The organism is Pseudomonas sp. Root401, from assembly GCF_001425105.1.
Classification (GTDB): Bacteria; Pseudomonadota; Gammaproteobacteria; order Pseudomonadales; family Pseudomonadaceae; genus Aquipseudomonas; species Aquipseudomonas brassicacearum.
The window spans coordinates 1-47016 of the sequence record NZ_LMDO01000032.1 but is presented as its reverse complement, the minus strand read 5'-3'; the positions used below and the strand labels follow the sequence as shown (position 1 = coordinate 47016).

Genomic DNA, 47016 nt, shown 5'->3' with positions numbered 1-47016 from the left:
TACGTTCGCGTGAATAGTACGTCACAACCTGTCTCTTTCCGCCCTCGGTGTGCTTTTGGGGGTAAATCCGGAGAGGCGACAACTATCCTGACACCGGGGGAGCATTACGGGCGTTCTTAGCTTTTTTAAAGACTGCGGATTTTGGCGATGCTTCCAGATAAAGCCGGCCTTCATCTGGAAGCAGAAAAATAGGTAAGGACGACCTGTTGATTCGAGCAGAATTATCTTGACTGTCTTGCCTGAGGCTTCAGGCAACAATGTTAATTTTCGATAGGCTATGAGCGATGCAAGTGGAAACTATAGCCACGAAGCGGCCTTGGTCAGCACAGTAGCTGTAACTTCGATCTTCAGTTAGCAAGGATATCTCATTGAACGACTCTGAACATGTGAAAGAACTGTGCGCCCGTTTCAACTCTGGAGAACATCTGAAATTTACGTTTTTCTGGGGGCACCAGCGCAACAAAATTGCCGTTACGGCTTCGTGCTTCAGCCAATGGTTCGAGGCCGGGTTCATTGTCGAGGGGCAACATTACCCGACAGCCGAACACTTCATGATGGCCGAGAAAGCGGCCTTGTTCGACGATCAGGAAATTCGTGCGCAGGTGCTTCACGCCCCTACACCTAATGCCGCCAAAGCACTTGGCCGCAACGTGCGCGGATTCGATGATCAGGTTTGGCTGCAACACCGATACGACATCGTCGTTCGAGCGAACCAGGCCAAATTCTCTCAGAATCCGCAGTTGAACGAATATCTTCTACAAACCGGTTCGAGCGTTATTGTCGAAGCCAGCCCGGTTGATAACATCTGGGGTATAGGGCTCGCACAGCACAACGCGGATGCGAACAATCCGAATCTGTGGAAAGGCTTGAATCTGCTGGGATTTGCGCTGATGCAGGTGCGGGACGGGGAGTAAGTTATCCCTTCGCCGCTTGAATCCAGTCCTCAGTCGAGACGCTCGATGGCGCGTGCAAGATTTGCGCGTGCCTGCCGCTCGAATGCGTCGAAGTACGCTGCGGTCGTATAGATCCGCCCGCGCGCCAGGAATCCCTCCAGGACCTGACGCCGCTTTTGGCGGTACACAGGCAGAGGCACAAACTGATACTCGCTTCGAATTTGCTGGTCATACTCCTCGAACCGTTCGAACGACGCGCCAAGGATCGCCAGATCCGTGTCCACCAACACCGCTTCGTCTGCCGACGCCGGGTCGCCGTCGTGTCGCGTCACCATGATCAGGTCGTAGAGCCTGCGTCGCATTTCATCGCCCAGGCCGCTATCACGTGCCACGTCGTCCAACCATTGCGCACTGCGCAGCTCGTTGTCGCTGCGAAGGGGGTCGTAGATCGCGTCATGGAACCACAGCGCGAGGTCGATTTCGGCGGGGGCCTGGCAGGCAGCGTTGACGAATCGGCGCACTTGAAGACATTCCTTCAGGTGCTGGAGGTTGTGGTAGGTGCGGTGCGGCTCGCAGTAGTGTCGAATGAGTTCTTCGTACGTCTCTCGTGACGCGCATCCGACGCCAAGCTCCGCCCAGACGCGAGCCCAGGCGTCGAAACCCGTGACGTCAGCTGCGTCGAGGTCGCCCTGTGGGCTGGCCGGGAATAGACCGTTCTCTTCTGGCGAACCCGTCATCGTTTCTCCTGCGCTTCAAAAATGAAAAAGTGAAGAAGGGCCGCAACCCGATTTATGGTGGTTATTACAGTCGCTAAGTCGCACGTTGCTCATTGGGGTGCCCATCTGCCAATACCCCGCTATCCAAACCATCCACTCAGCAACGCCGCGCCCAACGCGACTAACGCGGTATTGAGACAGACCAGCGTGAAGCCAAACCTTACCAGTTCGCCTTCCTCCTTGGCCTGGGTCTTGGCAAGTCCCAGGATCAGCATGACCACCGACAGCGAGCCCAGAGCTGCATGCCCTGCCGAGCTGTTCTGGACGGCAGCCAACAACAGGCGAGAGGATTCGGGCAGCATCGCGATGGCCGGCATGAAGATCGCGTTGCCGCCAACATTCGACCCCGTCATGTAGCCTGACAGCGCGCCAAACAGGGCCACCAGCGACGTCGCGGCGGCGGGCGACAGGCCCGCCAGCATTTGCATCAAACCCGCGAGGAAGCCGGCCTTCACCATCATTTGCGACATCGCGAGGAAGAAGAAAATGGTCAACAGTGGTCGCTTCGCCCGCGCCACCAGCGCAGCAGGCATGCTGACGTCGAGTGCTGTCTGGCGTTGTGTGTGGCGCGTGTGAAACCCTAGCCCGATCAGCACCAGAACCAGTGCCAGGCCGGGTGAGGCGAGTGGCTTCCAGGTGACCTGGGCGCCCTGTACAACCCAGTGATCCTGCCAGGAGGTGATCGCCCACACCATCTTCAACGCGACTATGCAGACAATCAGCATCAGATACGGCCATGCCTGACGCGGCCATTGCACCGCACCGCGCTCGCTATCGTTACGGTGCAGGCGCCACAGCCCAGCAGAGAGTACCGCTGCGGCCGTCACCAGGCCCGCGGCCACGCCGGCCACTTCCGGCCCCAGCCACCGACTGGCACCGTAAAGCACGCCCACAAACAGCAGCCAAAACGCGCCCAACGCCCTCCATTCCAGCGAGTCACGAACGCCTGCAAGAAATAGCGCGATTGCACTGAGGGCCAAAAAAACCGGTGCGCTGGTCAGTGCCGAGGTCGATGCCAGCGCGGTTGCGTCCAGGTGAACCAACGACGCACCAATGACCGATGCCAGGCCCAGCGTTCCCCAGGGCATGATTGCCATGCCGGTCAGTGCTATTCGTAGCGCGACCCGACGTTCGAAGAGACTGAGCAGCAGGGGCACCGTGGCGATCAACGACACGCCGAAGCCGGTCATCGCTTCGAGCAACGGTGCCAGTCCAAGAACGATAAACACTACTTGATCGCCGCGTCCAAGCCCCAGTGACTGCACCCATTGGCTAAGCGCCAGGTTGACGCCCATGCGCTCGATGAAAATCACGAAGACCAGACCTGGAACAATCACGGAAGCCGTACTTGCAAACAGCACGGCCGTATCTTGAGCGGCGGCCACCATGCTGCCTAGGCGCCATGCGTCTGCAGCGCCGGCGAGCCAGAGCACCAAGACTAATGCAGTGCCTGCAATGGCGGCGTGCATAGGGGGCCGGCGCAGCACGACAAGCATGGCTGTAACTAACAGGACAGGGGAAAGATGGAACAGTGCGAGCATGCCAATAATATCCTGTGTGTGTTCCCGACTAAGGCTGCGTACGCAGACTGCTGGCAAGATAATATTTCTCTTGGCTAGATAAAGGGGCGCGGTTTTCTGTTAGTTTTCGAGAAAATTTCTCACAGGCTTACCATGGCAAAAAACGATGCTGCACTTGAATCGTTGGACAAATTCGACCGTGCCATCCTGGACCTCGTCCAGCGCGACAACACGATGCCGCTGCGCCTCATGGCCGAGCAGGTCAATCTTTCCACGGCCGCCGTTCAGCGCCGCATCAAGCGGATGGAAGCGGGGGGCGTCATCACGGGCAACGTAGCCATCGTGGATCCCACCGCCGTAGGGCGGCCGATCACGATCATTGTGGAAGTGATGGCAGAGCGCACCAGCATCGAGGCACTGGAGGCGATGAAGGCACACTTCGCGGTGCCCGAAGTTCAGCAGTGCTACTACGTCACCGGCGAAGTGGATTTCGTCCTGGTATTAACCGTTGCCAGCATGAACGAATACCAGGCGTTGGCGCGGCGATTGTTTGCCGAAAATTCCAACGTTACCTGGTTCAAGACAATCGTTGCGCTGGACCGGGTGAAAGTCGGGCTTAATGTGCCGAGCATGCCTGTGGGGATCGTCATCTAGCCTACTTCTCAAGCTCTGCAGGTGGTTGCGCCAGAAACTCCGCGATCAGCGATGCAACCTGCTGCTGAATCACTCCACGAGCACGACCGCCATCACCATCCCGACAAATGATCCCATCCCCCGGTACATCCTCTTCGAGCATCCCCTCCGCACCAGTTTTGCACATCGACATAAAGCTGAAATGGCTCGCGTCTTTGATCTCAACGTAACGGCTTGATGCTTGGGGTAGACGTTTTGCCAGGTTGGCAGATTCCAACTCGGCGGGAAGCTCTCGCGACGGTACACCGGCAGCGATCACCAAGGCAGGGACAGGCAGCGCGACCAAGCTTTTATCGGTCATGCCCCGTGAAAGGCCGAGGTCCAATGTCACCACCGCCGTGACACGTTTATCGCGCCAATCGGCGGCCAGTTCGGCCTTTGATTCAGCGGTGCTGGCGGGGTTCATCTGTTCGTAAACGGTGCAGCTGGCTAGCTGCGGGTGGGTTTTGCAGTCTTGGGCGAAGCGCTCTGGGTCGAAGCGCGCGCCGGCGATTTCCAGGGCGGTCCAGCCGCCGAGTGAATGGCCCACGGCTGCAATTCGGCCATTGGCGACCCGGCCAAATTTTTCAGGTTGAGTCGTGACCGCATCAATGGCTCGACGCAGGTCAACGGGCCTCTGCCATAACTGCGCCGCTGCTTGCGGGCTGCGGTCATGGGTGGTGCTGCCGGGGTGGTTGATGGCGGCGACGATGTAACCCTTCTGGGCCAAGGAACTGGCCAGCCAGATCTGGTTGCTCCAGTTGCCCCGGTAGCCGTGGGAGAGCACTACCAATGGATGTTCGCCGGCAGTGGGCTGCGCGTTACGCACGGCAGCGGCGCCGACAAACACCGCGTTATCGGCGATCAGTTGCGCGGTTTCGGTGGTTGCGCTGGGGTACCAAACGACCATCTCCAGTGCGCGGCCATTGTGCGGATCCGGCAGGATGGAAGTTTGGAAACCGACGGGGTTTTCGCTAGCAAATGCAGTGGTCGTCAGGCAAGCCAACAATAGGGCGCCGAAAGCTGTTTTCAATGTCGTTTCTTCCTTGATTAGACGAATAGGGTGTCGATAAGCACGGGCATTAAAGCTCAGATTCGAACCGTTGCGCATAACTTTTATCGACTAAAAACCTAGCCTCCGAAAGCAAACTCCGAGGGGGCGAAGCGGTCGCTGGTGTCCATACGAATATTGCGCAGCGCCACGGTTTCCAGGTGTGACGCGTAGAGCGACTCAGAGAAATAGCTGATCAGAATGGAACGACGGCGTGCGCCGATCACGTTCAGGCTGCCCGCGTGTACCAGGTCGACATCGAACACCAGGATGTCACCGGCAGAGCCTGAAAGCTGTACGGCGCGTGACTCGTCATTGAAGTCGAAGGGTGGGGCGCCCGGCTCAGGTCGATGGCTGCCGGGGACGATCCGTGTCGCGCCGTTCTCGGGGCCGTAATCGTCGAAAAAAGCCAGGGCGATGGCGATGTCGCCTGGCCGTTGGGCCGACAAGTCGCGGTGCAATTGTTGGTGGCCGTTACCCGCCAGGGGCTCGCGCCCTTCCACTTGGGAGAGGAAGAATCGCTCGCCGATCAACTCACCTGCCACCGACAGTAGCTGGGGTAGACGACATACGGCTTGAATCTTTGAATCATCGTCCAGCATCGAATAACGCCAGTCCATGCCGCGGGGCACTGGCCATTGGTCCGACGGCCGCACACCTGCATCGAACACGGCACGAAGGTCGGCCAGCCACTCGGTCGGGATCGTTTGACGGAGCAGGGCGTAGCCGTCTTGGTGGAGTTGTTTGCGGTCAGGCATGGTTTTTTTGACTTCCTTGTGCGGACCTTTGGAAGGCTAGTATGCAAACCAAAAGTGGGACTACCGTAATGCTACTCCCGCAAGAAAAACGATGGACCGTGGCGAGGGAGCTTGCTCCCGCTTGAGTGCGAAGCGCTCACAAAAGGGGCCGCTGCGCAGCCCAGCGGGAGCGAGCTCCCTCGCCACAGGTTGTCGGTTGGCAGGCTTATAGAGTGGAACCTGCCGGTGCCGCATCCAATCGTCGTGCAATCACATCCATCACATCGCACCCATCACGCAGTGGGATGCAGCAAAGCTGCGCCAGATCTTGCAAGGTCGCGGGGTCGATGGTCTGTCCATCGCGCATCGCCAAATTCTCCAGGAACTGGGTAGCGGCACGGATTCGGTAGGAGGCTGAGTCGAGCAGGATGTGTAGTGGGGCGGTGGTATCGACGTAAAAGGGTTGATCGTCGGCGTTGCTGGTAAGGCCCATATATCGGTTCATAAGTAAGCTCCACTGGATAGTTTTGCCCACTGCGGGTCGCCAAACCCGGTCGCCATCTGGGCGACGGCAAAACTATAGACGCCCCCACAAAAACGACGCAATAGATGGATAGGCAGGCCAATTCCCAACGATATGTAGGACCTTTCTGTAGCCCCACCCCCCATTTTCGCCTTTCATCCCCCATTTGCCCCTCGACGCATCCCACAATCCAATCGCGCATTCCCACCCGGCGCGGGATAATACGGCCCTGCTTGGGGTCACAAGCTTTTCCCCTCGTTGGTATTGGCGGCTCAGAAGGATCGAACGCAATGACAGATTGGCTCCAGAGCTATGGAGAAATGGCTGAGCGGGTTCGCCGCCATCCTTGGGAGGACACGCCGCTCGGGCCGCCTGCGCAGTGGCCTGATGTATTGAAGACCACCGTGGCGCTGAGCCTCGCCTCGCATTTTCCCCAGGCCATCGTATGGGGGCCGGACCTGATTACGTTGTACAACGATGCGTTCCTGCCGATCCTTGGCAGCAAGCCCGAGGCGCTGGGCCGGCCGTTCAATGAGGTGTGGCAGGAGGTCTGGAGCGATATCGGGCCGATCGTGCACGCGACTTTCGAAGGGCAAGCAACCTTTATAGAAAACTTCCTCTTGGTCATCGAGCGCGGCGCTGGCCCAGAGCAGGCTTATTTCACCTTCTGCTACAGCCCCATCCGTGACCAGTTCGGCAAGGTCGTGGGCATGCTGGATACGGTCACCGAGACCACGTCCACGGTGTTCATGACCCAGCGCCTGGCCGTGCTCGATGCCATCGGCAATGCCGTGGCGAACGCCGCCGACCCGCAGAGCATCATGGCAGCCACCACTCGGATCCTGGCGGCGCACCTGAACCTGTCCAATTGTGCCTACGCGGACATGGATGAGGACGAGGACGGCTTCACCATTCGTGGTGATTGGGCCAGGGCGGGCTCGCCCCATATCCTCGGACATTATCGACTGGCTGATTTCGGTCGGCTGGCCGTCGCCAATCTGCGGACCGGCAAGCCGCTGGTGATCAACGATAACCTCAAGGAGCTGGCGCCGGAGGAAGCGGCGACGTTCCAGGCCATTGGCATCGCGGCCACCATCTGCGTGCCGTTGATCAAGGGCGGGCGATTGACCGCGCTGATGGCGATCCACGATAAAACGCCGCGGGTCTGGTCATCCTACGACCTGGCGCTGCTGATGGAGGTCACCGAGCGATCTTGGGCCCACATCGAGCGCGCCCGTGCCGACGCGGCCGTGCGCGAAGGCCTGGCGGCCCTGGCCGAATTGAACGCGACGCTGGAAGAACGGGTCGAGGAGCGCACCACGCGCTTGAAACAGACCGAAGCGGCGCTGCGCCAATCGCAAAAACTCGAAGCCATCGGCCAGCTTACCGGCGGCGTGGCCCATGACTTCAACAACCTGCTGACGATCATTCGTTCTTCAGTCGACTTCCTGCGCATGCCCAGCCTGTCCGAGGAGCGTCGGCAACGCTACATGACGGCGGTGTCCGAAACCGTTGAGCGCGCCTCCAAGTTGACCAGCCAGTTGCTCGCGTTTGCCCGGCGCCAGCCGTTGAAGCCGCAAGTCATCGATGTGGGCAAGCAAGTGCAGAGCCTGGGGGACATGCTGCAAACCGTCACCGGGGCGCGGATCCAGGTCAACGTCGAGTTGTGCGACCGACCTTGTTACATCCGGGCGGACCTGAGCCAGTTCGAGACCGCGCTGATCAATATGGCCCTCAATGCCCGGGATGCCATGAATGGCCAGGGCACGTTGTGGCTTCGGCTCAGTTGTGGCGGTGGCATGCCGCCGATTCGTGGTCATGCCGGGGCCGGACAATCCTTTGCTGCCATTGCCCTGGCGGATACCGGTACCGGTATTGATTCGCCGGTGCTCGAGCACATCTTCGAACCCTTTTTCACCACCAAGGAAGTGGGCAAGGGCACGGGGCTGGGCTTGTCCCAGGTGTTTGGCTTTGCCAAGCAGTCTGGCGGCAACGTCGATGTTTCGACCGTGGTGGGCGAGGGCACGGTGTTCACCTTGTACCTGCCGGAAGTGGCGCCCGAGAAAACACACGAGCCGGTCAAGGAAGAACTCACCCACCTGCTGCCGGAAAAGGGCAAGTGTCGGGTGTTGATCGTGGAAGACAACCTGGAGGTGGGGCGTTTTGCCAACCAGATCCTCCAGGACCTGGGCTACGAAACCGCCTGGGCGACCAACGCCGAGGAGGCGCTGGAAATGGTCGGCCCGGATGCGATGGCATTCGACGCGGTATTTTCTGACGTGGTGATGCCGGGGATCAGCGGCATTGCCCTGGCCAGGGAGCTGCGCCGGCGACGCCCGGATTTGCCGGTGGTGCTGACTTCTGGTTACAGCGAAGAACTGGCCCACAGCGGCCACGAGGGCTTTGAATTCTTGTCCAAACCCTATTCGGCCGATCAGGTTTCCAGGGTTCTAAACCGGACGATATTGGGGGCTGAATGAGTGTTTCCTTTTTGAAACAGTGAGTTCCATTCGTCGGCCAAGGGCTTTGTTGAATAAACAGTCTGTTGATGACCGACTAGTCTCATTGTCGTGAAGGTCGATATTGTCAGGCAACCGGTTGTTGCCGGTATGGGCCTCGATGAAAGGGGAAAGGCAATGGGAGCACCGTACAGCGAGGAGAACACTGCCGCGTATCCGATCAATGAAGGGTTGCAGTGCGGCCAGTCGGCCTATCATGCGGACTTCGGTGACGAGCCGATCAAGTCCATCAGGACGAAGGTGGCCAAAGTGCAGCGAGGGGAGAAGGCCAAGTTCTTGCCCAGGGTCCCGGTCAGAAAGTGACGGCGGATCGTGGTAGGGGAGCTTGCTCCCGCCGGGCTGCATAGCAGCCCTTTTTTTTGATCGTTCCCACGCTCCTGCGTGGGAACGTCGCCAGGGACGCTCCGCGTTCCGTCTTTGGGATGTGACGCAGAGCGTCACGGGATGCATTCCCACGCAGGAGCGGGGGAACGATCAAAAGATCGCAGCCTTCGGCAGCTCCTACAGGGCGATTTCGGCTTTTGCGTAAATATTTTTCATCTTTTCTCAACTGGCGTTTTCTTTCACGTTTCTTTCACAAGCAGGTACGTACTCTCAGCTCATCCGTTAGAAAGCAGTACCTGCCCGTTTCCCCAGCGGGCTTTTTTTTGCCTGTCATAAAATAATCCCCCGTTTCGTTGTCCAACCGTTATGGCTGACGCTGTCTGGCGTAAACTCGCGCCCGCGCGCACCGGCCATTTCTCCCCGATGCGGCATTTTTGAGGTTTCTATCATGCGTTTGACTTTGTCCACCTTGGTACTGGGGTTGGTGGTTGCCCAGGGCGCGATGGCTGCCGGCGACGGTACCGCCGCGGTCGGCGGTGGTCTGGGCGGTGTGTTGGGCAACGTGGTCGGCCAGCAGATGGGCGGCAGCACTGGCGCCGCGATTGGCGCGGGCGTTGGCGGCGCAGCCGGCAGTGCCGTAGGCGCTCGCAAGGGCAGCCGCACCGAAGCGGCCATTGGCGGTGGCTTGGGTTCGGCCGGTGGTTCGATTGTCGGTAACCGTTTGGGCGGCTCCACTGGCTCCACCATCGGCGCAGGCATCGGCGGCGCGGCGGGCGGCGCGTTGGGCAGCAACCTATCCAATGACAACGACGGCCACTCCGGTGGCAAGAAGCACAAGCACAAGAAAAAGCATCGCTAAGCCCATGCTTGGATGAATAGACCTGGCCTTGTGCCGTGATGCTGTTCACTTGGTAAAAACGGCGCTTCTTTCAGAAATGGGAAGCGCCGTTTTTTTGGGGCTTCTTTTGATGCCCAAAGCAAGCGCAACAGACAGCTCCAGCCGCTATGCAACCGCACCACCGCCATCGCGAGCAAGCTCGCTCCCACATTGGGCCGCAGTGAACACAGAACTCATGAACACCCAAGATCACCTGTGGGAGCAAAGCTTGCTCGCGATGAGGCCAGCAACCCCAACATCCATGTGACTGAGCCACCGCCATCGCGAGCAAGCTTTGCTCCCACAGATGTGATGGGTGTATGACCGGGAGAACCAGGTCGGCTATCAGGCCGCCACGCGGTGGCCCACGGAGCAATGCTTGTGTTCAGGCACACCGAGCCTAGGCGAGGCACCGAGTGGTGGGGCAAAAGCTTTTTGCTTACTTTTGACTGGGCCGGCTTCCGGGCTTCTCAAAAGTGAGCCGCTGGAAGAGCGGAACCATAAGCGGCCGTTACTACAAAAACGGATATACACTCCACCTGACCCCCCCAAAAAAAACGGCAAATCAAAATCCCCGGAACGATTGCCACCCCCCCGCTTCGAACTCATACATCCATCAAAATTGCGAGGTGTACCATGACGCCGCAAACGCAAGACAAGGACGAGAACGACTCCTCGGGCACCCCTGTCGTCAATGACCCGGGCAATGAAGACCCCGGTTCCCTGATGGATGACGCCCAGGTCCCCTTGATCGAGGAGGATGAAACCCCGGAATACCCGCTGCCTTCGCCCACCAACTCCCTGAGCCGCGACCAGCGTCCACCCGATGACGATGCCGGCGTCGAGCAGGTCCCCAGCGACGATGAGGGTGTCGAGGCGACCCCGGATGATCCGGACATCGCCGGTGACGATGCCTCCGGCAAGCCGAGCTGATCGCAGGCCCGTCCGTCGATTCAGCGGCACCATCGTCCCGCCACGCGTGCCACACATCAGGTAAGGATCTTGAAAAGGAGACTCACCATGATGAAGTCCAACATGACAGCGCTGACACTCGCCGGGATTCTTTCGCTCAGTTCACTGGCTGCCTTGGCAGAATCTTCGGGCGGCGCGCCCCCCGTGGACAAGGGCGGGATGCCCCCTTCCACAGAAATGGAGGCCGGCTCCAATTCCGGTGCCAACGGTAACGCCTTGCCCCCGGGCTCCGTGAGCGGCGGGAACGGCGGCGATGCCAATGGCAGCAGCACCAGCCCCGGTACGGGCAGCGGTTCGATGAGTGGCGGCAGCACGATGGGCGGTGCCGACGCCGGCGGTGGAACCAACGGAGGAACCGGTACCCGCGACAGCGGCGACAGCTCGGGCGGCTCCGGCAGCTCAGGTCAATAACCGTCCCTTCACACCCATCCGCTTTCTGTGGCGAGGGCGCTTGCTCCCGCTGGGTTGCGTAGGAGCTGTGTAGGAGCTGTGTAGGAGCTGTCGAGTGCAACGAGGCTGCGATCTTTCCCCTGTCAATTGAGTCCTGAGCGAAAGATCAAAAGATCGCAGCCTCCGGCAGCTCCTACAGAGCGCAACCCAGCGGGAACAAGCGCCCTCGCCACAAACCCCCGTCCATAGATTTCCCATTGCCGGTGCCAAGCCCCCTTCGTTATCCTGCTGAATCCTTTAAGGCGAACACGCTGCCCTGGCCGCACCTGAGCCATCCCTGGAATGTTGTGTTGATAACGGATCAGATGCGATGAATGCACCCCTGAAAGAGTTTGGCCCGATCAAGGCTGTGATTTTCGACATGGATGGGCTGTTGCTGGACACCGAGGGGATCTACACCGAGGTCACGTCCATCATCGCCGAGCGCTACGGGCGCACGTTCGATTGGAGCGTCAAGCAGAACATCATCGGGCGCGGGGCCACGGATCTGGCCAACTACGTCGTCCAGGCGCTGGAATTGCCGATCACCCCCGAAGAGTTCCTGGTCATCCGCGAGCCCTTGATGCGCGAGCGTTTTCCTCATGCCCTGGGGATGCCCGGCGCCGAGGAGCTGGTGCGGCATTTGAAGGCCCACAACGTTCCGATTGCGGTGGGCACCAGTTCGTCGAGCCCGACCTTCGCACTGAAAACCACCTTGCACCGGGACTGGTTCGCACTGTTCGACTTCATCGTGACGGCGGATGACCCAGAGGTCGGCGCGGCGAAACCAGCGCCGGATATCTTCCTCACCGCTGCCCGGCGCCTGGGTGTCGAGCCGCGCGACTGCCTGGTGTTCGAGGATTCGCCGTTCGGCGTGACGGCCGCGAAAGCCGCCGGCATGACCGCCATTGCCATTCCGGACTCGGCCATGGCGGACGAAAAATATGCCCACGCCGACGGAATCATCCGCTCCTTGAAAATGTTCCAGCCGAGCCTTTGCGGTCTGCCGGAGTTGGAGTGGGCCTGACAGCCTGACGTCGCGCTACACAGCAAAACGCCGGTCATGGTTAAAGCCATGACCGGCGTTTTTTCATGCCTGGATCAGGCGCCGAAACCACCGTCGATGGTCAGGCTGGCACCGGTAATGTAACCGGCTTCCGGCCCTGCCAGGTAGGCGACGAAGCTGGCGATTTCATCGACGTTGCCGTAGCGCCCGATGGCCATCAGCGACAACAGGCTGGAGGCGAAGTCGCTATCGGCCGGGTTCATGTCGGTGTCCACCGGGCCGGGCTGCACGTTGTTGACGGTGATGCCGCGTGGGCCGAGGTCACGGGCCAGGCCTTTGGTCAGGCCCACCAGCGCGGCCTTGCTCATGGCATAGGGCCCGCCGCCGGCGAAGGGCATGCGGTCGGCGTTGGTGCTGCCGATGTTGATGATCCGGCCCCCTTCGCCCATGTGCCGTGCTGCCGCCTGGGTGGCGATGAACACGCTGCGCACGTTGATGGCCAGGGTCTGGTCGAAATCTTCAAGTTTGAATTCATCCAGCGGCCCCATCGCCAGCACGCCAGCATTGTTGACCAGGATGTCCAACCGGCCAAAAGCCTCGACGGTGGCCGCGACGGCGTTACGGATGGCCTCGGCGTCGGCGCTGTCGGCCTTGATCGCCAGGGCCTTGCCGCCTGCCGCGGTGATGCTGTTCTGCAGTTCTTCAGATTTTGCGCCAGAGCTGACGTAGGTGAAGGCCACGGCGGCGCCTTCTGCTGCCAGGCGTTTGACGATGGCGGCGCCGATGCCGCGAGAACCGCCCTGGATCAAGGCGACTTTACCGCTCAGTGCTGGGTTACTCATGATGTTCTCCAAAAAGTGCCGGGGCGAGATGCCGCGGTGATGGAGCGAGTATCAAGAAGGTGCGGTGGGCTGTGTAGACCGCCATTGCTATAGTCTGTCTAAACCAAAAGTTTAGAGTGAGGCTCATGGAGACCTTCAACAGTATCGAATGCTTCGTACGCAGCGCCGAAGTCGGCAGCTTTGCCGAGGCGGCGCGACGTCTGAGCGTGACCCCGGCCGCGGTGGGTAAAAGCGTCGCCAAGCTGGAGGCGCGAATGGGCGTACGCCTGTTCCAGCGTAGCACCCGAAGCCTGAGGCTGACCGAGGCCGGCCAGTTGTTCTTGGGGGAAGTCGGCAGCAGCTTCAACACCATCCAGAACGCCGTCGCCAACCTGGCCAGCGCCGGTGGGCAACCGGCGGGGACGCTGAAGGTGAGCATGGGCACGGCGTTCGGTCGATTGTATGTCGTGCCGTTGCTGGGGGAATTTTTGCGACGTTACCCGGCGATCAACCCGGACTGGCATTTCGATAATCGTCAGGTGGACCTGATCGGCCAGGGCTTCGATGCCGCCATCGGCGGCGGTTTCGAACTGCCCCAGGGGGTGGTGGCGCGCAAATTGACGGTGGCCCATCGGGTGCTGGTCGCCTCGACCGAGTACCTGCAAGCGCATGCCGCCGTGACAGGGCCGGAAGATCTGTCACAGCATCAGGGCATCCTGATTCGTTCACCACAAACCGGGCGCGTGCGTTCCTGGCAACTGACCAGCCGCAATCGGGAACACAGCCCGCTGACACTCAAGACGCGCATGACCATGAGCGATTCGGAAGCCGACTGCGCGGCCGCCACCCAAGGCCTGGGCATCGGTCTGGTAAGCATGCCGATCGCCGTTCCCTTTCTGGAGTCTGGGGCGCTGCAGCGGGTGCTGCCGGACTGGTATGTCGACGATGGCAACATCTCCATCTACTACGCCGAACACAAGCTGTTGCCGGGCAAGACCCGGGCGTTTGTGGATTTCATCATCGAGCAGTTTTCCGCGCAGGGGTTGGCGCGGCGGTTTAGTGCGGTTTGAGCTGGGCTTGGAATCGAGTTGGCCCCAATCGCGAGCAAGCTCGCTCCCACATGGGTTTACGGGTGTTCACAACATGTGCACACGACACAAAAACCTGTGGGAGCGAGCTTGCTCGCGATTCGGGACACCTCGGTCTAAAGCCGTGAACTCACCGCCCAAACCGCCCCGGCCAGCCAATGATGGTCTTGGGCCGAGGCGTCGCGTAGGTGCGCACTTTCGACGTCGACAACCCCAGCCGCACCAGCGCTTCGGCAATGGTCACCGCCGCAGTCACGCCATCGACCACCGGTACCCCGGTGCGCTGGCGGATCTGCTCGTCGAGCCCGGCCATGCCGCCGCAGCCCAGGCAGATCACTTCGGCCTTGTCCTGGCTGACTGCCAGTTCAGCCTGTTGGACGATGGCTTCAATCGCCCGTTGCGGATCCTGCTCCAGTTCCAGTACCGCCAGGCCGCTGGCCCGTACCGAGGCGCAGCGGTCGAACAGGCCGGACAGCTTGAGCCGGTCTTCGATCAGCGGCACGGTGCGGTCCAGGGTGGTGACCACCGAATAAGCGTGACCGAGGAACATGGCGGTGCTGGCGCCGGCGTCGGTGATGTCCACCACCGGCACGTTGAGCAGTTCCTGCAGACCTTCACGACCGTGTTCGCCATAGCCGGCCTGGATCACCGCGTCGAACGGCTGGTCGTAGGACATTACCCGGTCCATCACCGCGATGGCCGCCAGGTAACTTTCAAAATTGCCCTCGATGGAGTCGGCGCCGAAATGCGGCGTGAGCCCGACGATCTCGGTGCCCGGCGCGGCGACGGCCTGGGCCTGGCGGGCGATGGCCTGGGTGATGGATTCGGTGGTGTTGACGTTGACCACGAGAATTCGCATGAGCTGTCCTCCTTAACACATAAAAGTAAGCGGCCCGAACCTGGCGGGCCGTTCGAGCGATCAATGATTGACGTTATCCACAGCGATGGATTCGCCGCTGACGTCCTCGTAATACGGCTGACGCTTGGCGATGATCAGGTACAGCAGCCCTGCAATCGAAGCGCCAATCAGCCAGGAGAATGGTGAAACGCTGTCAAAACCAGGCACCAGCGCCAGGATAATCGCGATCAGCGCCGCCGGAATGAACGCCGCCACCGCGCGCAGGTTGACCCCGTTGCTGTAGAAATACGCACCGTTTGGGTCCTCGCTATACAGTTGCGGCACGTTGATGCGACCTTTTCGCAGCAGCCAGTAGTCGACCATGATCACCCCGTACAGCGGCCCGAGCAGGGCACCGAGGCCGGACAGGAAATACACGATCACCAGCGGGCTGTTGTAGAGGTTCCACGGCAGGATCAGCACGGCAATGGCGGCGCTGATCAGCCCGGCGCGGCGGAAGGTCAGGTATTTGGGCGCCAGGTTGCTGAGCACGAAGGCCGGGGCGACGAAGTTGGCCATGATGTTTACCGCCACGGTGACGATCAGGAAGGCCAGGCAGCCCAATACGAGGAAGAAGGTGTTGGGGATCGAGGCAATCACCTGGGTCGGGCTTTCAATGATTTGCCCATTGATCTGGAACTGCGCCCCGCAAAGCAGGATGGTAATTGCGGCAAACACCAGGATGTTCACCGGCAGGCCCCAGAAATTGCCGACGACGATGGTCCGGCGGCACGGCGAGGAGCGGGCGAAGTCACAGAAATTGAGAATCAAGGTGCCGTAGATCGACAGCCACAGCGCGCCACCGGCAAAGATATTGCGCCACATCTCGCCACCGGTCAGCGGCTCGCGGATCGACCAGGCAATGGTGGCGTCGGCCTGGGTGTACATCCAACCGGCCAGAGCCGCGACAGTCACCAAGATCACCGGGCCGGCAAAACCTTCGTAGCGGCGCACCGTTTCCATGCCGTAGGCCAGGATCACCAGTTGCACGAACCAGATCGCCACGAAACACACCCAGCCCAGGCTCGACAGGCCGAGGATCGAATCGTGATCGTAGTCGGCGAAGCCCGGGTGGATCGCCACCAGCAACACCCGGAACACCACCGACGCCAGGTAGGTCTGGATGCCGAACCAGGCAATGGCGATGACCGCCCTGATCAAGGCCGGAATCTGCGCGCCATGGATCCCGAAGCTGATCCGGCTGATCACCGGGAACGGCACCCCGGTTTTCTGGCCCATGTAGCCGGACAGGTTCATGAAGCCATACACCAGCGCCGCGCCTATCCCCAGGGACAGCAAGATCTGCCAGCCACCCAGGCCCAGGGCATAGAGGCCGATGGCGAAGGAATAGTTGGCGATGTTATGCACGTCGTTGGTCCACAGGGCAAAGATGCTGTAGCGACCCCAGCGTCGACCTTCGGCCTTGGTCGGCGCCAGGTCCTTGTTGTGCAGCCTCGGGCTCAGGGCCAGGGACGCAGCAGTGTTGTCGTCGAGGGCCGTGGTGGTGGAGGGCAGATCCAGCGCGATGTTATTGGAGAGACTTGTACGCATTCCGGCAGGCTCCTGATTCTCGGCGCAGCGATGACTGTGCATGAGCGCGGGGCTCGACAAATCTTCGTCGCGGCGGGCGAGCATCATTGATTACGGGGCATCTGCAGCCTGTACGGGATAGGGCGCTTCAGGCTTGCGGATCTAAAGTGTGTGTATGTTTTATATAAGTTGTATACAAAACATGTGTCGACTCAAGCCAGATCTATGCCACTTACGGATCTATTCGAAGAAGCGCTAATTTCGTTTCGTTATGATCTTTGAATAACTAACTGAAATACCGTGATTTAAAACTGACCGTTTAAACAGGTATTTATTTTTTGGCGAACGCCAGTGGAGTTGGAAGGGTAGGCAAGACGGGAAGGCGTGTGTAACCTTTGGGGGCATTAACGTAATAAATGCACACAAAAATGCCACTTGCAGTGACATTTTTGTGTACAGGGTGTGGCGGACGCTTAGACGGTCTTGGATTTGGCGATGATGTTCCCGGCGTGCAGCCCGCATTCTTTCTGCGTGGCTTCTTCCCACCACCAACGGCCTTCGCGCTCGTGCTGGTTTGGCAGCACCGGGCGGGTGCAGGGCTCGCAGCCGATGCTGATGAAACCGCGTTCATGCAGGCTGTTGTAAGGCAGTTCCAGCATGCGGATGTAACCCCAGACTTCTTCGCTGGTCATCTGCGACAGGGGGTTGAACTTGTACAAAGTGCGCTCCGGGGTGGAAAACGCCGTGTCGATTTCCAACACCGCCACCTGGCTGCGGGTGCCGGGGCTCTGGTCGCGGCGCTGGCCGGTGGCCCAGGCGCGGACATCGGTCAGTTTGCGTCGCAGGGGCTCGATCTTGCGGATGCCGCAGCACTCGCCGTGACCGTCCTTGTAGAAGCTGAACAGGCCTTTTTCCTTCACGAAGGGTTCAAGTTTCGTGTAGTCCGGCGAAACCAGCTCGATGTCGATCTTGTAGTGCTCGCGCACCTGGTCGATGAAACGATAGGTTTCCGGGTGCAGGCGGCCGGTGTCGAGGCTGAACACCTTGACGTTCTTGTTCAGTTTCCAGGCCATGTCCACCAGCACCACGTCTTCGGCGCCGCTGAAGGATATCCACAGCTCGTCGCCGAATTCGGCGAAGGCCAGTTTGAGGATGTCCTGCGGGGACTTGTTGGCATAGGTCGTGGCGAGTTCCACGACGTCAAACGATGGGCTCATCAGGGCGGTTTCCTACAGGTCGGTGGCGCTGGGCGCTCTATATGGGGCTGATGGTAACAAAAGCTGTCGGGGCTGGCGCGTTCCTGTGCGTTGCGCAGGCTTCGACGAATGGCTAGAGTCGGCAAGCCTTTTGTTCGCTCAACCGATAAACATCAGAAAAAATGGGAGTGTCTTGTGGAAATTGCCTGTCTCGACCTGGAAGGTGTACTGGTCCCGGAGATCTGGATCGCCTTCGCTGAAAAAACCGGGATTGACTCCCTCAGGGCAACCACTCGGGACATTCCCGACTACGACGTGCTGATGAAGCAACGGTTGCGCATCCTTGATGAGCACGGCCTCAAGCTTTCCGATATCCAGGAAGTCATCGCCACCCTCAAGCCGCTGGATGGCGCCATCGAATTCGTCGACTGGCTGCGCGAGCGCTTCCAGGTGGTGATTCTGTCCGACACGTTCTACGAATTTTCCCAGCCGTTGATGCGCCAGTTGGGCTTCCCGACATTGCTCTGCCATCGGCTGATTACTGATGACAGCGGGCGGGTGACCGGCTACCAGTTGCGTCAGAAAGATCCCAAGCGTCAGTCGGTTTTGGCTTTCAAGAGCCTGTACTACCGGGTGATTGCGGCGGGGGATTCCTACAACGACACCACGATGCTGGGCGAAGCCGACGCCGGGATTCTGTTCCATGCGCCTGAAAACGTGATCCGCGAATTCCCGCAATTCCCGGCGGTGCATAGCTTTGCCGAGTTGAAGCAGGAGTTTCTCAAGGCTTCGAACCGCAGCCTCAACCTGTAAACCCCCAATCCTTAATGTGGGAGCGAGCCTGCTCGCGATAACGGTGGTTCAGCCGGCATTGGTGTCGACTGACACACTGTCATCGCGGGCAAGCCTTGCTCCCGCAGGTTGGTGTCATGCCACCTGTGGGAGCAAGGCTTGCCCGCAATGCTTTAAAGATTCTGCAAGGTTTCCAGCAGCACCTTCACCTTAGTAATCGACTCCTGATACTCGGCCTCCCAGTCCGAGTCCGCGACAATCCCGCCGCCGCCCCAGCAGCAGACCTGCCCATCCTTGACCAGCAAACTGCGGATGGCGATGGAGCTGTCCATTTCCCCGCGCACGTCCAAGTACAGCAGTGAGCCGCAATACAGGCCGCGTCGGGTCGGTTCGAGTTCGTCGATGATTTGCATGGCGCGGATTTTCGGCGCGCCGGTGATCGAGCCGCCGGGAAAGCTACCGGCGATCAGGTCGAGGGCGTCTTTATCCACAGCCAACTCGCCGGTCACGCTGCTGACCAGGTGGTGCACGTTCGGGTAGCTTTCCAGGCTGAACAACTCCGGCACCCGCACCGAGCCGATGCGGCAGGTGCGGCCCAGGTCATTGCGCAGCAGGTCGACGATCATCAGGTTTTCCGCCCGGTCCTTGGGGCTGGCCAGCAGCTCGGCGGCGTGGGCCGCGTCTTCGCTGGGTGTTGTGCCGCGGGGCCGGGTGCCCTTGATCGGCCGGGTTTCCACCTGGCCTTCGCTGACCTTGACGAAGCGCTCGGGGGACAGGCTCAGCACCGCGCCGCCATCGGGCAGGCTCTGGAAGCCGGAAAACGGCGTCGGGCACGCCGCCCGCAGTGCCTGGTACGCGGCCCAGGCGTCGCCCTGGCAGGGCGCGCGAAAGCGCTGGGCAAAATTGACCTGGTAGCAGTCGCCCGCCTGGATATACGCCTGGATACGCTCGAAGGCCTGTCGATAGGCTTCGGCGCTGAGGTCGGGGGTCATCGGTCCTTCGAGGCTGAAGACGCCAACGGATGCCGCGGTCGGTTGGCTGAACAGCGCGATCAGGCGTTGGCGTTCGTCTTCGCCGCAATGGGGGTGGAACACCAATTGGCTGGTGCCGGCCTGGTGATCGCTGACCAGCGCCCAGTCGTACACACCAAAACGCGCGTCGGGCAGTTGCAAGTCGTCCTTGGCGTGGGATGGCAGGGTTTCGAGGTGTCGGCCGAAGTCGTAGCTCAAGTAGCCGATCAGCCCTCCGGCAAAGGGCAATTGCACCGTGGCCGGCAGTACCGCGTCGCCCAGTTGTGTCAGTTGAATGCGCAGGCGTTGCAGGAAATCGCTGCCGCTCTCGTCCGGCAACACCGCCAGTTGCGCCAGCGGCCAGGCGCTGAGCAGGTCGTAACGCCCGCGCTCGGCACTCGGCCGGCCGCTGTCGAGCAGCACGCTGCCAGGGGCATGACGGATCGCCGCGAAATACTCGGCGGGGTTGGCGCGGTAGGGCAGCGGGTGTACGGAGCAGGTTGGCATGGGCGGGGCAGGTCAGCCGTTCAGGCGGGGGTGCGATTGTAATCCCTCTGTAGGATTTGCTCCTAGAGGGATGTCGGAGATGGGCACATCTGTGGCTATCGAAGCTATTTGTGGCAAGGGCGCTTGCTCCCGCAGGATTGCGCCCGTAGGAGCTGTCGAGTGCAACGAGGCTGCGATCTTTCCACAGACGGTTGAATCTCAAGCGAAAGATCGCAGGCTTCGCCAGCTCCTACAGAACCCGGCGGGAGCAAGGTTCAATTTTCAACCCTCAACCGGCGGAATATGCCCAAACAACGCCTGGGCAAACGCCACGCGCTCCTCCACGGTTTCGGTAACGCCGCGGGCCTGGAGTTCTTCCAGGTGGGCTTCCACCGCGTGGGTGCGCAAGGTTAGGCCGCAGTCGTTGGCGATCTGGATGTTCAGCCCCGGCCGGGCGTTCAATTCCAGGATCAACGGGCCTTTTTCCTGGTCCAGCACCATGTCGACGCCGATGTAGCCCAGCCCGCACAGTTCATAGCAACCGGCGGCCAGCTTCATGAAACCGTCCCAGTAGGGCAGTTGCACGCCGTCCACCGCGTTGGTGGTGTCGGGGTGTTTGGTGATGATGTTGTTCAGCCAGGTGCCGCGCAGGGTCAGGCCGGTGGCGAGGTCGACACCCACGCCGATGGCGCCCTGGTGCAGGTTGGCCTTGCCGCCGGACTGGCGTGTTGGCAAGCGCAGCATGGCCATCACCGGATAGCCCATCAGCACGATGATGCGGATGTCCGGCACGCCTTCGTAACTGATGCTCTTGAAGATCTGGTCCGGCGTCACGCGGTACTCGATCAGCGCCCGGTCACGGTGCCCACCCAAGGAGTACAGGCCGGTGAGGATGCTGGAGACATGGTGCTCGATCTCCTCATGGCTGATGATCTTGCCGGACACCGTGCGATAGCGGCCTTCGAAGCGGTCGGCGATGACGATGATGCCGTCGCCGCCAGCGCCCTGGGCCGGCTTGATCACGAAGTCGGTGCGCCCGCCGATGATCTCGTCGAGCTTGTCGATTTCCTTTTCGGTGGAGATCACCCCGTACAGCTCCGGCACATGAATGCCGGCGGCGATGGCCCGTTCCTTGGTGATGATCTTGTCATCGACGATGGGGTACAGGCTGCGCTTGTTGTACTTGAGCACGTAGTCGGCGTTACGCCGGTTGATGCCCATGATGCCCCGGGCTTCCAGGGCCTTCCAGGTCTTCCAGAAGCCGAACATCAGGAGTCTGCCTTGAGGAAGGCCTTGAACCGTACCAGCTCGGTCAGGCGGTAGCCGCGATAGCGACCCATGGCCAGCATGAAGCCCACCAGGATCAGCAGGATCGCCGGGAAAGTGAACACGAAGTACACCAGTTCCGGCACGCTCATGATCAGGTGCGCCAGGGACGCGGCGAACAGGGTGCCGATGGCGACTTTCATCGCGTGGCCGGCGCCGCGTTCTTCCCAGGTGATGGACAGGCGTTCGATGGTCATGGTCAGGATCACCATCGGGAACAGCGCCACCGACAGGCCGCGTTCCAGGCCCAGCTTATGGCTGAACAGGCTGATGGCGGCGATCAGCACCACCACGAACGTCAGCACCACCGAGAGTCTCGGCAACATTTGCAGCTTGAGGTGCTCCAGGTAGGAGCGCAGCGACAGGCCCAGCGTGGTGATCACCGTGAACAGGATGATGCCAAAACCCAGTTGGGTCTCGCGAAAGGCCAGGGCGATCAGCACCGGGGTGAAAGTCCCGAGGGTCTGCAGGCCGATCAGGTTGCGCAGGATCAGGATGACCAGCACGCCGATCGGGATCATCACCATGATCATGAAGGTTTGCTGGGTCTGCAGCGGCAGGCCGTAGAGCGAGTATTCGAGGAAGTTGGCGTCGGTGTTCTCGTCGGTCAGCTTGGCCAGGCGAATGGCGTTCATTTCGCTGTTGTTCATGCTGAAGGTGACGGTGGCTTTCTTGCCGCCATCGACGGTGATCAGGTTTTCATCGCCGGTCCACCACAGCAGGCGGTCGGTGGGCAGGCCTTGTTCGCCGGTGTCCGGGTTGAAATACAGCCAGTCGGTGCCGTTGAAGCTGCGCAGCCACAGCTCAGGTGTCTGCGGTTGGTCGGTCACCAGGCGGATGGTATGGACCTTTTCCACCGGCACATGGGCGATGGACAGCACCAGTTCGACGATGCGCGCCTTGTTGGCCGAGGACGGGTCGCCGGCCAGCAACAGCTTGACGTTGTCGTCGTTGAGGTTGTTGACCCGCTTGATCGCTTCGCTGATGAACGTCTCGACGTCGGCCGAATGCTGGCGGATCGGCGCGAGCAGGGCTTCGGCGGCCAGTTTCTCCGGGCCTTCGACGGCGATGCTGTCGCGGAAGGTCGGGCCCTTGACCTTGGTTTTCTCGGCGCTGTAGCGCTTGGTCAGCACCAGACGGTAATACAGAGTCTGGTTGCCTTTGGCGCGACGGGCCGACCACGTCACCTTGCGATTACCGTCGACCCGGTTCACCGCCACGCCGTAATTATTGGAAATGAAACTCTCGTTGAGGCTCACGTAGTCGCGGCTAAGCGGCGGCACGAACATCTGGATCTTGACCGGGTCCTTGGCATTGGGCACGAACTCGACCTTGGCGTCGATGTTCCACAAGTCGTCGGTGGCGTCTTCGGTGACCGGGATGCCGAGCACGAAAATCTGATAGGCCGTCACCGACAGGCCCAGCACCACCAGGATGGCGATCAGCATTTTCAGATGGAGGGTAAGGGAGCGCATTGGAATTACTCTGCGGTTTGAGCGGCATTGGCGCAGGCGGGTTTGCCGGCAGCGTATTTAAGACTGGGGTCGACCAGCGCGTCGAAGCGCTTGAGCGCCTCGGAACCGATCAGCAACGGGTATTGGAAAGCGCTGCGGTCGGTCAGGTTCACTTCGATGCTGCGCAGGGCCGAGCCCATGCAGATGTCCAGTTCGATGACCGGTCGGGCCGTGTATTTCTTGCCTTCTTCCGGGTCGTAGTCACCGGCGCGGCGCTTGATCTTGCTGACCCGGGCCAGCGGACGCTCGATGGGGTGCGAGTGGGCCGCGTCGATGGCCAGGTAAAAGCGCACCCAGGATTCGCCATTGCGCTTGAAACGCTTGATGTCCCGGGCGCTGAGGGACGCGGTCTTGGCGCCGGTGTCCAGCTTGGCGGCGACCTCCAGGTCGATGCCCTGCAGGGCGGCATATTCGTTGAGGCCGTACACGGTTTTTTCACCCGCCACGGCAAGCCCCGGCAGGCACATGAAATAAAGAACAGCGGTGAAGGGCTTGAGTGTCATAGATCCTGGTGCGCAGCGTTCCGTTTATCGGTTCAGGCCCTGGCATTACTGCACAAGCTCCCTGGGCAGCCTTCCCTATAAAAGGAGAGCGGCAAATCGCGCGGCATTCTAGCACGGTGGTTTTCTGACGCCACCGCTGGCCGGACGCTACGACGCATTCAAACGGGCGGTTATGGCAGTTGAGCTTATTAGACGATTGTCGACAATATTGATTTTTTCTTTGACCTTGACGCTGCTATTGGTTAGTTTTTGCCGTATTGATTTGCAAGGTGTCGACAATATGCTCGATCAGCTCGAAACCCCGGTGATGGTCCAGGACGATTCGGAGACCCTCTCCGAGAACGTCTTCCGACGTATCCAGGCCGCCATCGTCAAAGGTGATATCGCCCCCGGCAGCAAGATCTCCGAGCCCGAGCTGGCGCGCACCTACGGCATCAGCCGCGGGCCGCTGCGTGAGGCGATCCATCGCCTGGAAGGCCAGCGCCTGCTGGTGCGGGTGCCCCACGTCGGTGCCCGGGTGGTGTCGCTGAGCCACGCCGAGCTGCTGGAACTCTACGAAATCCGTGAATCCCTCGAAGGCATGGCTTGCCGCCTGGCGGCCGAACGCATGACCCTGGAAGAAATCGACGAGCTGCGCCGGGTGCTGGAAACCCACGAACGCGATGCGGCGTTCCAGGCCGGTGTCGGTTATTACCAGCAGGAAGGCGATTTCGACTTCCATTACCGGATCATCCAGGGCAGCGGCAACCGCACCCTGACGCAAATGCTGTGCGGCGAGCTGTACCAACTGGTGCGCATGTACCGCATCCAGTTTTCCACCACGCCCAACCGTCCGCGCCAGGCCTTTGCCGAGCACCACCGGATTCTAGACGCCATCGCCGACCGTGACGGCGAACTGGCTGAATTATTGATGCGCCGGCACATCGGTGCGTCCAAACGCAACATTGCGCGTCATTTCCAGGACAGCGCCGCCACTGAACGAGGTGAGTCATGAGTTCCAGCAAGAGCACGCCAGGCCAGCGTTTCCGCGATGCGGTCGCCACCGAGCATCCGCTGCAAGTGGTGGGCACGATCAACGCCAACCACGCGCTGCTGGCCAAACGCGCCGGTTTCAAGGCGATCTACCTGTCGGGCGGCGGCGTGGCGGCCGGCTCCCTCGGCGTGCCGGACCTGGGCATCACCGGCCTGGATGACGTGCTGACCGATGTGCGCCGTATCACCGACGTCTGTGATCTGCCGCTGCTGGTGGACGTGGACACCGGTTTCGGTTCCTCGGCGTTCAACGTGGCGCGCACGGTCAAGTCGATGATCAAGTTCGGCGCGGCGGCCATCCATATCGAGGACCAGGTCGGCGCCAAGCGTTGCGGCCATCGCCCGAACAAGGAAATCGTCTCGCAGCAAGAGATGGTCGACCGCATCAAGGCCGCCGTCGATGCCCGTACCGATGACAGCTTCGTGATCATGGCCCGTACCGATGCCCTGGCGGTGGAAGGCTTGGAATCGGCCCTGGACCGCGCCGCGGCCTGTATCGAGGCCGGTGCCGACATGATTTTCCCCGAGGCCATCACCGAGCTTGAAATGTACAAGCTGTTCGCCAGCCGCGTGAAAGCGCCGATCCTGGCCAATATCACCGAATTCGGCGCGACCCCGCTGTACACCACCGAACAGTTGGCCGGTGCCGACGTGTCCCTGGTGCTGTACCCGCTGTCGGCGTTCCGTGCCATGAACAAAGCCGCCGAGAACGTCTATACCGCGATCCGCCGCGATGGCACGCAACAGAATGTCATCGACACCATGCAGACCCGCATGGAGCTTTATGATCGCATCGACTACCACACCTTCGAGCAGAAGCTCGACGCGTTGTTCGCGGCGAAAAAATGAAAAGATCGCAGCCTCGCTTCGCTCGACAGCTCCTGCATTATTGGGCCGAGCATTGTTCCGTAGGAGCTGTCGAGTGCAACGAGGCTGCGATCTGTTTCCCCAAATCTCTACAAATCTAAAAACTGGAGACAGCAAATGGCCGAAGCAAAAGTACTCAGTGGCGCCGGGCTCCGCGGCCAGGTGGCCGGGCAAACCGCATTGTCCACCGTAGGCCAGTCGGGCGCCGGCCTGACCTATCGCGGCTACGACGTTCGCGACCTGGCGGCAGATGCGCAATTTGAAGAAGTGGCCTACCTGCTGCTGTACGGCGAGCTGCCGACCCAGGCACAGCTGGACGCCTACACCGGTAAACTGCGCCAGTTGCGGGACTTGCCCCAAGCCTTGAAAGAAGTGCTGGAGCGCATTCCCGCCGACGCCCACCCGATGGATGTGATGCGCACCGGCTGCTCGTTCCTGGGCAACCTGGAACCGGAGAACGATTTCTCCGAACAGCACGACAAGACCGACCGCCTGCTGGCCGCGTTCCCGGCCATCATGTGCTACTGGTATCGCTTCAGCCACCAAGGCCAGCGCATCGAATGCATGACCGACGAAGTGTCCATCGGCGGCCATTTCCTGCACCTGCTGCACGGCAAGAAGCCGAGCGAGCTGCACGTCAAGGTGATGAATGTTTCGCTGATCCTCTACGCCGAACACGAATTCAACGCCTCGACCTTCACCGCCCGGGTCTGCGCCTCCACGCTGTCGGACCTGTTCTCCTGCATCACCGCCGCCATCGGCTCGTTGCGCGGCCCGCTGCACGGCGGTGCCAACGAAGCGGCGATGGAAATGATCGAGCGCTTCAGCTCACCGCAGGAAGCCATCGAAGGCACCCTCGGCATGCTGGCGCGCAAGGACAAGATCATGGGCTTCGGTCATGCGATCTATAAGGACAACGACCCGCGCAACGAGGTGATCAAGGGCTGGTCGAAAAAACTCGCCGATGAAGTGGGCGATACGGTGCTGTTCCCGGTTTCCGAAGCCATCGACAAGACCATGTGGGAACAGAAGAAACTGTTCCCCAACGCCGATTTCTACCATGCCTCGGCGTACCACTTCATGGGCATCCCGACCAAGCTGTTCACGCCGATCTTCGTTTGCTCGCGCCTGACCGGGTGGGCCGCCCACGTGTTCGAACAACGCGCCAACAACCGCATCATCCGACCGAGCGCCGAATACACCGGCGTTGAACAGCGCAAGTTCGTGCCAATCGAACAACGCTGAGCTGGAGGGTTCTAGCCGCAGGAACTGGATACCCCCGCAACCCTGTGGGAGCGAGCTTGCTCGCGATTGCGTACTGACATTCAACATTAATGTCGACTGATACACCGCTATCGCGAGCAAGCTCGCTCCCACAGTGGCCAGGGTCGCTTCAAGTCCGGCGCCAACCCTTCTGAAACCACCGTGACCCGAGTCCTGACGATGAACACAGAATTTCGCAAACCGCTACCCGGCACTTCGCTGGATTATTTCGACGTTCGCGAGGCCGTGGATGCCATTCGCCCCGGCGCCTACGACGGCCTGCCGTACACCTCCCGCGTGCTGGCGGAGAACCTGGTACGTCGCTGCGACCCGGCCACGCTGGGCGAGTCGCTGCTGCAACTGATCGAGCGCAAGCGCGACCTGGACTTCCCGTGGTTCCCGGCCCGCGTGGTGTGCCATGACATCCTCGGCCAGACCGCGCTGGTGGACCTGGCTGGTCTGCGCGACGCCATCGCCTTGCAGGGCGGTGACCCGGCGCAGGTCAACCCGGTGGTGCCGACCCAACTGATCGTCGACCACTCCCTGGCGGTGGAAAGCGGTGGTTCCGACCCGCAAGCCTTCGCCAAGAACCGCGCCATCGAAGACCGGCGCAACGAAGACCGCTTCCACTTCATCAACTGGACCAAGAAGGCCTTCAAGAACGTCGACGTGATTCCGCCGGGCAACGGGATCATGCACCAGATCAACCTGGAAAAAATGTCCCCGGTGATCCAGCAGCGTGACGGCGTGGCGTTCCCCGACACCTGCGTGGGCACCGACAGCCACACGCCCCACGTCGATGCCCTGGGCGTGATCGCCATCGGCGTCGGTGGCCTGGAGGCCGAAAGCGTCATGCTCGGCCGCGCCTCGTGGATGCGCCTGCCGGAAATCATCGGCGTCGAGCTGACCGGCAAGCTGCAACCGGGTATCACCGCCACCGACATGGTGCTGGCGCTGACCGAATTCCTGCGCAAGCAAAAAGTCGTCGGTGCCTGGCTGGAGTTTTTCGGCGAAGGCGCCAGTGCCCTGACCTTGGGCGACCGCGCGACCATTTCCAACATGGCCCCGGAATATGGCGCCACGGCAGCGATGTTCTACATCGACCAGCAAACCATCGATTACTTGAAGCTCACCGGGCGCGAAGACGACCAGGTGCGACTGGTCGAGACCTACGCCAAACAGGCCGGCCTGTGGGCCGACAAGCTCAAGGGCGCGCAATACGAGCGAGGCCTGACCTTCGACCTGTCGTCGGTGGTGCGCAACATGGCCGGTCCGAGCAACCCGCACGCCCGCGTCGCGGTGTCGGATCTGGCTGCCAAAGGCATTTCCGGGCAGTGGGACGATGTGCCGGGGCAAATGCCTGACGGTGCGGTGATCATCGCCGCCATCACCAGTTGCACCAATACCAGCAACCCGCGCAACGTGATCGCCGCCGGCCTGCTGGCGCGCAACGCCAACCGCCTGGGCCTGGTGCGCAAGCCGTGGGTCAAGTCGTCCCTGGCGCCGGGTTCGAAAACCGTGGCGCTGTACCTGGATGAAGCCGGCCTGACGTCCGAACTCGAGAAGCTGGGCTTCGGCGTGGTGGCGTTCGCCTGCACCACTTGCAACGGTATGTCCGGCGCGCTGGACCCGGTGATCCAACAGGAAATCATCGACCGCGACCTGTACGCCACCGCCGTGTTGTCGGGCAACCGCAACTTCGACGGGCGTATCCATCCGTACGCCAAGCAGGCGTTCCTCGCCTCGCCACCGCTGGTGGTCGCTTATGCCATCGCCGGGACCATCCGCTTCGACATCGAGAAGGATGTACTGGGCGTGGTGGACGGTCGGGAAATCCGCCTCAAGGACATCTGGCCGAGCGACGAAGAAATCGACGCGGTGGTCAAGGCCTCGGTGAAACCGGAGCAGTTCCGCCAGGTGTACATCCCGATGTTCGCCATCCAGGAAGACACCGGGCCGAAAGTGACGCCGCTGTACGACTGGCGCCCACAAAGCACCTACATTCGTCGTCCGCCGTATTGGGAAGGCGCGCTGGCCGGTGCGCGGCCGCTCAAGGGCATGCGCCCGCTGGCGGTGCTGCCGGACAACATCACCACCGATCACCTGTCGCCGTCCAACGCCATCATGCTGGACAGCGCCGCGGGTGAATACCTGGCGAAAATGGGCCTGCCGGAAGAAGATTTCAACTCCTACGCGACCCACCGCGGCGACCACCTGACCGCGCAACGCGCCACCTTCGCCAACCCGAAACTGTTCAACGAAATGGTCCAGGAAAACGGCAAGGTCAAGCAGGGCTCCCTGGCCCGGGTCGAGCCGGAAGGCAAGGTCATGCGCATGTGGGAAGCCATCGAGACCTACATGGAGCGCAAGCAGCCACTGATCATCATTGCCGGCGCCGACTACGGCCAGGGTTCGTCGCGGGACTGGGCGGCCAAGGGCGTGCGCCTGGCCGGTGTCGAGGCGATCGCCGCCGAAGGTTTCGAGCGCATCCACCGCACCAACCTGGTGGGCATGGGCGTGTTGCCGCTGGAGTTCAAGCCCGGCACCGATCGCAAGACCCTGGGCATCGATGGCAGCGAAATCTATGACGTGATCGGCGAGCGCACCCCGCGTGCGACGCTGACGTTGGTCATCACTCGCAAGAACGGCGAGCGCGTCGAAGTGCCGGTGACCTGCCGCCTCGATACCGCTGAAGAAGTGTCGATCTATGAAGCCGGGGGCGTGCTGCAACGCTTTGCCCAGGACTTCCTTGAATCGGCGGTTGCCGTCTAAATCACAGCTGCGGACACCCGGCGTGTCCGCTTGAGGAGCATCATGGCTCACGCACCGCAAATCAAAATTCCCGCTACCTATATGCGTGGCGGCACCAGCAAAGGCGTGTTCTTCAGCCTGCAAGACCTGCCCGAAGCGGCCCGCGTCCCAGGCGCCGCACGGGATGCCTTGTTGCTGCGGGTGATCGGCAGCCCCGACCCGTACGAGAAGCAGATCGATGGCATGGGCGGCGCGACGTCCAGCACCAGCAAGACCGTGATCCTGTCCAAGAGCACCCGGGCCGACCACGATGTCGATTACCTGTTCGGTCAGGTGTCCATCGACAAGCCGTTCGTGGACTGGAGTGGCAACTGCGGCAACCTGTCGGCGGCGGTCGGTTCATTCGCTATCAGCAGTGGCTTGGTGGAGCCTGGCCGTATCCCGCAAAACGGCGTGGCCGTGGTGCGGATCTGGCAGGCCAACATCGGCAAGACCATCATCGCCCATGTGCCGATCACCGACGGTGCGGTGCAGGAAACCGGGGACTTCGAACTCGACGGCGTAACCTTTCCGGCGGCCGAAGTGCAATTGGAATTCATGGACCCGGCGGCAGAAGAAGAGGGCGGTGGCGGTTCGATGTTTCCCACCGGCAACCTGGTGGACGACTTGGAAGTGCCCGGTGTGGGTACCTTCAAAGCGACGCTGATCAACGCTGGGATCCCGACGATTTTCATCAATGCCCGGGACGTCGGTTACACCGGCACCGAACTGCAGGGCGCCATCAACGGCGATCCCAAGGCGTTGGCCATGTTCGAAACCATCCGCGCCCACGGCGCCTTGCGCATGGGCTTGATCAAACACCTGGACGAAGCCGCCCAGCGCCAGCACACCCCGAAAGTGGCGTTCGTCGCGCCGCCGGCGGACTACGTTTCATCCAGCGGAAAAGCCGTGGCGGCCGGGGACGTTGACCTGTTGGTGCGGGCGCTGTCCATGGGCAAGCTGCACCACGCCATGATGGGCACTGCAGCGGTAGCCATCGGCACCGCCGCGGCGATTTCCGGCACCGTGGTCAACCTCGCGGCCGGCGGCATCGAACGCAACGCGGTGCGTTTCGGCCACCCCTCCGGCACCCTGCGCGTCGGCGCCGAGGCCAGCCAGGTCAACGGCGAATGGACCGTGAAAAAAGCCATCATGAGCCGCAGCGCGCGGGTGTTGATGGAAGGGTTTGTGCGGGTGCCAGGGGATGTCCTGAACTGAGTTGAACCCTGTGTGGGGGCGGGCTTGCTCGCGATGGCGGTGTGTCAGCCGACATCAATGTTGGATGTGCCGGCCTCTTCGCGAGCAGGCTCGCTCCCACAGGGGATGGCTGTCAGCCTCCTGTCAGCGCTGTGACGACCAGCCCTACATTACTTTCCAGCTCCGCCACCGGATCGGCGCCATCGGTGCTCAACACCAGCAGCCGGCTACCTCCTTCGGTGATGGCTGCCTTCAGCGCATCCGAGGGCTGGCGATGATGCAGCACCAGCGCCACGTCATTGTCTTTCAACGTCGCGCTCAACTGTTTGAGGGCTTCGGCTGTCCATTCGGCGTCGGGCCGGGTATCGGTGCTGATTGCGTCCAGGTTGAGCCCGCTGATCAGGTAGCCGAAATGCTCGCTCAGGCTGATCACGCTCAGGTTATCGGCGCTGGCGAGGCGTTTTTCGCTGTCGGCGCTGAGTTTGAGCAGGCGCTGCTTGAGGGCCGCCAGGTTGGCGTCGATCTTCGGTTTGTCCGCCGGGGCCAGGCGCACCAGGTCGGCGGCGATCACGTCGGCCATGCGCCCCAGGTTATGGCTGGCCATCCACGGCTGGCTCGCCAGGCCGTCGGTCATGCCCGGTTGCACGGCGATACCGGGCAGGGCACCGTCCACCGGGCGCGCGGCATCGACTTCGACGATGCGGATATTGCTGCGTCGCGCCATGGGGTACAGCGGATCGTCCGGCCATAGCGAACGCAGCCCGATCACCCCGTCAGCAGCGCTGGCCAGTTTGCTCAAGGCCGGCGCGCCACGGCCGCTGAAGTAGGCGCTCTGCCGGGTGCCGGGCAGATTGGCGGGCGCGGCCCGCTCCAGGCTGACCTCGGTGCCCTTGAGCAAGGCCTCGCCCAATCCGTAGGTGACCGGCAACGACGCCAGCAGACGGACCTTTTCGCTGGCAAATGATGAGGTGACGGCCACGCCGCATAACGCGACGGCCAGGGTCAGTTGTCGCAATGAAAAAACCATTTATCCAAGATTCCCTTTGAGGCTGGGGACGACACCGCGGGCGATGGCGCTCAGGGCGAAGGCGATGCCGGCCACCAGGATGATCGCAGCGCCGGACGGGATCGGCAGGTCGAACACAATTGGCGCGAGAATCCCGCACAAGGTGCTGGCGGTGGCGATCAGCACTGAACACCAGAAAAAGCCTTTCAATGATTGGCTGAGCAGGCGCGCCGCCGCAGCCGGGATCACCAGCAACGCGCCCACCAGAATGGCGCCGATGACTTTCACCGCCGCCACGGTGATCAGCGTTACCAGGATCACGAACAAGTAGTCCAGCGTCTTGACCGCCACCCCGCGCACCGCCGCCAGTTGCGGGTTGAAGCTGGCGAGCATGATGCGGTTGTACAGCGGCAAGGCCAGGGCCATCACCAATGAGCCGACCACCGCCAGCACCAGCAGGTCATTGCCATTGACCGTCAGCACCGAACCAAACAGCACGTTCTCCAGGATGTGCACGTTGATCTTGCCCGCCAGGATCAACAGCAGGCTGGCGCCCAGGGCCAGGGACACCGACAGGAAGACGCCGATCAACGTGTCGGGCGCCAGGCCGGTGCGGTTGCGCAGGTAATTGAGCAGGATGCCGAACAACAGGCAGTAGCCGAACAGGCTGCCGTAAGGCCCGGTGTAGGGTTCGCCGAGCAGGATGCCGATGGCCACGCCGGTCAGCGCCGCATGGCCCACCGCCTCGGAGAAAAACGCGAAACGCTTGACCACCACCAGCGTGCCGAGACCGCCCAGCACCGGGCCAATCAACAACCCGGCCAGCAACGCATTGACCACGAATCCATAGGCCAGCGCTTCGGGCAGGTAACCGGCCGAAGCCCAGCCCTGGACCATCAGACGAAAGGCTTCATAACTCATCAGGCAGCGCTCCCGTTCGTGCGCGGATGGGTGGAAAACAGCGTCAGCAGCCGTTCTGGAGTCAGGGTCTGGCGGGGTGGGCCGTCGAACAGCACCCGGCGGTTCAGGCCGGTGACACGGTCGGCCAGACGCCCGACGGCTTCCAGGTCATGTTCGATCCACAGCACGGTGATCCCGGCTTGGCGCCAGTCCTGCAGCAACTGCTCGAACACCTGGATGCCGGCCTCATCCAGGGCCGACATCGGTTCATCCAGCACCAGCAATTGCGGCGCGGGAATCAACCCCTGGGCCAGCAATACCCGTTGGCGCTCGCCACCGGACAGTGCGCCCATGCGCCGCTTGCGCTTGTCCTGCATGCCGACCCGCTCCAGGGCCTGGCCAATGGCGCCGGCGTAATGTTTGCTCAAGCCGAGAAAGGCGGGGCGCCGCTGACACATCGCCGCCATGAAATCGTCCACTGTCATGGGCAGGCCCCGGTCGAACTCCAGCGCCTGGGGCACGTAGCCGATCACCCCGGGCTCGCCTGGCCATTGAAGGCTCAAGTGGCCCTGGTGCGGCATCTGCCCGAGCAACGTCTTGATCAGCGAACTCTTGCCGCCACCATTGGGGCCCACCAAGGCATGGATGCTGCCGGGCTCCACCTGGAATGCCACGCTGTCGAGAATGGTGGTGCGGCCCAGGTTCAGGCTGACGTCGGCGAACTCAATCAAGGGGCCAACGTGCTGCAGGGTGAGGGTTTCCTGGACGGTCATGCGCCAGACTCCTGGATGGCCCGGACCACGGTGTCGAGGTTGCCGGCCATTTCCTTTTCGTACTTCTCGGGGCTGTAGTCGCCGTAGGAAATGTGCGAGAGCGGGTACAGCTTCACGCCCGATTCACGCTGGATGGTGTCGACGTAGGTGGACGGGAAATCCATCTCCGAGAAGATCACCTTCACGTCCAGCTCGCGCAGTTGGTCGATGGTTTTCTTCAACTGGCTGGGGCTCGGTTCGATGCCATGGGCCGGTTCGACCACGGCAGTCACTTCCAGGCCGAATTCGCGCAACAGGTAGTCGTAGGCGGCATGCACCGTGGCGACCCGCAACTCGGCATTGGGGGCCTGGGTCAGCTTCGCCAGGGCGGCGGCGCGCATCTGCCGCAGGCGCTTGCCATAGGCGCGGGCGTTCTGGGTGTAGGCCTTGGCATTGTCCGGGTCGAGCTTGCCCAACTCCCGGGCGATGTTATTGACCTGGGCAATGGAGGCGCTGATGGACAGGAAAGTGTGCGGGTTCACCACCTTGCCCGCGCCACGGGCCGCCGTGCCGGTGGCGGCCAGCAGAGGCACGTTTTCATTGGCCTCGATCACTTTCACGTTCGGGGTTTCGCTGGCGGCGATCATGCGGTCGGCGAAGTCGTCGTGGCCCACACCGTTGAGCACGATCACGTCGAGGCCGCTGATGCGCTTGATGTCTTCGGCTCGCGGTTCATAGGCATGGGGGTTGAAACCGGCCGGGATCAGCGGCACGACCTCGGCCTTGTCGCCGACGATGTTGGCCACGTAGCTGTAATAAGGGTGCAGGGTGATGCCGATGCGCAGGCGCTTGGCTGTTTCGGCGTACGCCTGTGAGGTGAACAGGCAGGCCAGCAGGCCGATCAGCAGCAGGCGCAGCAAGGGGCGGCGTTGGGGTGCAATAGGCATGGGCAAACGGTCTTCTCTCGAATGAAGGCGTGGGGTCAGTGCCGGTGCTGGCGGGTCACGCCGGCATCGAATTGCGCGACGATCTGTTGCCAGCCGGCGGCGGACAAAGCGGCGTCGTCCAGCGCGGTAGGTGTAGCGAGGCCATTGCTGCGGTTGAGCCAGATGTCCGGCGCGGCGTCGGACGCTTCGCCGATGCGCATCAGAAACGAACCTGCGACGGAAGAGTTGGCACTGGCGCCGAAGTAAGCCTGGTCCTGCAGCTGTTGCCAGGCGTGGCCGCCCCGGCTGACAGCGCTGGCGTCCTGGGCGAACGGCGCGAAGCCTTCTTCGGCCAGGGTTTGCGGGCCGGGCAGGGTGGGTTGGTCTTCGCGCAGCAAGCGGATTTCATCCAGGGTCACCCGCAGGTCGGCGTAGATGCCCTGCTCGGCGGCGCTGAGGTCGCGGCGGGCGTCGAGTTGGTTCGAGGCCAGGTGCGTGGTGTCTTCGGCTTTGCCATGCCAGGCCACCACAGACCCGGCGACCAGTACGATGACCAGGCACAACAGCAACACATACAGGGTTTCATGGCCCGCGCCAGCGGGGCGGATGACTTGAGTCGTGGTGTTGGTCATGGGGCCTCGATGTCGGCTTGGTCGATTTCCACAACGTGGCCGGGGCCGGCGTCGAAGAGCACGTAGAACTCAGCGTCCGGCTTCTTGAAGGTCAGCTTCGAATCGGCGCCGAGCTTGCCCGGGACGAGGATGGTCTCGTCATAGCCGATTACGTCCAGGGTCACGCCGGGCGCGCCGCTGCCGTCGGAAAAACCGCCGGTGCATTGGATCTGCTCGGCGTCGATGGCCTTGCATTCGCACATCGGGTTGTGGGCCAGGGCGCTGGTGCTTGCACCGGCGCAGAACAGCAACGCCAGGCCGTTGAATAAGGCGCGGAGGGTCATGGTTTGGGTCCTTGGTTCTTCAGCCAGGCGACGGTGGCCGGGGAGGCCTGGCTCAGGGGAATGGAGGCCTGGTGCATCGAACCGTCCCAACCCTCGAGGGTTATCCACAGTTCGGCATCGGGCTGGGTCTTTGGCGGGACCGGCAACAAGGCGCTCATGCGATAGGGCGAGCCGAAGAAAATCACCCCGGCGGCCCTTAGGCTGCGAGGTTTGCCGACCCGCAGGTAGGTGGCCTTGACCTCGCCGATACAGCGTTCGCACAGGGCCGCGTTGAAATGCTTCATGGGCCCGGCAGGCCCTTGGATGCGTGGGGCTTCGTTGCGAAATTCCGCCAGGCGCAGGCTCCAGGGGCCGACCTGGACTTCGCCGGCTTCCCGCTCGCCAAGCCCGGCGTCCCCGCGAAACAGTGCGGCTTCGGACAAATACTTGGGCATGAACCCCAGGGGGATCAGCAGCAACAGCACGTTGAGGTGGAAGCGCCATTTATGCCAGAACAGGCTCAGGCGTGACGGTGATGAAGTGGTATTGGACGGATTCACAGGCTGCCCTCCGACGACTCACGGCGGACCGACGGCTGCAATGCCGGCGCGATGCGGGTTTCACGGGAGGGTTTCTGGCTACGCTTGAGGGCGTTGGCGGTGGCCAGGGCCGTGCGTTTGGTCCAGATCAGCAGCCCGCTGAGAACCATCATGCTCAGGACCAGACCGAAGAAAAACCAGATGAGCTTGATCCACAGGCCGCCGAAGTCGCCGGTGTGCAACGGGCGCATGGATTCGGTGACGAACTCCAGCGTCGTGCGGTCGGACAGCAGCCGCGAGGCGGCGACGTCACCGTTGTAGGGATTGATGGTGGCGGTCTGGAACATCAGTGGATACCAACCGCGGCCGCCGATTTCCAGATGGCTGTAGGCATTGCCGGGCAGGCTGACGAAACTCGCCTCCAGGCCCGGGATGCGTTGCTGGGCGATTTCAATGGCCCGGTCCAGGTTCAACTGCGGCGGTGCCAGGCCGTCGGCTGACAACGGAACGTTTTCACGGGCCACCACCGGGATGACCGGTTCGCTGGAAATGGATATCTGGTTGTCGGATAGCAAGGCTTCGATCAGAAACCAGAGGCCGGTAACGGAAATCACCGCGATGAACCAGATCGACCAGATACCACTGAGTCGGTGGAAATCCCCCCAGAAAATTCGTGCGCCGTGGCGGATCCGCAGCGTCGGGCGGAAAAAGCCTTTCCAGAAACGCTTGTAGACCACCAGCCCGGTCACCAACGAGGCCAGCAACGGCAGCCCCAACAAGGACACCAGGTACCAGCCCCAGCTGTAGCCGTTGGTGAACGGCACTAGCCACCAGCCATGCAGGGCACGGGTAAACCCCCTGAAGTTGAACGTCGGCGCCGAGCCTTGGATGACGCCGCTGTAGGGGTTGACGTAGACCTTGTCGGGGCGGCCGTCGGGGTAGGTCACGTTGACCTCCAGCGCAAAATGCGACTCGTCCGGGCGGACAATGCTTTGCACCTGGGTTTGCGGCTGGGCGTGCTTGATCGCGGCGATCACCTGGTCATAGCTGAGCAGTTGGGCATCGTCCGAGGGCTTGCTGGCGCGCATTTCCGGGTTGACCAGCCAGACAATCTCCTGGCTGACCACCGCGAGGGTGCCAGTGACGCAAACGATGAGCACGAAAAACCAGATGGGCAATGCCAGCCAGCTATGGACCAGGAACCAGAGTTTGGAGCGGGACTTCTTCGACATGATTGAACGTCTTGATTCGATGAAAGGTTCGGTATTACGGGCTTCGCAATACCGTGAACCGTAAAAAGCAGACCGTGGCTTTTGCCGACGCGGTCTGCTGCATCTAATTAAGACGAACGAGCGATCGCAATCCTGAAGGGGAAGATGAAAGAAAATGTTTCGCGTGGTAGGAGCTGCCGAAGGCTGCGATCTTTTGATCTTTTGATCTTTTGATCTTTTGATCTTTCGCTTGAGATTCAAGTGGCTGGGGAAAGATCGCAGCCTCGTTGCACTCGACAGCTCCTACACAGCTCCTACGGGGTGTAACCCTGCGGGAGCAAGGGCAAGTCAGCCTTGTTGGAACATCTCCCTGGCCCGTTGCTCGATCTGTTCCTGGCTCAGATCTTCCTTGTGCGTCGCCAGGAACCACAGATGCCCATAGGGATCTTTCAAGGTGCCGGTGCGATCGCCGTAGAACTGGTCCTTGACCTCGGAAATCACTGTGCCACCGGCAGCAATAGCCTGGGCAAAGGCGCTGTCCACGTCCTCGACATATAAATGCAGGCCGACCGAGGGCGATTGGTCCGGGTTGCTCAGTGGGCCTTGGTCGCAAGGCGTGCCGAGCATGATCGGAAAACCGTTGATCCGCAGTTCGGCATGCCCGATGCCGCCGTCAGGCATGGCCAGGCGCATGACCTCGGAGGCATTGAAGGCTTTTTTGTAGAAGTCGATGGCTTCGGCAGCTTTTTGAATGCCCAGGTAGGGCGTGATGTTGTGGAAACCTTCGGGAATGGCTTTGACGCCCATGACGGTTCTCCTTGTTGTTATGGGAGGCGAAGAGAGTCTTCGTCGGTTTTGCGCCCATCCACTATAGGTCAGCCGCCGTGGGCGGGCTCATGTCCCGACGAGCGCTTCACGGCTGCTCCAACAGGTGAGCCCCTGGCCCGTGTTTGCCCAGTACATCGCCCTGATTGCGCAGCGGGCAAGCCTCCATCGACAGGCATCCGCAGCCGATGCAGCCGTTGAGTCGATCGCGCAGCGTCATCAATTGGTTGATGCGCTCGTCCAGGTCCCGGCTCCACTGCGCCGACAAGGTTTGCCAGTCGGCGGCCGTTGGGGCGCGGTTGTCCGGCAGGTTTTTCAACGCCTCGCCGATTTCCGCCAAGGGAATGCCCAGGCGCTGGGCAACCTTGATCAGCGCCACGCGGCGCAATACTGCCCGTGAGTAACGACGTTGGTTGCCTTGGTTGCGCGTGCTTTTGATCAGCCCCTTGGATTCATAGAAGTGCAGGGCGGTGACCGCCACGCCGCTGCGGGCGGCCACTTGGCCGACGGTGAGTTCCTTGTGGATATCGATCTGCGTCATCGCTTCAATTCACTGCTTGACCTCAAGTTAACTTGAGGTTTTACCCTGCACGCGTTCGGGTCGCAAGATCCGTCTTACATGCAGAGGGGACCTTTCATGCAATCACCAAGGAACAATCGCAGTTTCACCCAGTTGATGGAATTCGATATCGAACCGCAATGGCAGCAGGCGCTGGTAACCGCCTTGTCGGAACAGACCGAGCGCCTGGCTCGGGACCACCAGGGGTTCCTGAGTGCCAGTATCCAGGTCAGCGAGGATGGTCGGCGGGTGCTCAACTATTTGCAGTGGCAAACCCGCGAGGCAGGCGAGGCGGCGCTGCAAAGCTTCGAAAGTGGCGAGCAGGATTTCTGGCGGCTGATCCAGGCTCATCGAGCCAAAGCCGTGACGTTCGGCTCGTTCCAAGTGCTACGCAACATCGAACGCAGCCTGGACAACGCGCTGCATTGCCAGTTGGTCGACTGAATGCTGCGGCTGATCCGCAAAGGCAATAGCCACTATCGAGAGGGTTGATTTCTGCCGCGCAGGGCTGGCGGGTAGCCTTTGTTCATCGCCCAACTCCAGAACACCGGACACTTGCCATGAACCGTACCCTTGCTGTTTTGCTGCTGTTGACCGCCACCCTCCTGGGCGGTTGCGCCAGTTCTTCCCCGGAGCTGCGCCCCTACACCGCCGATGAGTCCCGCGAACTGGCTCTTGAAGCCTTGAATCGCCGCGGCCTCTCGTTCGATGAATACCACGCGAAAAAAGCCGAGCTGCTCGGTTCGTCGCAGAAAAACGTGGGTTTCGACGATCAGGGCCAGATGAGTGCCGAACGGGTCGTGCAACAGCCAGGCCGGTCAAGCTGAGGGACTGTACCGCTTAAAGTTTTGCCCAACTGTCCGTGGGTTTGCGCCAAGGCGTGGGGTAGGGTCATGGCTTGACTGACCTGCCCTGATGGACTGACCTGACATGACCCTTTCGCTTGACCTGCTGCTGGGCTTCGCCCTGTTTGCCCTGGTGACCTCGATCACGCCTGGCCCTAACAACACCATGTTGTTGGCCTCGGGTGTCAATTTCGGTTTCAACCGCACCATTCCTCACATGCTGGGTATTACCTGCGGCTTCTTTTCCCTGGTGCTGGCGGTGGGCCTTGGCCTCGGCGCGGTCTTCCAGACTTATCCACTGCTCTATACCGCACTGCGCTACATCGGCGCGGCGTACCTGTTGTATCTGGCGTGGAAAATCGCCCACTCCGGCCCGGTTTCGGAAAGCCAGCCGGGGGACAATACGCCGATCAGCTACTGGGGCGCCGCGGCGTTCCAATGGGTCAATCCCAAGGCCTGGATCATGGCCATCGGTGCCATCAGTACGTACACGCCACTCCAGGGTTATTTCTTCAACGTGTTGGTAATTGCGGCGGTGTTTGCCCTGATCAACCTGCCAAGCGTGAGCCTGTGGGTGGTGTGCGGCAGCCTGTTGCGCAACCTGTTGCGTGATCGTCGCTGGTTGCGCCTGTTCAACTGGGGCATGGCGTTGCTGTTGGTCGCTTCGCTGTATCCATTGTTGCTCGAAAGCATCAGTTGAGGGCTGAGCTTCGCCGCGATGCCTGCTAAGCTCGCTGTTCAGGAGCGTTCCTACGCACTTTTAAACGAAGTCCGACTTCTTTAAGGTCTTCGATCAGGTATTGCTAGTCTCGAACCCAACGAGGGCGCCTGATCCCGGAGCAGGCTCTGCGAGTTTCCTATGAAAAAACGTCCTTTGTATTTCGACTACGCCGCCACCACGCCGGTGGATGAGCGGGTCATCCGGGTCATGGTCGAGTGTCTGGGCTTTGACGGCAACTTTGGCAACCCGGCTTCCAGTTCCCATGCCTTCGGCCAGGAGGCCCGGCGCTCGGTAGAGCGCGCCCGCCAGCAGGTGGCGCAATTGGTCGGGGCTCAGCCCGAACAAATCGTCTGGACGTCCGGCGCTACCGAATCCAATAACCTGGCCCTCAAAGGGGTGGCCCAGGCGCGCGGTGGCTCCGTCGGCCATGTCATCACCAGTCTGATCGAACACAAGGCGATTCTCGACACGGCGCGCCAGCTCGAAGAGAGCGGCGTCGCGGTGACCTGGCTGGCGCCGGACGCCGAAGGCTTGATCAGTCCGCAAGCGGTTCGCGAGGCGCTGCGTGAAGACACGTTCCTGGTGTCGCTGATGCTGGTGAACAATGAGTTGGGCACCGTCAACGACGTCATCGCCATCGGCGAGATCGTTCGCGAGCACGGTGCGCTGTTTCATGTGGACGCAGCCCAGGGAGCCGGCAAGGTGCAGATCGACCTGTCTCGTTGGCCGGTGGACCTGATGTCTTTTTCCGCGCATAAGATCTACGGCCCCAAGGGCATCGGTGCGCTCTACGTCGGCGACCGTGCCCGGCCACGGCTATCGGCGCAGATTCACGGCGGTGGGCATGAAGGTGGCTTGCGCTCCGGGACCCTGGCGACCCACCAGATCGCAGCCATGGGTGCCGCATTCGAACTCGCGGCCGAGGCATTCGACGAAGAACTCGCTAAAATCGCCCGGCTGCGCAATCGTTTGCTTGAGCCGCTGCTGGCCTTGCCCGGTGTGCGTATAAACGGCAGTGCGAGCCGCCGGATTCCCCACACGCTGAGCCTGACCTTCAACGAAGGTGCGTTCAACCCGGCGACGTTGGGCGCATCGATTGCATTTTCCGCGACCTCGGCCTGCAATTCGGCGCAGAACAGCCCGTCCCACGTGTTGCTGGCCCTGGGGCACGATGCGCGTGCGGCCGGGCGGACCATTCGCTTGAGCCTGGGCCGCTTTACCACCGAGCAGGATATCGACGAGGCGGTGCGGTTGATCCAGGCGGCGTGCGCGACTGCGCCGGCGTTCTGGGCCACGACCCCATAAGCCGTCTTCGGCATCGAACAACAATATCAATGAGCAGGAGAAACAATGAGCACCGAGCCTTTGCCCCATGGACTGGTTCCCCAGCGCCTGGCCCGAATCCGCCAACTGATGAGCCGAGAGGGCGTTCATGCGCTGCTGGTGCCATCGGCCGACCCGCATCTGTCTGAATACTTGCCGGGCTATTGGCAGGGACGGCAATGGCTGTCGGGCTTCCACGGCTCGGTGGGTACCTTGATCGTGACTGGCAGTTTCGCTGGCGTCTGGGCCGATAGCCGTTATTGGGAGCAGGCCACCAAGGAGCTGGAGGGCAGTGGTATCGAGCTGGTCAAGCTGATTCCCGGCCAGCCCGGCCCCTTGGACTGGCTGGCCGAACAAACACCTGAAGGTGGGGTAGTCGCCGTTGACGGTGCGGTCATGGCCGTCGCGTCGGCTCGAACCCTGGGTGGCAAGCTTGCGGAGCGTGGCGCGCGGTTGCGTACCGACATCGATCTGCTCAAGGAGGTCTGGAGCGATCGCCCTAGCTTGCCGGATCAGCCGGTCTATGCCCATTTGCCTCCCCAGGCGACCGTCAGCCGGGTCGAGAAACTCTCCAAGCTGCGCGAATCCCTCAAGGAACGTGGTGCCGACTGGCATTTCATTGCCACGCTGGATGACATCGCCTGGTTGTTCAACCTGCGCGGCGCGGATGTGTCGTTCAACCCCGTGTTCGTCTCCTTCGCCTTGATCGGCCAGCAACAGGCAACGCTGTTCGTGGCCCTGGACAAGGTTGACGCAGCGCTGCGTGCCGTTCTTGAGCAAGACGGCGTGACCCTGCGCGATTACAGCGAAGCCGCCGCCGCGTTGCGTGAAGTGCCGGACGGCGCGAGCTTGCAGATCGATCCGGCGCGGGTGACGGTCGGCTTGCTGGATAACCTGGGCAGCGGCGTGAAGCTGGTCGAAGGTCTGAATCCAACGACGCTGGCCAAGTCCCGCAAAAGCCTGGCCGACGCCGAGCACATCCGTCGGGCCATGGAGCAGGACGGCGCGGCGCTCTGTGAGTTCTTCGCCTGGCTGGAAGGGGCCTGGGGGCGCGAGCGCATCACCGAGTTGACCATCGACGAGCACCTGACCGCCGCCCGCACGCGCCGGCCGGACTTCGTCTCCCTGAGTTTCAACACCATCGCCGCCTTTAACGCCAACGGCGCGATGCCTCATTACCACGCTACGGAAGAAGCCCATGCGGTCATCGAAGGTGATGGCCTGTTGCTGATCGATTCCGGCGGCCAGTACTTGGGGGGCACCACCGACATCACTCGCATGGTGCCGGTCGGCACACCCAACGCTGAGCAGAAACGTGATTGCACGCGCGTACTCAAGGGTGTGATTGCCCTGTCCCGGGCCAAATTCCCACGGGGCATTCTTTCGCCGTTGCTGGATGCCATCGCCCGCGCACCGATCTGGGCGGAGCAGGTGGATTACGGCCACGGCACCGGCCATGGCGTCGGCTATTTCCTCAATGTCCACGAAGGCCCGCAGGTGATTGCCTATCAAGCCGCTGCCGCGCCGCAAACGGCGATGCAGGCGGGCATGATCACCTCCATCGAACCGGGCACTTATCGTCCCGGTCGCTGGGGTGTGCGCATCGAGAACCTGGTGTTGAACCGTGAAGCCGGAAGCAGCGAGTTCGGCGAGTTCCTTGAGTTCGAAACCCTGACCCTGTGTCCGATCGACACCCGCTGCCTGGAACCTTCGCTACTGACCCAGGACGAAAAAGACTGGTTCAACGCCTACCACGCCGAGGTTCAGCGTCGCTTGAGCCCGTTGCTGGACGGCGATGCGCTTCAATGGCTCAACACGCGAACGATGGCGATTTGAAGTAGAGGATCAGGCGAGGGCTTCACGGACGAAGTCCAACCGATCCTGGCCGAAGAACAACTCGTTGCCGACAAACATGCTCGGGGCGCCGAACACGCCCCGTGCGATGGCTTCTTCAGTGGCGGTCTTGAGTGCTTGCTTGACCTGCTCGTCGTTCGTCAAGGCCAGCACATAGTCGGTATCGAAACCGCCCTCGTTCAGGACCGCTGCGACAGTCGTCGGGTCGTTGAGGTTGCGGCCATCCACCCAAAAGGCGCGGAACAGGCAATCGACGAAGGCCTCGAAGCGTTCAGGTTGGCGCAACTGCATGCCAATCACCGCACGCATCAGCTGCAGCGTGTTGATGGGGAAGTGTGGATTGAACTTGAAGGCGACGCCGTAGCGTTTGGCGAAGCGATTCAGATCCTTGAACAGGTAAGGGTTCTTGGCCGGCACTGTCGCCGGTGATGCATTGCCGGTTGCCTTGAAGACGCCGCCCAATAACATCGGACGATAGATCAACTGGCTATTTGTTTGCGCGCACAGCGCCGGCAACTGGGTGTAGGCCAGGTAAGTGGTCGGGCTGCCTAGATCGAAGTAAAACTCCACCGATTTGCTCATGGGATCTGCTCTCTTGTTGTTGTGAGGGGAGGGGTTACCAGCGTTCGCTCCAGGGCCGCAGGTCCAGTTCGAAGGTCCAGGCGTCGCGGGGTTGGCTGTGCAGGTACCAATAATTGTCGGCGATGTGTTCAGGGTTCAGGATGCCGTCCTGATCCTTGGTGGCATATTTTTCCGGGAAATTATCGCGGATGAAGTCGGTGTCGATGGCGCCGTCCACCACCACGTGGGCCACATGAATATTCAGCGGCCCCAGCTCACGGGCCATGCTCTGGGCCAGTGCCCGGATGCCATGTTTGGCGCCCGCGAATGCGGCGAAGCCCGAAGCGCCGCGCAATCCCGCCGTTGCCCCGGTAAACAGAATCGTCCCGCGCTGGCGCTTGACCATGCGCTTGGCCACTTCCCGTGCATTGAGAAAGCCTGAGAAACAGGCCATTTCCCAAATCTTGAAGTACTTGCGTGCGGTTTCTTCGAGGATGCTGCAGGGGACGTTGGCGCCGATGTTGAACACGAAGGCTTCAATGGGGCCAATCTGGTTCTCGATTTGCTCGATGAGTGCGATCACGTCGTCTTCTTTACGCGCATCACAGGAAAAACCGTGGGCTTCGCCGCCTTCGGCGCGGATTCCATCCACCAGGTGTTCGAGTTTGTCGGCGCTGCGGCGGGTAACACAGGCAACAAAACCTTCCTGTGCAAAGCGCTTGGCAATCGCGCCACCCGTGGCATCGCCCGCGCCAACAACCAGTACGACCTTCTTGTTATTCATGGTCAGCCTCATTGGTAAACGATCGTTAACTAAACGGACGTTATGCTAAGATCCGGCAAGCGTCAAGGTGAGTAATCAGGGGCAGGGCCATGCGATATTCAGCCAATCACAAAATGGAAACCCGCGAGAAACTGCTCGCCAGCAGTGCCGTCTCCGCCAAGAAGTCGGGTTTCTCCACGGTCGGTGTCGATGGCTTGATGAAAGCGATCGGGTTGAGCGGCGGCGCGTTTTATAGCCACTTTTCATCGAAGGATGAGCTTTTCAAGGCCATTGTTGAGCGGGAGTTGGCCCAAAGCCTGGATCGTCTGAGTGGCGACGGTGCCATGGACTCAATGAAGCTGGAGCGCTGCCTCAAGCAGTACTTGAGCATGAGCCATGTTGAGCAGCCCGATGCAGGGTGTGCGTTGCCAGTGCTGGGGGCCGAGATCGCGCGATCGGATGTCCAGGTGAGGGAGACAGCGCAAACGTGGATCTGTCGTTTGCACGAAAGCTGGGCGCGGATATTGGGAAGCGACAGTCTGGCCTGGGCCATCCTGTCTCAATGCGTGGGAGCATTGGTAGTTGCACGGATGCTGGTCACGCCGCAGGTCCAGCGTGACGTCCTCAAGTCCAGTCATGAGGAGATTAGGCGCCGAATGGTCGAGCAAGGGCTCGACTGACGTGGCCTATTTACAGATGACGATCATGCTGCGGCTGGTATAGCCGGCGGGATTGAGCCCGAAGGGATAATCCCCGGGTTCCTCGACGGCGTCGCCGGACTTGGCAATGACCTTGTAACCCTTGGGAGCACATGAATTGGCGGCGCTGACGGCGCACTGATCCCAGGATGAGGACAGGCCGGAGCAATTGATGTGCAGGCCTTTTTTACCGCGCTTGACTTCAGTTTTCGATGTTGCCGCACAGCCCGCTATTGCGAGTACGGCGATCATTATCAAAATTCGTTTCATTCCTGTCCTTATAATCGTCGTGAATCTTGTGTCCACGTACGATTGTGCTCGCTCTTGCTTGAAGCGTTCATGACGTCCTGTATGAAAAATCCATGTTTGACATTGGGTTACCGGTCTAAACATGGCCTAAATGCGTGGCAAATACCAGACCTTCGTTAAATCCTGCTTCAATCTGCCGCGACGGCAGGCTTCGCAGTGTTGGCCATGGTCATCGTTGCGCCAACCGACGCGAGGATGATGCAGGTAATGGCTAACCATTGGGTCAAGGACAGGTACTCCTGGAGAAAGACCAGTCCCGAGAGGGCCGCGACTGCCGGTTCGACGCTCATCAGAGTGCCGAAAGTGCGGGCTGGCATTCGGGTCAGGGAGATCATTTCCAGGGTGTAGGGCAGGGCCGTAGACAGAATGGCGACGCCGATGGCGATTGGAATCAGGCTCGGTGTGAGCAGTGCGGCGCCCGCATGCACGATACCAATCGGTGCGACGAACAGTGCGGCGATCATCACCCCCAATGCGGCTGTTTGCACACCATTGTCCGCGCCAGCCTTCTGGCCAAACAGGATGTACAGCGCCCAGCAGAAACCTGCTCCCAGCGCATAGCCAGCACCAAGCAGGTCAATACCGGCATTGGTCGCTCCGGTCGGTATAAGCAGAAGCAGGCCAGCGACTGCCAGGGCGATCCAGAGAAAGTCGATTGCCCGACGCGAGGCGTAAATGGCGACTGCCAGAGGCCCGGTGAACTCCAGTGCCACGGCAATGCCCAGTGGAACGGTACGAACCGACATATAGAAGAGAAAGTTCATGCCGCCCAATGCCATCCCATAAACGATCACGGTGCGCAGGGATTGGGCGGTGAGCTTGGCGCGCCAGGGGCGTAGCAACAACAGCATGATGAGGCTGGCAAAAATGAGTCGCAGCGTCGTAGTGCCTTGTGCGCCCACTACCGGGAACATGCTTTTGGCGAGGGAGGCTCCTGATTGGATGGAAGCCATGGCTATTAATAGCAGGGCAACCGGGTACAGGATGGAGGCCAGGCTGCGATGTGGAGGGGGCGTCATTACGAAGTGTCGTCCAGAATAAAGGCGGGGGAGGCTGTTTTGAGCAGTATATTGCGCATGTGCAGCGATTCCGTCTATATACCGGGCAGATTTAAGTGTCTTGTCGGGCTATGGATAGAAAAATCAAATTAAGGGTTGACGGCAGATTCTGGAAGTCTATAATTCGCCCCACTTCCGGCGCAGTCGAAACGGAAAACTCCTTGAGATTCAATGAGTTAAGTRAGTTTCGAAGGTGTTRGGCTTCAGTTCATCGAAGCCCGGAAGGAGCAGATAGAGCGGTGTTGTTTGGCTCTATCGRCGGTTCGATCTTCTCGGTCGAAAGCGGTGAAAAAGAGGTGTTGACAGCAGCGAGTAACGCTGTAGAATTCGCCTCCCGCTAACGAGAGATCGRAAGCGCAAGTGGTTGAAGTTGCAAAGGAAACTTTGAAAACYTCTTAAAATAACCGCTTGACARATACACGGGGCGCTGTAGAATGCGCGCCTCGGTTGAGACGAAAGACTCAGCCAACCGCTCTTTAACAACTGAATCAAGCAATTCGTGTGGGTGCTTGTGGAGTCAGACTGCTAGTCAACAGATTATCAGCATCACAAGTTACTCCGCGAGAAATCAAAGATGTAACCAACGATTGCTGAGCCAAGTTTAGGGWGATCGGAAGAGC

At 61.0% G+C, this 47016-nt stretch carries 48 protein-coding genes; 21 read left to right on the top strand and 27 right to left on the bottom strand.

Going from position 1 to position 47016, the window contains the following annotated elements; all coding sequences use genetic code 11:
- Positions 1–368 precede the first annotated feature (368 nt).
- Positions 369–914, top strand: a complete 546-nt coding sequence (locus ASC85_RS21235) for an NADAR family protein (protein WP_057451181.1) — start codon at positions 369–371, stop codon at positions 912–914.
- A gap of 29 nt (positions 915–943) precedes the next feature.
- On the opposite strand, the gene ASC85_RS21230 is transcribed toward ASC85_RS21235, so the two are convergent.
- Positions 944–1630 carry an HD domain-containing protein gene (locus ASC85_RS21230; protein WP_057451180.1) on the bottom strand — a complete coding sequence of 229 codons (687 nt, stop codon included), beginning with the start codon at positions 1628–1630 and terminating at the stop codon, positions 944–946.
- A 119-nt stretch (positions 1631–1749) separates the two neighbouring features.
- Positions 1750–3210, bottom strand: coding sequence for an L-lactate permease (locus ASC85_RS21225; RefSeq protein ID WP_057451179.1), 1461 nt, complete (start codon positions 3208–3210; stop codon positions 1750–1752).
- Positions 3211–3342: 132 nt separating this feature from the next.
- Here ASC85_RS21225 and ASC85_RS21220 point away from each other — a divergent pair, with 132 nt between their 5' ends.
- Positions 3343–3843, top strand: coding sequence for an Lrp/AsnC family transcriptional regulator (locus tag ASC85_RS21220; RefSeq protein WP_057451178.1), 501 nt, complete (start codon positions 3343–3345; stop codon positions 3841–3843).
- A 1-nt stretch (position 3844) separates the two neighbouring features.
- Here the strand turns inward: ASC85_RS21220 and ASC85_RS21215 are convergent, their stop codons facing one another.
- The 3 genes from ASC85_RS21215 to ASC85_RS21205 form a co-directional block, all read right to left on the bottom strand.
- Positions 3845–4894, bottom strand: a complete 1050-nt coding sequence (locus ASC85_RS21215; protein ID WP_057451177.1) for an alpha/beta hydrolase family protein — start codon at positions 4892–4894, stop codon at positions 3845–3847.
- Between the two features lie 98 nt (positions 4895–4992).
- Positions 4993–5670, bottom strand: a complete 678-nt coding sequence (locus ASC85_RS21210; protein WP_057451176.1) for a phytanoyl-CoA dioxygenase family protein — start codon at positions 5668–5670, stop codon at positions 4993–4995.
- Positions 5671–5875: 205 nt separating this feature from the next.
- Positions 5876–6154, bottom strand: a complete 279-nt coding sequence (locus ASC85_RS21205; RefSeq protein WP_057451175.1) for a hypothetical protein — start codon at positions 6152–6154, stop codon at positions 5876–5878.
- 308 nt (positions 6155–6462) lie between these two features.
- On the opposite strand from ASC85_RS21205, the gene ASC85_RS21200 reads away from it, so the two are divergent.
- The 6 genes from ASC85_RS21200 (at position 6463) to ASC85_RS21175 (ending at position 12320) form a co-directional block, all read left to right on the top strand.
- Positions 6463–8652, top strand: coding sequence for a GAF domain-containing hybrid sensor histidine kinase/response regulator (locus ASC85_RS21200; protein ID WP_057451174.1), 2190 nt, complete (start codon positions 6463–6465; stop codon positions 8650–8652).
- Between the two features lie 90 nt (positions 8653–8742).
- Positions 8743–8994, top strand: a complete 252-nt coding sequence (locus ASC85_RS21195; protein WP_233903657.1) for a hypothetical protein — start codon at positions 8743–8745, stop codon at positions 8992–8994.
- Between the two features lie 469 nt (positions 8995–9463).
- A complete protein-coding gene (locus ASC85_RS21190) occupies positions 9464–9874 on the top strand; it encodes a glycine zipper domain-containing protein (protein ID WP_014339430.1) in 411 nt (136 codons plus the stop codon).
- 744 nt (positions 9875–10618) lie between these two features.
- Positions 10619–10825 carry a hypothetical protein gene (locus ASC85_RS21185; RefSeq protein ID WP_057451182.1) on the top strand — a complete coding sequence of 69 codons (207 nt, stop codon included), beginning with the start codon at positions 10619–10621 and terminating at the stop codon, positions 10823–10825.
- An 87-nt stretch (positions 10826–10912) separates the two neighbouring features.
- The gene (locus ASC85_RS21180; RefSeq protein ID WP_057451173.1) at positions 10913–11275 is read left to right on the top strand and encodes a hypothetical protein; all 363 of its coding nucleotides are present in this window, start codon (positions 10913–10915) and stop codon (positions 11273–11275) included.
- 349 nt (positions 11276–11624) lie between these two features.
- Positions 11625–12320 (top strand): HAD-IA family hydrolase, encoded by a 696-nt coding sequence (locus ASC85_RS21175; protein WP_014339428.1) that lies wholly within the window; start codon positions 11625–11627, stop codon positions 12318–12320.
- A 74-nt stretch (positions 12321–12394) separates the two neighbouring features.
- Here ASC85_RS21175 and ASC85_RS21170 read toward each other — a convergent pair whose 3' ends face one another.
- Positions 12395–13141 (bottom strand): 3-oxoacyl-ACP reductase family protein, encoded by a 747-nt coding sequence (locus tag ASC85_RS21170; protein WP_057451172.1) that lies wholly within the window; start codon positions 13139–13141, stop codon positions 12395–12397.
- Between the two features lie 125 nt (positions 13142–13266).
- Between ASC85_RS21170 and ASC85_RS21165 the strand changes: the two genes are divergently transcribed.
- A complete protein-coding gene (locus ASC85_RS21165) occupies positions 13267–14190 on the top strand; it encodes a LysR family transcriptional regulator (RefSeq protein ID WP_057451171.1) in 924 nt (307 codons plus the stop codon).
- Between the two features lie 148 nt (positions 14191–14338).
- Here the strand turns inward: ASC85_RS21165 and ASC85_RS21160 are convergent, their stop codons facing one another.
- The 3 genes from ASC85_RS21160 to ASC85_RS21150 form a co-directional block, all read right to left on the bottom strand.
- Positions 14339–15067 carry an aspartate/glutamate racemase family protein gene (locus ASC85_RS21160; protein WP_003204081.1) on the bottom strand — a complete coding sequence of 243 codons (729 nt, stop codon included), beginning with the start codon at positions 15065–15067 and terminating at the stop codon, positions 14339–14341.
- 60 nt (positions 15068–15127) lie between these two features.
- Entirely contained in the window at positions 15128–16657 is a 1530-nt protein-coding gene (locus ASC85_RS21155; RefSeq protein WP_057451170.1) for an NCS1 family nucleobase:cation symporter-1, read from the bottom strand.
- Positions 16658–17109: 452 nt separating this feature from the next.
- A complete protein-coding gene (locus ASC85_RS21150; protein WP_013693959.1) occupies positions 17110–17853 on the bottom strand; it encodes a phosphoadenylyl-sulfate reductase in 744 nt (247 codons plus the stop codon).
- Between the two features lie 174 nt (positions 17854–18027).
- Here ASC85_RS21150 and thrH point away from each other — a divergent pair, with 174 nt between their 5' ends.
- Entirely contained in the window at positions 18028–18645 is a 618-nt protein-coding gene (thrH, locus tag ASC85_RS21145; protein ID WP_057451169.1) for a bifunctional phosphoserine phosphatase/homoserine phosphotransferase ThrH, read from the top strand.
- A gap of 152 nt (positions 18646–18797) precedes the next feature.
- Here thrH and pabB read toward each other — a convergent pair whose 3' ends face one another.
- The 4 genes from pabB to rloA all read right to left on the bottom strand — a co-directional run bounded on the left by pabB (position 18798) and on the right by rloA (position 23463).
- Complete coding sequence (gene pabB / locus ASC85_RS21140; protein WP_057451168.1) at positions 18798–20141, bottom strand: aminodeoxychorismate synthase component I; 1344 nt, start codon at positions 20139–20141, stop codon at positions 18798–18800.
- A 261-nt stretch (positions 20142–20402) separates the two neighbouring features.
- Positions 20403–21389: an alpha-L-glutamate ligase-like protein gene (locus ASC85_RS21135; RefSeq protein ID WP_057451167.1), complete on the bottom strand. Its 987-nt coding sequence runs from the start codon at positions 21387–21389 to the stop codon at positions 20403–20405.
- Entirely contained in the window at positions 21389–22921 is a 1533-nt protein-coding gene (gene rloB, locus ASC85_RS21130; RefSeq protein ID WP_057451166.1) for an osmotic stress tolerance membrane protein RloB, read from the bottom strand. Before rloB ends, ASC85_RS21135 begins: the two co-directional genes overlap by 1 nt.
- 5 nt (positions 22922–22926) lie before the next feature.
- Complete coding sequence (gene rloA, locus ASC85_RS21125; RefSeq protein WP_018600248.1) at positions 22927–23463, bottom strand: retropepsin-like aspartic peptidase RloA; 537 nt, start codon at positions 23461–23463, stop codon at positions 22927–22929.
- Between the two features lie 280 nt (positions 23464–23743).
- Between rloA and ASC85_RS21120 the strand changes: the two genes are divergently transcribed.
- The 5 genes from ASC85_RS21120 (at position 23744) to prpF (ending at position 30633) form a co-directional block, all read left to right on the top strand.
- Entirely contained in the window at positions 23744–24457 is a 714-nt protein-coding gene (locus ASC85_RS21120; protein ID WP_057451165.1) for a GntR family transcriptional regulator, read from the top strand.
- Complete coding sequence (gene prpB, locus ASC85_RS21115) at positions 24454–25344, top strand: methylisocitrate lyase (RefSeq protein ID WP_003204061.1); 891 nt, start codon at positions 24454–24456, stop codon at positions 25342–25344. The genes ASC85_RS21120 and prpB overlap by 4 nt, the downstream gene beginning before the upstream one ends.
- Before the next feature lie 135 nt (positions 25345–25479).
- Positions 25480–26607, top strand: a complete 1128-nt coding sequence (prpC, locus tag ASC85_RS21110) for a bifunctional 2-methylcitrate synthase/citrate synthase (RefSeq protein ID WP_057451164.1) — start codon at positions 25480–25482, stop codon at positions 26605–26607.
- A 198-nt stretch (positions 26608–26805) separates the two neighbouring features.
- A complete protein-coding gene (acnD, locus tag ASC85_RS21105) occupies positions 26806–29397 on the top strand; it encodes a Fe/S-dependent 2-methylisocitrate dehydratase AcnD (protein ID WP_057451163.1) in 2592 nt (863 codons plus the stop codon).
- Positions 29398–29439: 42 nt separating this feature from the next.
- Positions 29440–30633, top strand: coding sequence for a 2-methylaconitate cis-trans isomerase PrpF (prpF, locus tag ASC85_RS21100; RefSeq protein WP_057451162.1), 1194 nt, complete (start codon positions 29440–29442; stop codon positions 30631–30633).
- Between the two features lie 112 nt (positions 30634–30745).
- On the opposite strand, the gene ASC85_RS21095 is transcribed toward prpF, so the two are convergent.
- From ASC85_RS21095 to soxR, 10 genes are all read right to left on the bottom strand, one after another.
- Positions 30746–31639, bottom strand: a complete 894-nt coding sequence (locus ASC85_RS21095) for a metal ABC transporter solute-binding protein, Zn/Mn family (RefSeq protein WP_057451161.1) — start codon at positions 31637–31639, stop codon at positions 30746–30748.
- Positions 31640–32539 (bottom strand): metal ABC transporter permease, encoded by a 900-nt coding sequence (locus ASC85_RS21090; protein ID WP_018600264.1) that lies wholly within the window; start codon positions 32537–32539, stop codon positions 31640–31642.
- Positions 32539–33291, bottom strand: coding sequence for a metal ABC transporter ATP-binding protein (locus tag ASC85_RS21085; protein WP_057451160.1), 753 nt, complete (start codon positions 33289–33291; stop codon positions 32539–32541). Before ASC85_RS21085 ends, ASC85_RS21090 begins: the two co-directional genes overlap by 1 nt.
- The gene (locus tag ASC85_RS21080) at positions 33288–34217 is read right to left on the bottom strand and encodes a metal ABC transporter solute-binding protein, Zn/Mn family (protein ID WP_057451159.1); all 930 of its coding nucleotides are present in this window, start codon (positions 34215–34217) and stop codon (positions 33288–33290) included. The genes ASC85_RS21085 and ASC85_RS21080 overlap by 4 nt, the downstream gene beginning before the upstream one ends.
- 35 nt (positions 34218–34252) lie before the next feature.
- Positions 34253–34828 carry a DUF6162 family protein gene (locus ASC85_RS21075; RefSeq protein WP_003204044.1) on the bottom strand — a complete coding sequence of 192 codons (576 nt, stop codon included), beginning with the start codon at positions 34826–34828 and terminating at the stop codon, positions 34253–34255.
- The gene (locus ASC85_RS21070; protein WP_014339410.1) at positions 34825–35151 is read right to left on the bottom strand and encodes a hypothetical protein; all 327 of its coding nucleotides are present in this window, start codon (positions 35149–35151) and stop codon (positions 34825–34827) included. Before ASC85_RS21070 ends, ASC85_RS21075 begins: the two co-directional genes overlap by 4 nt.
- Positions 35148–35690: a hypothetical protein gene (locus tag ASC85_RS21065; protein WP_057451158.1), complete on the bottom strand. Its 543-nt coding sequence runs from the start codon at positions 35688–35690 to the stop codon at positions 35148–35150. The genes ASC85_RS21070 and ASC85_RS21065 overlap by 4 nt, the downstream gene beginning before the upstream one ends.
- Positions 35687–36901 (bottom strand): PepSY-associated TM helix domain-containing protein, encoded by a 1215-nt coding sequence (locus tag ASC85_RS21060; protein ID WP_057451157.1) that lies wholly within the window; start codon positions 36899–36901, stop codon positions 35687–35689. The genes ASC85_RS21065 and ASC85_RS21060 overlap by 4 nt, the downstream gene beginning before the upstream one ends.
- A gap of 327 nt (positions 36902–37228) precedes the next feature.
- A complete protein-coding gene (locus tag ASC85_RS21055) occupies positions 37229–37687 on the bottom strand; it encodes a VOC family protein (protein WP_057451156.1) in 459 nt (152 codons plus the stop codon).
- A 106-nt stretch (positions 37688–37793) separates the two neighbouring features.
- Entirely contained in the window at positions 37794–38246 is a 453-nt protein-coding gene (soxR, locus tag ASC85_RS21050) for a redox-sensitive transcriptional activator SoxR (protein ID WP_057451155.1), read from the bottom strand.
- A gap of 96 nt (positions 38247–38342) precedes the next feature.
- Between soxR and ASC85_RS21045 the strand changes: the two genes are divergently transcribed.
- The 5 genes from ASC85_RS21045 (at position 38343) to ASC85_RS21025 (ending at position 42989) form a co-directional block, all read left to right on the top strand.
- Positions 38343–38708: an antibiotic biosynthesis monooxygenase gene (locus ASC85_RS21045; protein WP_057451154.1), complete on the top strand. Its 366-nt coding sequence runs from the start codon at positions 38343–38345 to the stop codon at positions 38706–38708.
- Between the two features lie 116 nt (positions 38709–38824).
- On the top strand, positions 38825–39091 hold the full coding sequence (locus ASC85_RS21040; protein ID WP_057451153.1) for a hypothetical protein: 267 nt from the start codon (positions 38825–38827) through the stop codon (positions 39089–39091).
- A gap of 103 nt (positions 39092–39194) precedes the next feature.
- On the top strand, positions 39195–39809 hold the full coding sequence (locus ASC85_RS21035; protein WP_014337373.1) for a LysE family translocator: 615 nt from the start codon (positions 39195–39197) through the stop codon (positions 39807–39809).
- 159 nt (positions 39810–39968) lie between these two features.
- Positions 39969–41135 (top strand): cysteine desulfurase family protein, encoded by a 1167-nt coding sequence (locus tag ASC85_RS21030; protein ID WP_057451152.1) that lies wholly within the window; start codon positions 39969–39971, stop codon positions 41133–41135.
- A 45-nt stretch (positions 41136–41180) separates the two neighbouring features.
- Entirely contained in the window at positions 41181–42989 is a 1809-nt protein-coding gene (locus ASC85_RS21025) for an aminopeptidase P family protein (protein ID WP_057451151.1), read from the top strand.
- A 9-nt stretch (positions 42990–42998) separates the two neighbouring features.
- Here the strand turns inward: ASC85_RS21025 and ASC85_RS21020 are convergent, their stop codons facing one another.
- Positions 42999–43589, bottom strand: a complete 591-nt coding sequence (locus tag ASC85_RS21020; RefSeq protein WP_057451150.1) for a 2-hydroxychromene-2-carboxylate isomerase — start codon at positions 43587–43589, stop codon at positions 42999–43001.
- 34 nt (positions 43590–43623) lie between these two features.
- On the bottom strand, positions 43624–44352 hold the full coding sequence (locus ASC85_RS21015) for an SDR family oxidoreductase (protein ID WP_057451149.1): 729 nt from the start codon (positions 44350–44352) through the stop codon (positions 43624–43626).
- Positions 44353–44441: 89 nt separating this feature from the next.
- Between ASC85_RS21015 and ASC85_RS21010 the strand changes: the two genes are divergently transcribed.
- Complete coding sequence (locus ASC85_RS21010) at positions 44442–45011, top strand: TetR/AcrR family transcriptional regulator (RefSeq protein ID WP_057451148.1); 570 nt, start codon at positions 44442–44444, stop codon at positions 45009–45011.
- 6 nt (positions 45012–45017) lie between these two features.
- Here the strand turns inward: ASC85_RS21010 and ASC85_RS21005 are convergent, their stop codons facing one another.
- Both ASC85_RS21005 and rhtA read right to left on the bottom strand, forming a co-directional pair.
- Positions 45018–45299 (bottom strand): hypothetical protein, encoded by a 282-nt coding sequence (locus tag ASC85_RS21005; RefSeq protein ID WP_057451147.1) that lies wholly within the window; start codon positions 45297–45299, stop codon positions 45018–45020.
- A gap of 167 nt (positions 45300–45466) precedes the next feature.
- Entirely contained in the window at positions 45467–46357 is an 891-nt protein-coding gene (gene rhtA / locus ASC85_RS21000; protein WP_057451146.1) for a threonine/homoserine exporter RhtA, read from the bottom strand.
- Positions 46358–47016: the final 659 nt, after the last annotated feature.

Bases quoted from the DNA above. Each gene is read 5' to 3' on its own strand.
- ASC85_RS21155 (WP_057451170.1), bottom strand. From the start codon at position 16,657: ATGCGTACAAGTCTCTCCAATAACATCGCGCTGGATCTGCCCTCCACC.
- ASC85_RS21005 (WP_057451147.1), bottom strand. From the start codon at position 45,299: ATGAAACGAATTTTGATAATGATCGCCGTACTCGCAATAGCGGGCTGT.
- ASC85_RS21080 (WP_057451159.1), bottom strand. From the start codon at position 34,217: ATGCCTATTGCACCCCAACGCCGCCCCTTGCTGCGCCTGCTGCTGATC.
- ASC85_RS21190 (WP_014339430.1), top strand. From the start codon at position 9,464: ATGCGTTTGACTTTGTCCACCTTGGTACTGGGGTTGGTGGTTGCCCAG.
- ASC85_RS21055 (WP_057451156.1), bottom strand. From the start codon at position 37,687: ATGGGCGTCAAAGCCATTCCCGAAGGTTTCCACAACATCACGCCCTAC.
- ASC85_RS21180 (WP_057451173.1), top strand. From the start codon at position 10,913: ATGATGAAGTCCAACATGACAGCGCTGACACTCGCCGGGATTCTTTCG.
- ASC85_RS21070 (WP_014339410.1), bottom strand. From the start codon at position 35,151: ATGACCCTCCGCGCCTTATTCAACGGCCTGGCGTTGCTGTTCTGCGCC.
- rloB (WP_057451166.1), bottom strand. From the start codon at position 22,921: ATGCGCTCCCTTACCCTCCATCTGAAAATGCTGATCGCCATCCTGGTG.
- ASC85_RS21010 (WP_057451148.1), top strand. From the start codon at position 44,442: ATGCGATATTCAGCCAATCACAAAATGGAAACCCGCGAGAAACTGCTC.
- ASC85_RS21170 (WP_057451172.1), bottom strand. From the start codon at position 13,141: ATGAGTAACCCAGCACTGAGCGGTAAAGTCGCCTTGATCCAGGGCGGT.
- ASC85_RS21160 (WP_003204081.1), bottom strand. From the start codon at position 15,067: ATGCGAATTCTCGTGGTCAACGTCAACACCACCGAATCCATCACCCAG.
- ASC85_RS21095 (WP_057451161.1), bottom strand. From the start codon at position 31,639: ATGGTTTTTTCATTGCGACAACTGACCCTGGCCGTCGCGTTATGCGGC.
- rhtA (WP_057451146.1), bottom strand. From the start codon at position 46,357: ATGACGCCCCCTCCACATCGCAGCCTGGCCTCCATCCTGTACCCGGTT.
- ASC85_RS21090 (WP_018600264.1), bottom strand. From the start codon at position 32,539: ATGAGTTATGAAGCCTTTCGTCTGATGGTCCAGGGCTGGGCTTCGGCC.
- ASC85_RS21135 (WP_057451167.1), bottom strand. From the start codon at position 21,389: ATGTTCGGCTTCTGGAAGACCTGGAAGGCCCTGGAAGCCCGGGGCATC.
- ASC85_RS21060 (WP_057451157.1), bottom strand. From the start codon at position 36,901: ATGTCGAAGAAGTCCCGCTCCAAACTCTGGTTCCTGGTCCATAGCTGG.
- rloA (WP_018600248.1), bottom strand. From the start codon at position 23,463: ATGACACTCAAGCCCTTCACCGCTGTTCTTTATTTCATGTGCCTGCCG.
- ASC85_RS21185 (WP_057451182.1), top strand. From the start codon at position 10,619: ATGGATGACGCCCAGGTCCCCTTGATCGAGGAGGATGAAACCCCGGAA.
- ASC85_RS21075 (WP_003204044.1), bottom strand. From the start codon at position 34,828: ATGACCAACACCACGACTCAAGTCATCCGCCCCGCTGGCGCGGGCCAT.
- ASC85_RS21015 (WP_057451149.1), bottom strand. From the start codon at position 44,352: ATGAATAACAAGAAGGTCGTACTGGTTGTTGGCGCGGGCGATGCCACG.
- prpC (WP_057451164.1), top strand. From the start codon at position 25,480: ATGGCCGAAGCAAAAGTACTCAGTGGCGCCGGGCTCCGCGGCCAGGTG.
- prpF (WP_057451162.1), top strand. From the start codon at position 29,440: ATGGCTCACGCACCGCAAATCAAAATTCCCGCTACCTATATGCGTGGC.
- ASC85_RS21150 (WP_013693959.1), bottom strand. From the start codon at position 17,853: ATGAGCCCATCGTTTGACGTCGTGGAACTCGCCACGACCTATGCCAAC.
- prpB (WP_003204061.1), top strand. From the start codon at position 24,454: ATGAGTTCCAGCAAGAGCACGCCAGGCCAGCGTTTCCGCGATGCGGTC.
- ASC85_RS21200 (WP_057451174.1), top strand. From the start codon at position 6,463: ATGACAGATTGGCTCCAGAGCTATGGAGAAATGGCTGAGCGGGTTCGC.
- ASC85_RS21035 (WP_014337373.1), top strand. From the start codon at position 39,195: ATGACCCTTTCGCTTGACCTGCTGCTGGGCTTCGCCCTGTTTGCCCTG.
- ASC85_RS21020 (WP_057451150.1), bottom strand. From the start codon at position 43,589: ATGAGCAAATCGGTGGAGTTTTACTTCGATCTAGGCAGCCCGACCACT.
- ASC85_RS21045 (WP_057451154.1), top strand. From the start codon at position 38,343: ATGCAATCACCAAGGAACAATCGCAGTTTCACCCAGTTGATGGAATTC.
- pabB (WP_057451168.1), bottom strand. From the start codon at position 20,141: ATGCCAACCTGCTCCGTACACCCGCTGCCCTACCGCGCCAACCCCGCC.
- acnD (WP_057451163.1), top strand. From the start codon at position 26,806: ATGAACACAGAATTTCGCAAACCGCTACCCGGCACTTCGCTGGATTAT.
- ASC85_RS21210 (WP_057451176.1), bottom strand. From the start codon at position 5,670: ATGCCTGACCGCAAACAACTCCACCAAGACGGCTACGCCCTGCTCCGT.
- ASC85_RS21175 (WP_014339428.1), top strand. From the start codon at position 11,625: ATGAATGCACCCCTGAAAGAGTTTGGCCCGATCAAGGCTGTGATTTTC.
- ASC85_RS21220 (WP_057451178.1), top strand. From the start codon at position 3,343: ATGGCAAAAAACGATGCTGCACTTGAATCGTTGGACAAATTCGACCGT.
- ASC85_RS21230 (WP_057451180.1), bottom strand. From the start codon at position 1,630: ATGACGGGTTCGCCAGAAGAGAACGGTCTATTCCCGGCCAGCCCACAG.
- soxR (WP_057451155.1), bottom strand. From the start codon at position 38,246: ATGACGCAGATCGATATCCACAAGGAACTCACCGTCGGCCAAGTGGCC.
- ASC85_RS21040 (WP_057451153.1), top strand. From the start codon at position 38,825: ATGAACCGTACCCTTGCTGTTTTGCTGCTGTTGACCGCCACCCTCCTG.
- ASC85_RS21120 (WP_057451165.1), top strand. From the start codon at position 23,744: ATGCTCGATCAGCTCGAAACCCCGGTGATGGTCCAGGACGATTCGGAG.
- ASC85_RS21085 (WP_057451160.1), bottom strand. From the start codon at position 33,291: ATGACCGTCCAGGAAACCCTCACCCTGCAGCACGTTGGCCCCTTGATT.
- ASC85_RS21225 (WP_057451179.1), bottom strand. From the start codon at position 3,210: ATGCTCGCACTGTTCCATCTTTCCCCTGTCCTGTTAGTTACAGCCATG.
- ASC85_RS21025 (WP_057451151.1), top strand. From the start codon at position 41,181: ATGAGCACCGAGCCTTTGCCCCATGGACTGGTTCCCCAGCGCCTGGCC.
- ASC85_RS21030 (WP_057451152.1), top strand. From the start codon at position 39,969: ATGAAAAAACGTCCTTTGTATTTCGACTACGCCGCCACCACGCCGGTG.
- ASC85_RS21205 (WP_057451175.1), bottom strand. From the start codon at position 6,154: ATGAACCGATATATGGGCCTTACCAGCAACGCCGACGATCAACCCTTT.
- ASC85_RS21165 (WP_057451171.1), top strand. From the start codon at position 13,267: ATGGAGACCTTCAACAGTATCGAATGCTTCGTACGCAGCGCCGAAGTC.